General features: G+C 43.1%; 52 protein-coding genes and 1 pseudogene (1 of these 53 running past the window's edge). 32 read left to right on the top strand and 21 right to left on the bottom strand.

Translation table 11 applies throughout. The features are described from left to right. Together ACE1CD_RS02800 and hpsL are read right to left on the bottom strand one after the other, a co-directional pair. Positions 1-101, bottom strand: the 5' end (the start) of a protein-coding gene (locus ACE1CD_RS02800; protein ID WP_374821440.1) for an acyltransferase family protein. 1006 nt of this gene lie to the left of the window's left edge; 101 of the gene's 1107 nt are visible here — the first part of the coding sequence; the start codon lies at positions 99-101; its stop codon lies beyond the left edge, outside the window. 12 nt (positions 102-113) lie between these two features. After that, positions 114-1775, bottom strand: coding sequence for a hormogonium polysaccharide biosynthesis protein HpsL (gene hpsL / locus ACE1CD_RS02805; RefSeq protein WP_374821443.1), 1662 nt, complete (start codon positions 1773-1775; stop codon positions 114-116). Between the two features lie 187 nt (positions 1776-1962). Here hpsL and ffh point away from each other — a divergent pair, with 187 nt between their 5' ends. The 10 genes from ffh to ACE1CD_RS02855 all read left to right on the top strand — a co-directional run bounded on the left by ffh (position 1963) and on the right by ACE1CD_RS02855 (position 8983). Then, complete coding sequence (ffh, locus tag ACE1CD_RS02810; RefSeq protein WP_374789398.1) at positions 1963-3408, top strand: signal recognition particle protein; 1446 nt, start codon at positions 1963-1965, stop codon at positions 3406-3408. Between the two features lie 85 nt (positions 3409-3493). Beyond that, positions 3494-3754 carry a 30S ribosomal protein S16 gene (gene rpsP / locus ACE1CD_RS02815; RefSeq protein ID WP_374789396.1) on the top strand — a complete coding sequence of 87 codons (261 nt, stop codon included), beginning with the start codon at positions 3494-3496 and terminating at the stop codon, positions 3752-3754. After that, the gene (locus ACE1CD_RS02820; RefSeq protein WP_374789395.1) at positions 3717-4133 is read left to right on the top strand and encodes a KH domain-containing protein; all 417 of its coding nucleotides are present in this window, start codon (positions 3717-3719) and stop codon (positions 4131-4133) included. The genes rpsP and ACE1CD_RS02820 overlap by 38 nt, the downstream gene beginning before the upstream one ends. Positions 4134-4399: 266 nt before the next feature. Beyond that, a complete protein-coding gene (gene rpsU / locus ACE1CD_RS02825) occupies positions 4400-4573 on the top strand; it encodes a 30S ribosomal protein S21 (protein WP_374789393.1) in 174 nt (57 codons plus the stop codon). Between the two features lie 181 nt (positions 4574-4754). Further along, entirely contained in the window at positions 4755-5708 is a 954-nt protein-coding gene (locus tag ACE1CD_RS02830) for a PhoH family protein (RefSeq protein ID WP_374821512.1), read from the top strand. Between the two features lie 208 nt (positions 5709-5916). Then, positions 5917-6324, top strand: coding sequence for a ChuX/HutX family heme-like substrate-binding protein (locus ACE1CD_RS02835; RefSeq protein WP_374789391.1), 408 nt, complete (start codon positions 5917-5919; stop codon positions 6322-6324). Between the two features lie 75 nt (positions 6325-6399). Then, a complete protein-coding gene (locus tag ACE1CD_RS02840) occupies positions 6400-7182 on the top strand; it encodes a DUF6816 family protein (RefSeq protein WP_374821446.1) in 783 nt (260 codons plus the stop codon). Between the two features lie 3 nt (positions 7183-7185). Next, on the top strand, positions 7186-7806 hold the full coding sequence (locus ACE1CD_RS02845) for a serine O-acetyltransferase (protein WP_374821448.1): 621 nt from the start codon (positions 7186-7188) through the stop codon (positions 7804-7806). Further along, positions 7807-8463 carry an HAD-IA family hydrolase gene (locus tag ACE1CD_RS02850; RefSeq protein ID WP_374821451.1) on the top strand — a complete coding sequence of 219 codons (657 nt, stop codon included), beginning with the start codon at positions 7807-7809 and terminating at the stop codon, positions 8461-8463. It begins immediately after the preceding gene. 34 nt (positions 8464-8497) lie between these two features. Then, the gene (locus ACE1CD_RS02855; protein WP_374789384.1) at positions 8498-8983 is read left to right on the top strand and encodes a low molecular weight protein-tyrosine-phosphatase; all 486 of its coding nucleotides are present in this window, start codon (positions 8498-8500) and stop codon (positions 8981-8983) included. A 141-nt stretch (positions 8984-9124) separates the two neighbouring features. On the opposite strand, the gene ACE1CD_RS02860 is transcribed toward ACE1CD_RS02855, so the two are convergent. Further along, the gene (locus ACE1CD_RS02860) at positions 9125-9775 is read right to left on the bottom strand and encodes a response regulator (RefSeq protein ID WP_374789382.1); all 651 of its coding nucleotides are present in this window, start codon (positions 9773-9775) and stop codon (positions 9125-9127) included. A 124-nt stretch (positions 9776-9899) separates the two neighbouring features. On the opposite strand from ACE1CD_RS02860, the gene ACE1CD_RS02865 reads away from it, so the two are divergent. Next, on the top strand, positions 9900-10664 hold the full coding sequence (locus ACE1CD_RS02865; RefSeq protein WP_374821454.1) for an HpcH/HpaI aldolase/citrate lyase family protein: 765 nt from the start codon (positions 9900-9902) through the stop codon (positions 10662-10664). Positions 10665-10948: 284 nt separating this feature from the next. Next, positions 10949-11623: a 2OG-Fe dioxygenase family protein gene (locus ACE1CD_RS02870; RefSeq protein WP_374789379.1), complete on the top strand. Its 675-nt coding sequence runs from the start codon at positions 10949-10951 to the stop codon at positions 11621-11623. Positions 11624-11676: 53 nt separating this feature from the next. Here the strand turns inward: ACE1CD_RS02870 and ACE1CD_RS02875 are convergent, their stop codons facing one another. From ACE1CD_RS02875 to ACE1CD_RS02890, 4 genes are all read right to left on the bottom strand, one after another. Next, the gene (locus ACE1CD_RS02875; protein ID WP_374821456.1) at positions 11677-12696 is read right to left on the bottom strand and encodes a 3-oxoacyl-[acyl-carrier-protein] synthase III C-terminal domain-containing protein; all 1020 of its coding nucleotides are present in this window, start codon (positions 12694-12696) and stop codon (positions 11677-11679) included. Between the two features lie 239 nt (positions 12697-12935). Continuing rightward, positions 12936-14522, bottom strand: coding sequence for a glucose-6-phosphate isomerase (locus ACE1CD_RS02880; RefSeq protein ID WP_374821459.1), 1587 nt, complete (start codon positions 14520-14522; stop codon positions 12936-12938). Between the two features lie 132 nt (positions 14523-14654). Further along, positions 14655-14912 carry a cytotoxic translational repressor of toxin-antitoxin stability system gene (locus ACE1CD_RS02885; protein WP_374789376.1) on the bottom strand — a complete coding sequence of 86 codons (258 nt, stop codon included), beginning with the start codon at positions 14910-14912 and terminating at the stop codon, positions 14655-14657. A 162-nt stretch (positions 14913-15074) separates the two neighbouring features. After that, positions 15075-15293: a hypothetical protein gene (locus ACE1CD_RS02890; protein WP_190463559.1), complete on the bottom strand. Its 219-nt coding sequence runs from the start codon at positions 15291-15293 to the stop codon at positions 15075-15077. Between the two features lie 362 nt (positions 15294-15655). Between ACE1CD_RS02890 and ACE1CD_RS02895 the strand changes: the two genes are divergently transcribed. The 4 genes from ACE1CD_RS02895 (at position 15656) to ACE1CD_RS02910 (ending at position 19500) form a co-directional block, all read left to right on the top strand. Further along, entirely contained in the window at positions 15656-16780 is a 1125-nt protein-coding gene (locus tag ACE1CD_RS02895; protein WP_374821462.1) for a branched-chain amino acid ABC transporter permease, read from the top strand. Further along, positions 16770-17591, top strand: coding sequence for an ABC transporter ATP-binding protein (locus ACE1CD_RS02900; RefSeq protein ID WP_374821465.1), 822 nt, complete (start codon positions 16770-16772; stop codon positions 17589-17591). The genes ACE1CD_RS02895 and ACE1CD_RS02900 overlap by 11 nt, the downstream gene beginning before the upstream one ends. A gap of 125 nt (positions 17592-17716) precedes the next feature. After that, positions 17717-18127 (top strand): YciI family protein, encoded by a 411-nt coding sequence (locus ACE1CD_RS02905; RefSeq protein ID WP_374821468.1) that lies wholly within the window; start codon positions 17717-17719, stop codon positions 18125-18127. 464 nt (positions 18128-18591) lie between these two features. Then, positions 18592-19500, top strand: coding sequence for an iron uptake porin (locus tag ACE1CD_RS02910; protein ID WP_374821471.1), 909 nt, complete (start codon positions 18592-18594; stop codon positions 19498-19500). Positions 19501-19585: 85 nt separating this feature from the next. On the opposite strand, the gene ACE1CD_RS02915 is transcribed toward ACE1CD_RS02910, so the two are convergent. Both ACE1CD_RS02915 and ACE1CD_RS02920 read right to left on the bottom strand, forming a co-directional pair. Next, positions 19586-20977: a hypothetical protein gene (locus ACE1CD_RS02915; protein ID WP_374821473.1), complete on the bottom strand. Its 1392-nt coding sequence runs from the start codon at positions 20975-20977 to the stop codon at positions 19586-19588. Positions 20978-21063: 86 nt separating this feature from the next. Next, the gene (locus ACE1CD_RS02920; RefSeq protein WP_374821476.1) at positions 21064-21930 is read right to left on the bottom strand and encodes a hypothetical protein; all 867 of its coding nucleotides are present in this window, start codon (positions 21928-21930) and stop codon (positions 21064-21066) included. A gap of 253 nt (positions 21931-22183) precedes the next feature. Between ACE1CD_RS02920 and ACE1CD_RS02925 the strand changes: the two genes are divergently transcribed. Next, complete coding sequence (locus ACE1CD_RS02925) at positions 22184-22612, top strand: DUF2358 domain-containing protein (protein WP_374821479.1); 429 nt, start codon at positions 22184-22186, stop codon at positions 22610-22612. 120 nt (positions 22613-22732) lie between these two features. On the opposite strand, the gene ACE1CD_RS02930 is transcribed toward ACE1CD_RS02925, so the two are convergent. The 3 genes from ACE1CD_RS02930 to ACE1CD_RS02940 form a co-directional block, all read right to left on the bottom strand. Beyond that, positions 22733-23605, bottom strand: a complete 873-nt coding sequence (locus tag ACE1CD_RS02930; protein WP_374821482.1) for an alpha/beta fold hydrolase — start codon at positions 23603-23605, stop codon at positions 22733-22735. A gap of 113 nt (positions 23606-23718) precedes the next feature. Beyond that, positions 23719-24141: a peptide chain release factor 1 gene (locus tag ACE1CD_RS02935; RefSeq protein WP_374789367.1), complete on the bottom strand. Its 423-nt coding sequence runs from the start codon at positions 24139-24141 to the stop codon at positions 23719-23721. Between the two features lie 116 nt (positions 24142-24257). Then, complete coding sequence (locus ACE1CD_RS02940) at positions 24258-26159, bottom strand: sensor histidine kinase (protein ID WP_374821485.1); 1902 nt, start codon at positions 26157-26159, stop codon at positions 24258-24260. Positions 26160-26846: 687 nt separating this feature from the next. On the opposite strand from ACE1CD_RS02940, the gene ACE1CD_RS02945 reads away from it, so the two are divergent. The 3 genes from ACE1CD_RS02945 to ACE1CD_RS02955 all read left to right on the top strand — a co-directional run bounded on the left by ACE1CD_RS02945 (position 26847) and on the right by ACE1CD_RS02955 (position 30976). Next, entirely contained in the window at positions 26847-27869 is a 1023-nt protein-coding gene (locus tag ACE1CD_RS02945; RefSeq protein ID WP_374789365.1) for a DUF2235 domain-containing protein, read from the top strand. Positions 27870-27938: 69 nt separating this feature from the next. Further along, positions 27939-29585, top strand: coding sequence for a peroxidase family protein (locus ACE1CD_RS02950; protein ID WP_374789364.1), 1647 nt, complete (start codon positions 27939-27941; stop codon positions 29583-29585). A 191-nt stretch (positions 29586-29776) separates the two neighbouring features. Beyond that, positions 29777-30976 carry a catalase gene (locus ACE1CD_RS02955; protein WP_374789363.1) on the top strand — a complete coding sequence of 400 codons (1200 nt, stop codon included), beginning with the start codon at positions 29777-29779 and terminating at the stop codon, positions 30974-30976. 118 nt (positions 30977-31094) lie between these two features. Here the strand turns inward: ACE1CD_RS02955 and ACE1CD_RS02960 are convergent, their stop codons facing one another. Then, positions 31095-32372: a hypothetical protein gene (locus tag ACE1CD_RS02960; RefSeq protein ID WP_374789356.1), complete on the bottom strand. Its 1278-nt coding sequence runs from the start codon at positions 32370-32372 to the stop codon at positions 31095-31097. 351 nt (positions 32373-32723) lie between these two features. Between ACE1CD_RS02960 and ACE1CD_RS02965 the strand changes: the two genes are divergently transcribed. Continuing rightward, positions 32724-34241 carry a DUF3370 domain-containing protein gene (locus ACE1CD_RS02965; RefSeq protein WP_374821488.1) on the top strand — a complete coding sequence of 506 codons (1518 nt, stop codon included), beginning with the start codon at positions 32724-32726 and terminating at the stop codon, positions 34239-34241. Positions 34242-34384: 143 nt separating this feature from the next. Here the strand turns inward: ACE1CD_RS02965 and ACE1CD_RS02970 are convergent, their stop codons facing one another. From ACE1CD_RS02970 to ACE1CD_RS02985, 4 genes are all read right to left on the bottom strand, one after another. Next, positions 34385-36046 carry an alpha-amylase family glycosyl hydrolase gene (locus ACE1CD_RS02970; protein WP_374789354.1) on the bottom strand — a complete coding sequence of 554 codons (1662 nt, stop codon included), beginning with the start codon at positions 36044-36046 and terminating at the stop codon, positions 34385-34387. Between the two features lie 161 nt (positions 36047-36207). After that, positions 36208-37044 (bottom strand): CHAT domain-containing protein, encoded by an 837-nt coding sequence (locus ACE1CD_RS02975; RefSeq protein ID WP_374789353.1) that lies wholly within the window; start codon positions 37042-37044, stop codon positions 36208-36210. Positions 37045-37338: 294 nt separating this feature from the next. Further along, a complete protein-coding gene (locus ACE1CD_RS02980; protein ID WP_374789352.1) occupies positions 37339-37470 on the bottom strand; it encodes a hypothetical protein in 132 nt (43 codons plus the stop codon). Positions 37471-37492: 22 nt separating this feature from the next. Continuing rightward, complete coding sequence (locus ACE1CD_RS02985) at positions 37493-37843, bottom strand: erythromycin esterase family protein (protein WP_374789351.1); 351 nt, start codon at positions 37841-37843, stop codon at positions 37493-37495. Positions 37844-37942: 99 nt separating this feature from the next. Here ACE1CD_RS02985 and ACE1CD_RS02990 point away from each other — a divergent pair, with 99 nt between their 5' ends. The 3 genes from ACE1CD_RS02990 (at position 37943) to ACE1CD_RS03000 (ending at position 39911) form a co-directional block, all read left to right on the top strand. Then, positions 37943-38215, top strand: a complete 273-nt coding sequence (locus ACE1CD_RS02990) for a hypothetical protein (RefSeq protein ID WP_374821491.1) — start codon at positions 37943-37945, stop codon at positions 38213-38215. A gap of 339 nt (positions 38216-38554) precedes the next feature. Beyond that, positions 38555-39289: a DUF1003 domain-containing protein gene (locus tag ACE1CD_RS02995; protein ID WP_374789349.1), complete on the top strand. Its 735-nt coding sequence runs from the start codon at positions 38555-38557 to the stop codon at positions 39287-39289. Positions 39290-39488: 199 nt separating this feature from the next. After that, the gene (locus tag ACE1CD_RS03000) at positions 39489-39911 is read left to right on the top strand and encodes a YidH family protein (RefSeq protein ID WP_374789348.1); all 423 of its coding nucleotides are present in this window, start codon (positions 39489-39491) and stop codon (positions 39909-39911) included. 11 nt (positions 39912-39922) lie between these two features. Here the strand turns inward: ACE1CD_RS03000 and ACE1CD_RS03005 are convergent, their stop codons facing one another. Further along, entirely contained in the window at positions 39923-40180 is a 258-nt protein-coding gene (locus ACE1CD_RS03005; protein WP_374789347.1) for a hypothetical protein, read from the bottom strand. A gap of 328 nt (positions 40181-40508) precedes the next feature. Between ACE1CD_RS03005 and ACE1CD_RS03010 the strand changes: the two are divergent. The 7 genes and pseudogenes from ACE1CD_RS03010 to ACE1CD_RS03040 form a co-directional block, all read left to right on the top strand. Then, a pseudogene (locus ACE1CD_RS03010) lies at positions 40509-40949 on the top strand (hypothetical protein); the annotation flags it as partial. Positions 40950-41032: 83 nt separating this feature from the next. Beyond that, on the top strand, positions 41033-41857 hold the full coding sequence (locus ACE1CD_RS03015; RefSeq protein WP_374821494.1) for a hypothetical protein: 825 nt from the start codon (positions 41033-41035) through the stop codon (positions 41855-41857). 225 nt (positions 41858-42082) lie between these two features. Further along, complete coding sequence (locus tag ACE1CD_RS03020; RefSeq protein WP_374821497.1) at positions 42083-43705, top strand: cyclic peptide export ABC transporter; 1623 nt, start codon at positions 42083-42085, stop codon at positions 43703-43705. Between the two features lie 87 nt (positions 43706-43792). Continuing rightward, positions 43793-44740, top strand: a complete 948-nt coding sequence (gene pip / locus ACE1CD_RS03025) for a prolyl aminopeptidase (RefSeq protein WP_374789344.1) — start codon at positions 43793-43795, stop codon at positions 44738-44740. A gap of 86 nt (positions 44741-44826) precedes the next feature. Beyond that, positions 44827-50976, top strand: coding sequence for an AAA family ATPase (locus tag ACE1CD_RS03030; RefSeq protein WP_374821500.1), 6150 nt, complete (start codon positions 44827-44829; stop codon positions 50974-50976). A gap of 2 nt (positions 50977-50978) precedes the next feature. Beyond that, entirely contained in the window at positions 50979-51365 is a 387-nt protein-coding gene (locus ACE1CD_RS03035; protein ID WP_374789342.1) for a response regulator, read from the top strand. 3 nt (positions 51366-51368) lie between these two features. Beyond that, the gene (locus ACE1CD_RS03040) at positions 51369-53111 is read left to right on the top strand and encodes a response regulator (protein WP_374821503.1); all 1743 of its coding nucleotides are present in this window, start codon (positions 51369-51371) and stop codon (positions 53109-53111) included. Between the two features lie 187 nt (positions 53112-53298). Here the strand turns inward: ACE1CD_RS03040 and ACE1CD_RS03045 are convergent, their stop codons facing one another. The 3 genes from ACE1CD_RS03045 to ACE1CD_RS03055 form a co-directional block, all read right to left on the bottom strand. After that, the gene (locus ACE1CD_RS03045) at positions 53299-53472 is read right to left on the bottom strand and encodes a hypothetical protein (RefSeq protein WP_374789340.1); all 174 of its coding nucleotides are present in this window, start codon (positions 53470-53472) and stop codon (positions 53299-53301) included. Positions 53473-53774: 302 nt separating this feature from the next. Continuing rightward, positions 53775-54062: a hypothetical protein gene (locus ACE1CD_RS03050; protein WP_374789339.1), complete on the bottom strand. Its 288-nt coding sequence runs from the start codon at positions 54060-54062 to the stop codon at positions 53775-53777. A 43-nt stretch (positions 54063-54105) separates the two neighbouring features. Then, positions 54106-54252 (bottom strand): hypothetical protein, encoded by a 147-nt coding sequence (locus tag ACE1CD_RS03055; protein WP_374789338.1) that lies wholly within the window; start codon positions 54250-54252, stop codon positions 54106-54108. 16 nt (positions 54253-54268) lie between these two features. Between ACE1CD_RS03055 and ACE1CD_RS03060 the strand changes: the two genes are divergently transcribed. Then, the gene (locus ACE1CD_RS03060) at positions 54269-56110 is read left to right on the top strand and encodes an AAA-like domain-containing protein (protein ID WP_374821506.1); all 1842 of its coding nucleotides are present in this window, start codon (positions 54269-54271) and stop codon (positions 56108-56110) included. Positions 56111-56383: the final 273 nt, after the last annotated feature.

Here is a 56383-nt window from a genome sequence, read left to right on the forward strand (position 1 = left end):
TTCTGAAAGAAATGGAAAAAAAGAATTGCCAAAATTGCTAGACCTTTAGTGCGATCGATCCACTGCAATCTCTCGCGTGAGTTGGTAGTTTTGTTAAACATTTCTGCCTCGATCTAAACCCATGATAATTTGGCTTTTTTACCGCGTTTAGTATTTTTTTGTTCAACTTTCTCTTCTGACTCATCTTCCTGACGGGCTATTTCTGGCAATTTTAAAATAACTCCAGCGAAAAACCAGTAATAAACAGCGACAGGATCGACATCCAAAGGATAGTAATAAGTTTGGTAACTAATAAACAAAACAAAGACCCAAAAACAAGCTGCAAAGCTTCGTAAACTAGGGTCTCGAATAGATCGGTAAGCCTTGAAAGTATAAAAAGTGAGACAACTAACAAAAATTAAAAACGCTGCTAATCCGATCGGCCCAACTTCGTGCATTACTTTGGGGAACCAGGTTTCTACCAGCGCAGTATTACCGAAGACGCGAGCTGAGTTTGTGGCCCGTCCCAATCCCAGACCGATCAAAGAACCTTTGAGGTTATTCCATGTAAATCCAAATTGATAAAGGATAAACTCATCGGCTGGTGATTCTTCCCAACGACCGACAAAGCTATCGATCCGTTCTTGAACGATCTCAGGATATAGCACCGCTGCAATTCCCAATAAAACAGCCAGTCCGGTTGCAATGGGTAAAAAGCGTTTGAGGTTAGCAATTTGACCTGTCAATATTAGGAGAATCACAAATGAAGCTGGCACAAGAGCTAGCGCAATTCTTTGACCGGAAATAACTGCGATCGCAAAATCCGCAGCCATTGCCACCAAGCCAAAAGTTCGCCACAAACCTGATGGGTCGCTGAAAGCCGTGGCAAAAGTGAAATAAGCATTAGAAATGATAAACCAACCCCACTGCCAAGGTGCGACAAAAGTTCCCGGCAAGCGGATCACTCCTTGTTCTGGACTGTACAGCAAAGAGCCACCGACCAAACAGCGAGCCTCGATGGAAGCTTTAAATAAATCGCCTCCTTCAGCAAACTGGGTACCAGCGCACCGACCAGTTTTGAGGAACATATACTGGACGAAACAAAGGCCAAAGCAGATGAGCGCCAGAATTACGTGCAGGCGCGTCATGAAGAAAAATTCTTTCTTAGTCCGAATCAGGTAATAGGCGCAAGTGATTAAAGGAATATAGCCCATAAACACTTTTAAGCCTAAAATTCCCAGCGCCAAGGGTTTTTCTGGCGGCTGTCTGGTAAGGATAGCAACTTGCTCGGCATTCATTTGTTGCGATCCGTTCACAAACAATAGAGTGATCAGACAACAAACAAACAGGAGAATTAGGGACGGTTTTAGACCTTTGGGGATTACTATGGGTAGTCGTTTCTGGCGACACTCTTGGATAATACTAATCAGTCCGGGAATGTAGAAACCATCTTTTGCCAACTGTAGTACCGGACTGTTGCCGAGGGTGTAGATGATAGTGCCGCTAAAAGGCATATAAATTAGGAATGCCCACAGAGCTTGTCGGGGATATTTGAAAGAAAAGGCAAGGCAGATTATACCGGCGATCGCGCCAATGGCTGCCTTTGGCCCACCTAGAGGAAAGGCCATCATGCCAAGAAATGCGGCACCGAATACAGCTCCTGTGGAGAAGCTAATCAATTCCTTCCGCGCTTTGGCAGCTTTTCTTTTTTGCGCCAACTGCTCCTTGAGATTTAAGGTCGATTTTCCTGCACCAGCCTGCTTCTTGGATTTCGACTTCGTTTTGTTTTTGGGCATGATTCCACTTTAACAACTGCCCCAAGATAGAAAATCCCAGCGCACACTGTTATAGCATTCAGAACGCTACTCGGCCACTGAAGAAACTCGCAGCGAGAAAAGTCATCCACTCACCCAGATTCCAGTATCCAGTCCCCAGTCCCCATCTTCAACTGGTAATGTATAAATTACTGATACATATCGATCTATGTTTGACGCACTATCCGAACGCTTAGAAGCTGCCTGGAAAAAACTGCGGGGGCAGGATCGCATTTCCCATGCCAATATTCAAGAAGCTTTGAAGGAAGTGCGCCGCGCCCTGCTGGAAGCAGACGTTAACCTCCAGGTCATAAAAGATTTTATTGCCGAAGTCGAAACCAAAGCGCAGGGTGCTGAGGTGATCGCGGGCGTGCGACCCGACCAACAGTTTATCAAAATTGTTTACGATGAACTGGCGGCGGTGATGGGGGAAACCAACGCTCCGCTGGCGCATAGCGCCACCGCTCCGACGATCGTCCTGATGGCAGGGTTGCAGGGTACGGGTAAAACCACTGCTGCTGCTAAGTTAGCATTGCATCTGCGGAAAGAAAATCGCTCTGCCATGCTGGTGGCGACGGACGTTTATCGACCGGCGGCAATTGACCAGTTGGTAACGCTGGGTAAGCAAATCGAAGTACCCGTATTTGAACTGGGAAGCGATGCCGATCCGGTGGAAATTGCCCGTCAGGGTGTGGAAAGAGCCAAGGCAGAAGGGATCGATACGGTAATTATCGACACCGCAGGTCGCCTGCAAATCGATCGCGATATGATGGCGGAGTTAGCCCGCATCAAGCAAACGGTGCAACCCCACGAAGTCCTGCTGGTAGTGGATGCCATGACCGGTCAGGAAGCGGCAAATCTGACGCGCACCTTCCACGAGCAAATCGGCATCACCGGCGCGATTCTCACGAAAATGGACGGCGATACTCGCGGTGGTGCGGCACTTTCGGTGCGGCAGATTTCCGGTCAGCCAATTAAATTTATCGGTACTGGGGAAAAAGTTGACGCTCTGCAACCTTTCTATCCAGATAGGTTGGCGCAGCGCATTTTGGGGATGGGCGATGTCCTGACGCTGGTAGAAAAAGCGCAGGAGCAAATCGACTTCACAGACGCCCAGAAGATGCAGGAGAAAATTCTCTCTGCTAAGTTTGACTTTACCGATTTTCTCAAACAAATGCGGCTGATGAAGAATATGGGCTCGTTTGGGGGGTTGCTGAAGATGCTCCCCGGAATGCCCAAAATTTCTGACAAGCAGTTGCAAGAAGCAGAGGTAAAGCTGAAGCAAACTGAGGCGATGATCAATTCTATGACGGCAGAAGAACGTCACAACCCAGAACTGTTGGCATCTTCTCCCAGTCGCCGCAAACGCATCGGTCGCGGTTCTGGCTATCCGGAATCGGAGGTTGCCAAGCTAGTAGCCGATTTCCAAAAAATGCGAAATCTGATGCAGCAAATGGGGCAAGGTGGTCTTCCCGGTATGCCGGGAATGGCAGGTGGGCCGATGCCCGGTATGGGCGGTCGAGGGTCTATGCCCGGTTGGCGAGGCTACAACGCAGCTGGTGGCAATAAGAAACCGAAAAAGGAAAAAAAGAAGAAAGGCTTCGGCCAACTGTAGTTTTTGCGCGCTCGAAAGAGTCAGATACGCAAATAAAAAGGTACAATGTTTGTTTAGTCAAAATTGCGAGCATTACTGTTTCGGCATGATCAAACTGCGATTAAAGCGATATGGCAAAAAGCGGGAGGCCAGCTACCGGATTGTAGCTATGCTAAGTACCTCTCGCCGAGATGGTCGTCCTTTGGAAGAACTGGGATTTTATAACCCCAGAACGGATCAAACAGAGCTGAATATTCCAGCGATCGTCAAACGGCTCAAAAACGGAGCTCAACCTACCGACACTGTTCGCCACATCCTGGAAAAAGCCAATGTCTTCGAGCAGGTTCGTGCCTCAGTTACCCAGTAACGGTAAAATCCAGCCCCTGTCCACTATTCCCGACTATGCTGGACTGGTAAAATATCTGCTGCAACCTTTCTTGGAATCTAAGGAATCTTTGAAGGTAGACTGCGAAATATCTTCCAGCAGGCCACGGGTTTGGATTCGTTTAGCTTTTGAAGGAGAGGATAAAGGGCGAGTATTCGGTCGGGGGGGACGTAACATTCAGGCGATCAGAACGACGATCGAAGCAGCTGCAAGTGCGGCTGGGCAATCTGTGTATCTTGATATATACGGCGGAACAACGCTGGAACACGACAGCGGGCCACCAAGTAGATCCGGAACGAGAACGCCTCTGCCTCGCTCCTCAAGCGCCCCCAGGTCTTCTCCCAGACTGCGTTCCCGCTAGGTCGGGAAATCGATCGCGCTCGACCCCTCCCAACTTTGGTTCGCTTAACAGTTTTTCAATTGTGCAGGATAAACTCAGAACCGCGCAATGGTAGAACTGTTAATAGTGGAGGGGATTGTCTAAATAGAAACCGTTTGCACTACGCACTTGCGCTGCTTTCAAAGCAGTCCAAGGTATAAAACAGGCATTTCTGGAAAGACTTGCCAAAAAAGCGTAGCAATCGCCCAGGAAAATCAGTGGGAGAATAAGGAGGTGAACTTAAGCAAGTGTCAGAAGTGCGTTTGGGTGAAAATGAGTCGATCGACTCGGCATTAAGACGTTTCAAAAAAAAGATTCAAAAAGCTGGGATTTTGTCGGAAGTCAAGCGTCGCGAACGCTACGAAAAGCCTAGCCTCCGTCGCAAACGCAAAGCGGAAGCATCCCGCAAGCGTCGTTACTAAACGGGTACGCCACGAGTAACAGCGTGTTGGCCGACTTTGAGGCCGGAAATAAATGATGACGAGATCGGACGCCTGCGATCGCTGCCAAATGGTGCGTCTAATTTCTTTGGCAACATGGCACTGCATCGGGCGTCTTTTTGCAGATTTAGAGACAGGTGAAGTTATCGATGACCGATTGGGAATGGTAGACGGCACAACAATTCAACTGCCGAGTAGAGAAAGTGCGATCGCCCTTAGCGGCGATCGGGAAGAAAATTTGAAAGTCCTAGCGCGGCAAACAGGAGCAACGCTGGTGTTGCGGGGGCAAGAATTACTGATTTCCGGAACGGCGAATCAGGTAGATCTTTGCGGACGTTTGGTGCGATCGCTCGAAGATTTTTGGAAACACGGCAAAAGCATCACCAGTGTGGATATCCTCACAGCTCGTCACGCTCTCGATACCCAGCGTACCGATGAATTGCAAGACTTACAGCGAGACGTTCTCGCTCGCACTCGCCGTGGCGAAGAAATCCGCGCTAAAACTTTCCGACAACGGCAATATATCCAAGCCGTGCGTACCCACGACCTCACCTTTTGCATTGGGCCCGCAGGTACCGGAAAAACCTTCCTAGCCGCAGTGTTAGCCGTTCAATCACTGCTGGCAAATCAGTACGAACGACTCATCCTCACCCGACCGGCAGTAGAAGCAGGCGAAAAACTCGGCTTTCTCCCAGGCGATTTGCAGCAGAAAGTTAACCCTTTTCTTCGCCCTCTCTACGACGCTTTGCACGAAATGATCGAACCCGAAAAAATTGCCAATCTGATGGAACGAGGCGTCATTGAAGTGGCTCCTTTAGCATATATGCGGGGTCGTACCCTCAACAACGCCTTTGTAATTGTGGATGAAGCCCAAAATACCACACCAGCTCAGATGAAAATGGTGCTGACTCGCCTCGGCTTTCGATCGCGTATGGTCGTAACTGGAGACATCACTCAAACTGATTTGCCTCCCAATCAAGTATCGGGTTTGGCGGTAGCACAAAAAATCCTCCAACACGTCGAAGGTATTGCCTTTTGCCATCTATCTCAAGCTGATGTTGTTCGTCATGCCCTTGTTCAAAAAATTGTGGCAGCTTACGAGCAATATGAGCAATAATTAAAAGTCAAAAGTCAAAAGTCAAAAGTCAAAATAAAAAATTCACTGTGAAGACAATGACCGATGACCAAGACAAAGATGTTGCAAGCCTCGCCTTTCAAGGAGAATCATCAAAAAAATTTTCTGAATTTCAAGCTTTTTTCAAGTCATCACCGAACCAATCCAAAATCCTCTCATCCAAAATCCCAAATGGGATGGCAATAATCTTATGGCTTTTAATTTGAAAGAATTTTTGTCAGATTGCGAAACTTTGGGAACACTGCGTTTAATCGTCACCAGCAGCGCAGGTGTGCTGGAAGTACGCAGTGCTATGCAAAAGCTATTCTATGCCGAGTTGCCCAAAGGCAAATATGCCAATATGCACGCCGACTTATTCGAGTTTCACCTGAATATGGATGCCATTAAACGGGTAAAATTTGAAACCGGAGAATCAAAACGCGGCAACTTCACTACCTATGCAATTCGCTTTTTGGATGAAAAAGAGGAACCAGCTTTAAGTGCGTTTCTGCAATGGGGTAAGCCAGGGGAATACGAAGAGGGAAAAGTGGAAATTTGGCATCAGCTACGGGACAAATATGGAGAAGTTTGGGAACCAGTACCTGTGGAGGCTGTTTAATTGATTCTTTTAACCGCGAAGACCCGTAGAAGACAAAGAAGAGTTGTCAGAGGGATTTGCACTTTTGTGCTGATTGTGTTGTCCCTTTTTTGGGCCGATCGAGCAGAGGCTGGTGTACTGGCTGAGAGATTGGCTAAATTTCCTCAGTGGCAGACAAAACCGCCAGTTCAGGCGGTAATTGGAATGGAGGATTTAATTTATCCAGACTGGATAGCAGGGACTTGGAATGTTACCAGTACGCTGGTGGATTTGGTGGCACCATTAGCACCAGAGATTGTGACACCTGGGTTTGAAAATAACCGCCGCTATCTCAATCAACCGATCGCATTTACGGTGCGATTTCCAGTGGTCAGTCATAATGATTTTGGATTTGCAATTTTCAATCCAAAATCTAAAATCCAAAATCTAAAATCCGAGGGTACGGTGGTTGCCGATCGATCTTTTAATGGCTTGAATATAGCGAAGGCAACTTTGGGCGATCGCGCTGTCTTGTCTGTCAAAACTGACCCGCACAACCCCAACCGTCAGACTACCCTACTTTCAGGCTCGCTGCAACTTGTGTCGATCGTCACCAGTAGAGCGAGCGAAATCACCAATGCCAACGAGTTTATTTCGACAGAAGTCAGTCAGCAATTATTTCGCGCTCCAACCATAGGAATGCGTCCCTATTTCAATGAAGTAGAAACGACAACCGCTTACCGAAAGCTTGAAACATCGGACGCATCAATTGAAGCCGATCAAGTGACAGCTATTTATCTGTCTCCCCAAGACCCCAATTATTTTGTCGCAGCCGACAAGCCAGTCGCTCTATATCGCTACCGCTTAGAATTTTTTCCTGCCTCAGTTCCAGGAGGTTAAAATATGAAAAGTTTTTTTAATAAACTTTTTTCATTTTTCGGCTTAATTTTAGCATCTCCGCAGTTGTTATTATTCTACTTATCCAGCGAAAAGGAAGTTATTCTTGCAGACGTAAGAAGATGGGTAGAAATATTTGAGTGGGATAAGCGTGCCGATATTCAAAATTTACTATTTTTAACGATAAAAAATCAAGAGTTTAGAAACTTATATTATTTTAGAATAGCTAAAGGTAACTTACCTGCTAGGCTGCTGCTGAAAGTTATTAAATTATTTTATAAAGAATGCGGATATCTATTGTTAGATTTGTCTAGCAACATTGGCCCAGGCTTGTTTATTCAGCACGGCTTAAGCACAATTATCATGGCAGATATGGGACAAAATTGTTGGGTAAACCAACAAGTATCAATTGGCTATAAAGATAAAACGGGAAGACCTAAAATTGGTGATAACGTCAGAATAACCGCAGGAGCAAAAGTATTGGGCAATATAACCCTTGGCAACAACGTTACTGTGGGAGCAAATGCAGTTGTACTTAAAAATGTACCTGACAATTGCGTCGTAGTTGGAGTGCCTGCTTATATTGTAAAAAAGAATGGTTTGAAAGTGAAAGAAGAATTAGTTTAAATGCAGCAACCAAAGGTAATTTTTTTAGATGCAGTCGGTACTCTATTTGGAGTTAGAGGTAGTGTAGGTGAAGTCTACAGCGACATAGCGCGTCAATTTGGCGTTGAAGTTGCCGCGAAAACGTTGGATAAAGCTTTTTATAATAGCTTTAAATTAAGCGATCGTATGGCATTTCCAGGAGTTGACCCGGAGGAAATACTCAAGCAGGAATATGAGTGGTGGCTAGCAGTGGCAATTCGTGCTTTCAAAGAAGTTGGATATTATCACAAATTTGCCGACTTTTCCAGCTTTTTTGCCGAACTTTATGCCCACTTTGCTACCGCCGAACCTTGGTTTATTTATACCGATGTTCTTCCAGCTTTAGAATACTGGCAGAAACACGGTATTCAACTAGGCATAATATCCAATTTCGATTCTCGGATTTACTCGGTATTGTCAGCTCTCAATTTAGCAAATTTCTTTACTTCAATTACAATTTCTACAGAAGTCGGTGCAGCTAAACCAGAACGAGAAATTTTTATAGCGGGATTGCAGAAACATGAATGTTTAGCTGAGGCAGCATGGCATATTGGAGATAGCTACAAAGAAGACTACCAGGGTGCAAAAGCAGCGGGATTAAGAGCTATTTGGCTGAAGCGACCTGAAACCTTGCTGTAAGATCTACAAAGAAAACTAATTTACCGACTCACCAATGCCCTACAAGCTATTATTCGTCTGCCTGGGAAATATTTGCCGATCGCCTTCCGCAGAAAATATCATGAATCACCTGATTGAGCAAGCGGGACTGAGCGAAAGCATTATTTGCGATTCCGCCGGTACCTCTAGCTACCATATCGGCAGTCCTCCAGACCGACGCATGACCCTCGCAGCGCAAAGTCGAGGTATTAAACTTAGAGGTCAAGCTCGGCAATTTCAAAAGTTAGACTTTGAAGAATTTGACTTAATTTTGGCTATGGATAGAGAAAACTACCAGGATATTCTCTATCTAGACCCAGCAGGCAAGTATCGAGATAAAGTGCGACTGATGTGCGACTTTTGTACCCGCCATACGCTCAAAGAAGTGCCCGATCCCTACTATGGTGGCCCAGAGGGATTCGATCGAGTTATAGATTTATTATTAGACGCCTGTGAGGGTTTATTGCAATATATTACTAACAATCAATTAATCAGGGGCTAGGGGGAGAGTGGGAGAGTGGGAGACTGAGGGAAGCTCTATATAGATTTTCTTCTGTGTTTCTGTTCTCGCGTTTTCCTGCTCCCCCGCTCTCCCACTCCCTCTTCTTTTTGACTTTTGACTTTTGACTTTTATATTCCCCTGTTATTCGACCAAATGTTGTTCCATTGCCACACGAACTAATTCGGCACGGTTGCTAGTAGTAGTTTTTCTCAAGAGACTGCTGACATATTTTTCAATTGTTCTGGCACTAAGATGTAGACGATCGCCTATTTCAGCATTTGACAAACCATGAGAAATCAGAGCGAGTACTTCCTGTTCTCGCTTACTCAACTTACATTCTTTTAAAACCGTCTTAGTTTGATCGAGCAGAGTTGTCGATTTCGTTGATTCTTGCTTTCGGATGATTGACTCAGATTGATCTATCTTACGATAGAGTAAGTTACGAACTATTGCCCCCAATTCATTTATTTCAAATGGTTTGGGCAGATAGAGATCGCACCCCAATTCGTAGCCGCGAATTCGTTCTTCTGTACTTCTTCGCTCCGTTAATAAAATCACGGGCAATAGGCGGAACTCCGGTCGCTGACGAACTTGCCGCACCAGCTCATAGCCGTCCATCCGAGGCATCATGATGTCGGTAATCAACAAATGAGGATGATACGCTTCTACAAATTCCAGCGCTTCCTGACCGTCCTCAGCCGCGATCGCGGAGTAGCCATACATCTCTAAGTATTCGCTGACAAAAAGACGTATTGCCAAGTCGTCATCTGCAACCACGATTATCAAGGGCATGGGAGTAAAGATGGCTAGCCTACTTAACCCCTAGAATAGGTCAAGTCCAGGGTGAAAGTTAGCAACCACAAAGGTTTTTTATCAAGATTTCTTTGCCTGGATGGCAACAGCTTAACACTAACCAATGCGTGAAAACCAACTCAAACGAAAACTAAAGCAGGGCGAAGTCGTACTGGGCCCGTTTGTTAACTGCGCCTATCCCGCATTTGTGGAAATTTGCGGGCACGCCGGATTTGACTTTGCCATTATAGACATGGAACACAGCCCTTTGCACACACTGGTTGCTGAAGACCTCTGTCGTGCGGCAGATTGCGTGGGCATAGCACCAGTGATCCGCGTTCGCAAAAACGATCCACCTCAAATTCAACGTGCCCTGGACATTGGCAGCGCGGGTGTACAAGTTCCTCAAATTGAAACTAAGGAAGATGCCGAAGCTGTTGTTCGCAGCGCTAAATACAGCCCCCTCGGTTCGCGGGGTCTTTCTTTCAACACACGCGCTGGTTTGTACACCGCCGCCGGGACGCAGATCTCAGATAAGCTGAACGAGGAATCTCTTGTTGTCATTCACGTTGAAGGCAAACGAGGCGTGGAGAACATTGAAGAAATAGTCAGCGTGCCTCACATTGACGTTATCTTTCTTGGCCCTTACGATTTATCCCAGTCGCTAGGCATTCCCGGACAAGTGCGAGATGCTCGTGTAGTTGAACTGATGGAGAAATGCGTTACCGCTATCCGCAACGCTGGGAAAGTCGCCGGTACATTTGCCGACAATCCTGAAGCTGCGAAGCTGTGGATTAAAGCTGGGGTGCAGTATGTTGGGCTTGGTGTAGATGTTGCCATTTTCTTGCGGGCGTGCCAAGCCTTAGTGAAAGCAGTGCGTGAAAGCTAGGGGCTAGGGGTTAGGGGCTAGGGATTAGGGGAAAGAGGGAGAGGGAAGAGGAATTTTGACTTTTGACTTTTAGCTCCCCCACTCCCCCACTCCCCTGCTGTGGTGTACTAGAAACGCAGTTTCTAGTCCCGCAGCCTTATTGAGTTTTTTGGAAACCTTTATCATAACTTTGCATTTTTTGTAGTTTATTTAACTACAGTTTACAAAAATTTGTTTTATACTTGGGCTATAGACCTCTTAAGAAGAATTTTTTAAGGGGATCAAAGCATAAGGAGTAAAAAAAAATGCAAACTTTATTGGGGTCTACAGAATCCCCATATGCTATTAGCTTTGCTTTAGAGAAAATCGACTCTATCAAACTAGAGGGATTTAAACTATTCTTTAGAGACCTTCCAGTCGATCCTTTTATAAAAGGTAAGTATCGCTTCCGGAGACTATCTCGATTCAAAGTAGTTGGGAATGAATTAATCAAACAACCTCACGGTTACTTGTTCCAAAGCAAGCAATACAATCCTTTGGTAGGCGATGTCAAGCGAGAGTTTGCGGAATTAGATGATGCACTTGCAGAACTGGATGAGTTTAAAAAACTTGTTTTGGAATTCAGAGATTACTGCAAGCTTAGTTCTGGTGTTGAAATAGGTATTCATCAAATCCGAACAACTTGTTCGCCAAATAACTTCGGCAACCCGGCACCCGAAGGTATACACAGAGACGGTTGCGATTTTATCGGTATTTTCTCCGTAGATAGAGAAAATATAGAAGGCGGCGAAACGCATTTATATGTGGCGAAAAAGGAAAAGCCTGTTTTTAAGAAAGTTCTTCATCCAGGAGAACTGTTGCTGCTGAACGATCGCGACTTTTTCCATTTTACCACTCCCATTAAACCGACAACGGTGGGAGAGGGAACAAGAGACGTTTTTGTCCTTACTTACCCCAGTTTACTTCACGACTTCATTTAAAAGTAGGGTGGGCAATGCCCACCTTACCAAGTTTTCGTAAAAATACACTAGAGTTAATATTTTAAAACGATCGCTGCCCAAGAAAAGCCTGTGGCGCTATTTGCCAATACTACAATATTTCCGCTTTTTACTAAATTTTGTTCTAAAGTTTTTGCCAAACCGAATAAAGTATCGGCAGCACCCATATGTCCGTATTCTGATAAAGAAACAAAAGTATTTTTCTCTGTCAAACCAAGAGACTGGAGAATACTGTTAGAAACTTTTTTCTTGACTTGGTTTGTAAATATAAAATTTATATCTTTTGAAGAATAACCGCTTTTATGTAAAGCAGTTTTTATGACTTCTAAATAGTTATTTAAATAAATTTCAGAGAAAATCTTTTCTAGTGTCTTGGGATGCTTTACAGTTAAATAGTTCAAATTGCGATCGTACTCATCTTTACAGTCGAAAAACTTGGTTCCGCCTCCTTCAACCTTGACATAATCGGCTAATTTGCCGTTAGTAATGCCATGATAGGCTAATATTTGATTGGTAGTTTCGCCTTTTTTTAAAACTGCTGCTGCTGCACCGTCAGCCATAATAAATGTTGATAGGCAATCTTTATCGGCATAATTAAGAAGTACAGATAATTTATCGCTACAGACTACCAGCGCGTAATGAGCATCGGGATTGGCAAGCAACATATTACTGCAAATATGAAGCCCCAGATTTCCACCATTACAAAAGTTCCTCACTTCAAAGGCAAAAGCATTTGTAGCACCAATTTTATCTTGAACCTTAGCCGCAGGAGACCAAAAACTGTAATCGTAGTGACCTGCACCGCAAAAAGCGATAAAGTTAATTTCTTGAGGAAGAATTTTTGCTTGTTCGATCGCATTTAAGGCCGCCTTAACCCCCATATCGCTGGGATGCTCGTCCACTTCTGCGATATGTTTTTGGTGCATTCCGATTTTTTCTATAAAAACGGATACTGGAAAATTTGACAGCTGAGCTATTTCCTCGCTGGTTAAAACCCGCGAGGGAATATAGTATCCTATGGCTGCAATTCCAACTGTGTCTGTTTGGTTATTCACCTGCTTAATTCCGAGAGTGGAAGCTCCTCCCCTTTCCTAATGGGGATTGTCTCACTTCATTTAGTTTAGCTGGTGTTTTATCTTGTATCTGCGCTTTGCTTTTACTCTAGTGCGATAAATTTAAAATTTTGTTACATAATTTGCAAAATATAGCTAATATGTGATATGTAAAGCCGATAATTTTAGTCGGGTTTTAATTAAACAAAAGCGAGTAGGGTGGGCAGTGCCCACCCTACAAATCAATTGGCAGAAACGGTTAAGCTGCCCGGTTGACGGGGATTGCCCTGTAGGACTAAACCGCGCCGATTAGCGGCTATATGACGCAATATCTTGTAAATTGCTTCTATTTCGTCGGTTGCACCTGCTTTTTCAGCTAACTGGGTCAGAGAGATGGGTGCTGATTCCTGCTTGAGTACCTGCATCACTCGTTGCTGTAAGTCTAGAATGGCAGCAGCAGCTTTTTTACCGGCTTCTACCCCTGGTTGGTGGTAAGCGTTGATGTTGACTAAGAAACCGTACAAACCGACGGCGCGATCGTACAGTGCAATTAAAGCACCTACCGTGCGAGCATTCACTTCGGCGATGGTGAGAGTAATAGAATCTCGCTGATTTTCGTAAAGAGCTTTGCGGGTTCCCTGTAAAAAACCGGAGAGGTAATCTCCGGATGTGATTCCAGGTTCTATTTCTAGGGATGACCCTTGACGATCTTCGAGTACTTCAATAAAAGTAGCGAAGAAATTGGGGACACCTTCCCGCAGTTGCTGAACGTAGGCGTGTTGGTCGGTCGAACCTTTGTTGCCGTAGACGGCGATACCTTGATGGACGACATTACCGTTGAGGTCTTTTTCCTTACCCAAGGATTCCATCACTAACTGCTGGAGGTAGCGGCTAAATAGCAGCAGACTGTCTTTGTAAGGCAGCACTACCATATCTTTTTCGCCTTTGCCGTTGCCTGCGAAATACCAGGATAAGGCTAGCAAGGCAGCTGGGTTATTTTTAATTTCGGGTATGCGGGTGGCGTCGTCCATTTCTTTGGCACCGGCAAGCATGGCGCGAATGTCGATTCCCTGTAAGGCGGCGGGAAGTAAGCCTACAGCTGACATTTCCGAGGTGCGTCCTCCTACCCAATCTTCCATCGGGAAGGTTGCCAACCACCCTTCCGATCGCGCTTGTTTGTCTAGATTACTGCCCACACCGGTGATGGCGACGGCGTACTGGGAAAAGTCGAGATTCTTGGCAGCGTAGGCTGTTTTGACTTCGATCGTGCCGTTGCGGGGTTCTGGGGTTCCTCCCGATTTGGAGATCGACAGTACCATAGTGCTGCCGAGTCGGTCTTTCAACTTGGTGAGGATGCGATCGATTCCCGCCGGATCGCTGTTATCGATAAAGTGAATTCGCAGGGGTGGAAAATCTGGGGCCAAGGCTTCGGCGACGAATTGAGGGCCAAGTGCCGAACCGCCGATGCCGATCGAAATAATATCGGTAAATAGAGGAACGGATGGGGGATGAATGTCGCCGTTGTGAACTTTGCGGGCAAAACTTTCGATTTTGTCGATCGTTTCGACAATATCTTGTTTGATTTGCGGTGTTGGGGCAAGACCCGGGTTTCGCAGCCAGTAGTGTCCCACCATACGGTTTTCGTCGGGGTTGGCGATCGCACCTCCCTCCAAAGCCGCTATATCCTGAAAAGCCTTCTCAAACTTGGGCTGCATTGCCTCGACGAAGGCGTCGTCAAACCGCATCCGACTGACATCGAGGTAAAATTCGAGTCCCTTATGATAATATAGCCAGTCTTGGTAGCGTTGCCAGAGTGCAGCTGCGTCCATAGCAAATACCATCGTAAATTCTTTTTTTCCATCAACAGTTTAAGGGGATTGGGGATTGGCGATGCCGAAGGAAATAGGAAAGATAAAAATTTCTACAGATCTGCCCACTCCTGAGTCCCCCTCCCCTATACCTTATATGTCCGGTTTGGGGAGAACGCGCAGGAATTTAACGATATGGCCGGTCAATTCCACGGCTATTATGTAGTTGTCTACCGTAAATCGATAGAAAATGCCCTCTGAATCGAGGCGTTTTAGCTCTGGCAAGTCTTTAATGTGATTAATATGTTTAAATTTTTCAAAGACCATATCGTAGACCTGCTCGCGAGCTGCGAATTCTAAGTTTTTGAGATCGATTATAAAGGATCTGGCGTAACGTACATCTAGGGACACGGGTCATTTACTCTAACTGCAAACTGTGGATGATTTGCCAATACCTCAGTACTTACGTAAAGATGCCCCTGGCCAATTAAAATAAGGGTTGTTGCAACGAGCATACCCTTGAAATTTTGTAAATAGCACGTAAGTCCAACTCTATCCAAAGCTGAAGAAAATTTATGGCAAGCGCAACACTCGCACAGCTTCTTCGTAATTCATGGTATCACCAGGCTGAACCTGACGCTTGGCTTCGTTAATTGCTTTAATCGTATAAAGATCGCAATAAACTTGCTGTAGCACACGCCAAGCAGTTTCTAGGTCTTCATCAGCTAATTGCTCGATTAATCCAGATAGTTGGTAAGTTAAGCGGTGCAGTCTACTTTTGAGAACATTCATATATACAAACCTGGTAATATTGTTTGAGAAATTGGGCATAAGAATATAATTTCACATGATTAGAATTTATTTAGATAATTTGGAAAATAGAGAAGGTAAAGGCGAGCAAGTATTAAGGCACCTTATCTGTGCCGCTGCTACCTGGTAGGCAAAAGAATTATAATTCTATAGTTTATAGAAAGTAGGATTCTGTGTTGATGGAAAATCCACACACAAAGAAAATTCCTTGTCGATACTGACTTCTACCGGTCTAGGGTAAAATGCGTTAGCGTAGTCTGCTTACGAAGGCGGATTCTCCCAAGAGATTTTTTTGGGTTGATGAGGCATTATCCTGTTTTGCCATTGTATCTCTGAAAGTCTGCATGGATATCTCACCTGGTTATCTAGTTTCCCTGACGATTTTTGCGGCGATATATGCCCTGTTCGGCTTGGGGCTGAATTTACAGTGGGGCTTCACGGGTTTGATTAATTTTGGCCACGTCGCTTTTATGACGCTGGGAGCCTATACCACGGTATTGTTAAGCTTGCAGGGAGTGCCTTTGTTGGTTGCGCCGATCGCAGGTGCGGCTTTGGCGGCATTGTTGGGGCTATTGATGGGTATATCAACGCTGAGATTGCGAGAAGATTACCTGGCGATTGTGACGATCGGCGTCTCGGAAGTGATTCGGCTGATTGTGAATAATGAGGATTTGCCGATCGGCAAGGAATGGCGATCGGGAGTATTTGGGATACAAGGTTTTCCGTTACCCCTGGATACGTGGAATCCGAATTTGTTGATGAAGTTGCTGGCGATTGCTTTACTGACGGCGATCGCAGCTTTGGCACTTTGGCAGCTGTGGCGGTGGATCGACAAAGAGTGGCGACAAGGAAAGTCACGAGGCGTAACCCCTATCGGTTCTCTATCGCTGGGAATTGCAGGTGCGATTTTAGGCTTGGTAGCTTACGTTGCTGAGGCGATCGCACTGTATAACTACACTTACAAGGCTGGTTTAATGCTGCTCGTCCTGGTAGTGCTGACCCTGATATTCTGGGGATTGGGACGATTGGTAAACTCGCCTTGGGGTAGAGTTCTCAAAGCTATCCGCGAAGATGAAGAAGTTGCCAAGGCGCTGGGAAAAAATGTTTTTTGGTACAAGCTACAATCTTTGATGCTGGGAGGCGCGATCTCCGGTATTGCGGGTGCTTTCTACGCTTGGCAGCTAGCGACAGTTTACCCGGATAGTTTCCAGCCGCAGATTACTTTTGATGCGTGGACGATCGTCATTCTGGGCGGGGCGGGTAACAATGTGGGCACTTTGCTGGGAGCGATTATTTTTTGGACTTACTATGAAGTAACTCGTTTTGTGCTACCCGGAATTCTGCCTCTGGATGATGCGCGTTTAGGTGCTTTTCGCATTATGGTCATCGGTTTGTTGCTGATCGTGCTGATGATGATGCGACCGCAAGGTATCTTAGGCAAAAAGGAGGAACTAACTCTTGGCAGATAATGAGGAAATCTTGACACAGGTGGAAGACCAAAAACGACAGCCCCACCCTGCCAAAGCGCCTATACTTGCTGCTAGCGGACTTGTGAAGAGTTTTGGCGGTCTCACAGCTGTGGACAATGCGACGATCGAAGTCGGGCAAGGTAGCATCACAGGGTTAATTGGGCCGAATGGTGCGGGTAAAACTACTCTGTTTAACTTGCTTTCTAATTTTATTCGTCCCGATCGCGGGCGGGTAATTTTTGATGGCGAACCAATTCAACAGTTGCAGCCGCATCAAATTGCCCAAATGGGTATGGTTCGCACTTTTCAGGTGGCGCGGGTGTTATCCCGACTGTCAGTGATGGAAAATATGCTCTTGGGGGCGCAAAAGCAAACTGGTGAAAATTTCTGGAATGTTTGGTTGCAAGCTAAGCAGGTAATTGACGAGGAAAAACAGCTGCGGGAACGGGCGATGAGGATTCTGGAGTCGGTGGGATTGGTTCACATGGCTGGCGCTTATGCGGGTGCGCTGTCTGGGGGACAGCGCAAGCTGCTGGAAATGGGGCGGGCGTTGATGACCGATCCCAAGTTGATTTTGTTGGACGAACCGGCAGCTGGGGTAAACCCGACGCTGATCGATCAAATTTGCGATCGCATCTTAATGTGGAATCGCGAGGGCATGAGTTTTTTGATTATCGAACACAATATGGATGTGATTATGTCCCTGTGCGATCGCGTCTGGGTATTAGCTGAAGGTCGTAACCTTGCTGATGGAACTCCTGCTGAAATTCAGAAAAACGCGCAAGTTTTAGAAGCTTATTTGGGGCAGTGATGGCGATCGATTTGAGGATATATTTACATCGTCGATCCGCTCTCAATATATAGCGAAACCAGCTTCACCCCAACTTATAGAATATCAAAAGCTTTCCACAACATGAAAATCTGCAAGCAAAAATTATGAGTACGAATGCCGAAAACGTTCAACGCGAAAGAATTGAAGCTGCCAAAATTATCGAAGCCTCCAGTAACTCTTTGCGAATGCAGCTTTATGTTGTCACTTCAATTGCTCAAAATATGGAGCTAGTTAAACAAAATATACCAGATCATCTCACTTATCTCAAAGATCTAGAAAATCAAAATGTCCTTTTTGGCGCTGGGCCAATGTGGACAGATGACGGTCAGTTTTTTGAGGGAGATGGTTTGATGATCTTGCGAGCAAATTCTCCCGAACACGCACGGGAAATCGCCGCAGCCGATCCGATGCACACTAGCGATGCCCGTACTTTTACTGTCCGCCCGTGGTTACTCAATGACGGCAGTATCACGATTCGGATCACGCTCTCGGAACCGCAAAGGGCTGTGCTGTAAGTTCTACAAACAATATCATATAAAATCCAGTTTTATACCCACTTTTTAATTGTTGGGATAAACCTTGTAGATTGGGCATTTGGGGCTGCAATGCTTTAAAAGCACCCCCAGATACCCAGCCTGTAGAGACGTTTCATGAAACGTCTCTACGTGATTTATATTTGTGCTTTTGTCAAGTCGTAATATTACTATATTTGAAATAGTTCGACAAAAATTATATATAGCAACCGCCAAGGCGGTTAGGACATTCTTAGTTCCTGAAACCCTTGATTTGACGAGCTTCTTCCCCGACGCACTAGCCCCGACGCCCTAGTCCCTAGCTATATTTAGCAGCAGTACAAACACGTAAGTAATTGCCGTAAGTTAAAATCGCAAGAGACTCTAACGTGAAGAAAAAGTCCTGCTAGGCTTTATACATCAGGATTTCACTAACCCAGAGATGTCCCCAGGTGCGAGGATAAACAATGCCGAAATTTTTTTGGGAAAATTTACCATTTGGTTCTGCTGCATTCATCAATGTTCTACTAATTGCCAGCTTTATGCAGGTAACAGAATCTCTAGCAGATGCGAGTAAAGGTTTTAGTCCTTATTCATCCTCTTTCTCTGGGGGGGATGAAGAGGATGAAGCGACTGATTTTTTAGAATCTGTCACGGATTGGGGAAAAAGCGATCGTACCGCTTTCTCAAGGGAAGCGAATTTTGACGTGCGATCGGCTAACGAAAAAGAGGGTATAGCAAACGAGAGTTTTGCTTGGCTTTCAGAGGTACAACCAACTGATTGGGCATTTCAGGCGCTGGTATCTCTGGTAGAACGATACCATCTTTTTCACATTTATCGGCAGCACAGCTATGGGGGCGATCGAGTTTTAAATAGATATGAATTTGCAGTTCGCTTAAATACCTGTTTGGAAAACATTCAAGAACTAATTGCCTTAAACGCTTGCGAAGTACCTAGAGAAGATTTGAAGATAGTGCAGCGATTGCGGCAAGAATTTGCAGCGGAACTTGCTATTTTGTACGGCGGAATAGACACCTTAGAAGCACGCACTACCAAGTTAGAAGCCCAGCATTTTTCTAGAACCGCAAAGTTCAATTGTGAGGCTACATCAAATCTAGATGATAGTTGCGATATCGAGGTTTCTCTTCTTAACAAGATGTTTTTTGATTATCGGTATATCCAAGTCCCGCAAAGCCTGAAAATTTATGGGGAAGCCCGCCCAATCGATAAGATTTACATTCGCGATCGCATTAAATTTTTCTTAGATTTTGCCCCTGAAGCTATTTCTAAGTTTCTAGCTTACAGCAATTCCAGCCAAATGTACGCGAATTCCTATTCGCCTTGGAGTGGTATCGATACTTTTTATGAAAGCTGAAAACTCGGAAAAGTTACGATCTATGCTTCTCCCGGATTAACCAGTCCCTAAAACTAAGGTTTTCACTAATACGGGAGAGGTTTTATTATCCATTGAAATTCATAGATTTTCTCATGGCGATCGCACTTTTTATTTGTTCTAAAACATTCCCAGAATTGGTGAGCAATTCCTGTTCTGTAAAGTGTAAAGTGAGAAAACCTCTGATATTTTGTTGCATCAATTTACATTTAAATTTTAGTTCATCAGAACTATCCCATCTTTCTCCTCGTATATAATTTTCATCTCTACAATAGACTATTATTTTATAAGCTTCAAATTGTAAGACTGTGCAACTTGCCAGGTTATTTTTCGGTGTATATCTTCCCACTTGAGGAACGGGGAAATTTTGCCGTTCCATAGCATTTAAAAGACCTATAATTATCGGAGAAATTTCTGATGGTAAGGTTAAATTTGGCCATACGTCCTGAAATTCAAAATTTGTTATTGATATTGCGTTAGGTTGTAATAATACAGGTAAATCTGTATTGGCATTATCTACTTTTGGAGTTTTTGGTATATCCGGCTCTATGATTGTTCTGGAGGAAATTGTGTTGATATCCCGTTCTATTGCTTCCTTGCTTTCTAACTTGGCAATAATGAAATTACTAATTGATTCTTCTATAGCAGTAAACTTTTCAAAAAAAACTTCACTTTTAGGAGTTAATTCTTGAAACATTTCCTTAATTTGCTTAAAATTGTCTTTAAGTTTTCCTAAAGAACCCAGATGATTTTGATAAACAGAAATTTTATCTTTTAATTCCTGGATATCGCGCCCATATATAAGCTGGCTTTCTTCCAGTAATTGCCGTAATTTAGTAGCTTCTTCTCTCGCGATCTCAGCTTCGGTACTGAGTCTTACTTTTTCGTCATCTCCGTAGGGTACCGGATCGATCCCATAAACGCTTACTATTTGTAAATTTCGCCATGCAGAGCTAGCCCTATTTCCAACAGCACTCATTCCTTTGGTTAAATAAAGAATAAATGTTGAAAACGAAGCTCCGATCATAAAAGATGTGACTAAATTCAACAGGATGTTAAAATCTCTAGACTGGTTACTTTCTAAAAAAGCGAGAGCTGTCAGAAAAAGATCTGCTAGAAATACTACCCATATAGTCGAAAAATTTTTACCTATGACAGGTAAGATAAGTTTTAACTTTTCGTTTAAGATATTTGACTCATCTATCAAAACAGTTATAGGTAGAGTTGCCGTAGCAATAAAACCGAGTAAGTTGTTAGTAGGAATTCCGAATACTTTAGCTCTGTCTGGAATGTTAAATGTTGTTTTAAAAAAGTTATCGAGAATAGCAAACTGGGCAAAGCTAAAGAAAACTAGCACTAACAATACTAAACAAAGTAGAATTATCCACAATCTGGTTTCATCCCGGTATTTCTTTTCAAGCCTTGGTATCCTAGAAACAGGTTGGCTCTCTTTACTCATAAAATATCGATGGGTACAGCTTTAGGGTAAGGTAGGAGTGGGTTTAATCTGACAATTTCTGGTGGGCTTGGTTGCTAAACTCACCCTTATTTGTCAGAATTAGTATTACACTTATTTGGTTCTGTCGGATCGACTAGATCTTGGGGAACGGCACAGTAACCAGATTGCGGGCTGGCTTGATATCCTTGAGCGTCTAGCTGAACCATGTTCTGTTCAAGCTCTCTATTGTAGTGTACTCCTCCCATCTTGTCTATATCGTTAAGCTCGCTAGCAAGGCTGGGAGAAACTTCTTTACCTGGGTAAAAGATATCGCTACTTTCTGGATTATCCTCTTCTACCGATCGCAAAACTTCAGTTAATTCTGGATTCCCCCGTAGAGCTTGTTTATAAAATCCTCCTACCCGATTCCATGTGTAGGGTTTAACCCATATTTCGGGATTTTTTTCAATTAATTCAAATGGAATCGAAACTATAAAAATTATTTTTTCAAGTTCGTCAGAATAAATATCTAAATTTTTTTCAAAGCTTAAGTGAAGAACTTGTTCTTCGTTTTCAATGCTCCACTTCCAAGCCAAGCAAGTATCGTACTTTGTATAAACCCACTGCCCTGCTATTTGGTCGATACGTCCAACAAAAAATCGGTTGCTTTTATTAGAAACACTAATTATTGTAGTAATCTTTGGAGCGGACTGATTTCCTTTAAAGGTGATGGGTTTTCCAGTTTCGCTTTTGAGGTTATCTGGAACTGATAAAAATATTTTTTTAGGTGGACAAGTTCGGTCATTAAAAATTTTATTGTAAATACGCTTTTTTGATTGTACGCTGATGGCTTCTCCACTCGTCACTTGGAACTCGCAAGGATGGCTGCGTAATTTTACGCCTAAAAAAATTACGCTAAAAAATGCTATAATTGCTAGGATTTTGGATATAGTTTTCATAATAATATCTAGCAATGCGATCGCGTTCTGAATTGCCTCTATGGTAGCGCGATCGCTGTCCGCTATTGCGCGGAGAGGGAAGCTTTTTTTCAAAAAAGCTTTTACCAATTTGGCCGCCAGCGCTAAAGCAACCTCTGCCTTTCCTTTTCACCTTTGCGCTCTTCTATACTATGCCGTGGTAAAATACTACAGCTTTGGCTCGGTTCTGGGTAACTACCCAACCTCGCCCTATACCATTTTTAATTTTTCCAGATGGTGGTCTGAGCCCGTGGAATATCGATCGCAAGTGGAACAAATAGTAAATACACTCAAAAAAGACCTACCGACGCTTTTTGAGAAAGACATCTCCTACGATATTTATAGCCAAGATATCTACTTTCAAGACCCCGTTAACAAATTTAAAGGAAAATTTAATTATCGCATTATTTTTTGGACGCTCCGATTTCACGCGAAACTATTTTTTACGGAAATATACTTCGATCTCCATGACGTGAATCAGACAGAGCCGGACATCATTTTGGCCAATTGGACTGTGCGCGGCATTTTGCGTCTTCCCTGGAAAGCTCGCATATTTTTCAATGGCTACTCTACTTACAAACTCAACAAAGATGTTTTGATATACGAGCATATTGACACCTGGGATCGCCCTCCTAGCGAAATTTTGAAACAGTTCATTCGCAAGGGAGGAGAAAGCTAGCGCCGCTATGCAGAAGTAAAAAATCAAAATTTAACATTCAAAATTTAAAATTCAAAAATATTTTGAATGTCAGGCATTCAGCTACTTTCGGCTTGCTGGATTAGAGCCAGTGCAAATAAATTAAGAACTATAATCGGCAAGGAATTCTCGCATATACTGATTTACAATTTCGGGTCTGTCTTGCTGTACCCAGTGGCTACAGTTGGGGATGTACTTAATTTGAAAATCTCTGACATAAGCTTCTGTACCATAGGTGAGTTCTTTGCCAAGGGCTGTATCGTTTTCTCCCCAAATCATCAGTGTAGGAACTTCCAGTATTTGCCAGACTTTTTTGAGCGATACCTGCCGAAAAATATTGCGATAGTAGCTCAACATCGCTGCGATCGCACCGGGTTTGGCAGCGGCAGTTCTGTATGCTTTGATATCGGTTGGCGCGAAGTTGTTTTTGTTAAAAGCCGTTTTAATAAAAACTGATTTAATTGCTTTATAATCGGATAAATGCAAAACAAATTCCGGTAGGAAAGGTAACTGAAAAAAGAAGATATACCAGCTACGCAACAACTGTTGGGGATTTATAAAAGCCCGGTCAAATTTGGCAGGATGAGGTACATTCATAATAATCAATCGCTCTACCATTTCCGGATAAGTGTAGGCAAAATTCCAAGCGATCGCAGCACCCCAGTCATGCCCTACAAGCACGCATTTTTGGTAACCTAATGTCTCGATCGCACCCTTAACATCTTTGATAAATTCATCCATCACATAAGCAGATTTATTTGTCGGCTTATCGCTGTCATTGTATCCGCGTAAATCAAGGGCGACAACCTTAAAATCCTCAGAAAATTCTGGAATTTGATATCGCCAAGAATACCAAAATTCAGGAAATCCATGTAGCATCAGCATCAGGGAACCTTCTCCCTGAGTTACGCAGTGCAGTTTTATGCCATTAGTAGTAATATAATTGTGCTGCCAGGAATTTTCTATAACAGACATCGATATTTCCTAAATAAATGGTAGGATGGGCAATGCCAACCGTCGAGAATGAAAAAAGGTAACAGGCATTTTGGTGGGCATTGCCCACCCTACGTTAAATTACAACCAGCGATTTATCGCCACCAGTATCGCTGACCTTGCCAAAAAATGCCAATGGGAAGACCCATCAACTGATTTGGATTTTGTTTGAAATTCATGAGAATGGCTGGTAGAGGGAAGAGTAACTTGAAAGCAATAACTAAGGCTACACAGGGAATTAACGCCCACAAAACACCGGCATTGATTCTGACTTGCGGATAAAATCGTTCAAGTAAGTAAACTGCGAGTACACCCACGCAAGCAGCGACGAGAAAATTCATGAATACACCAGTAGAACCTGAATATATAAAATTTAGCGTTGTTTCGACTATAGAAGAGTATTTCAGCCCTAAACCTACTAGCAACTCTACAATGACAACAATAAGTGTGGTGAGGACAGAAACTTGTAATAAAGATGACCAAGGCAGGAGTTTTAAGCTACTCAGAGGATCTCGCATATTGTTTCCAGCTATGAGATTGATTTAATTTTATCTTGACTGGCGCGTTTCCAGTAGCGCCAGTCTATGATTGCGGTACTTTTTGGAATACTCTTCTTGTCTGAGGTCTGGCTAGTTTAGCTTTGTCTGATGGGAATTTCAATCGCAAACTCCGCCCCTTTACCGGGTGTTGAAATGCAGTTTAGCTGGCCACCATGTTTTTCCACTACAATTTGATAGCTAATAGACAACCCCAAACCTGTGCCTTTACCTACTGGTTTAGTTGTAAAGAAAGGATCGAATAGTTTTTGACGCACTTCTTCTGTCATGCCGGGGCCATTGTCAGCAATGCTAATTGCGATCTGAGTGGAGTTGATTTTTTCAGTGCGAATCCGAATCTGGGGATTTTGGATTCGAGGTTTATCTGCTGCTGCTTTGCTTTTGGAATCGTCTGTTTGTTCGATGGCATCGATCGCATTAGTTAAGAGATTCATAAATACTTGGTTCAGCAACCCAGCGTAACACTCCACCAGGGGCAGTTCGCCATATTCTTTAATAACTTGAATGGGTGGACGATCTGGCTTAGCTTTTAATCTACTCTGCAAAATCAGTAGGGTGCTATCAATTCCTTCGTGAATGTTTACAAGTTTCTTTTCGGCTTCGTGCAGGCGAGAAAAGTTTCTTAAAGTAAGAACTATTTCCCGGATGCGTTCGGCACCTAACTTCATTGAAGTAAGCAGTTTGGCTAAATCTTCTATGAGAAAATCTAGTTCGATCGCTTGTAATTTTTGCTGAATTTCCGGCACGGGATGGGCATAGTGCTGTTGGTAAAGATGTACGAGAGCGAGTAAATCTTGGCAGTATTGATGAGCGTAATTGATATTGCCGTAAATAAAATTGATGGGATTGTTTATTTCATGAGCGACCCCCGCGATTAGCTGCCCTAAACTGGACATTTTTTCAGTTTGAATCAGTTGAGTTTGGGTTTGTTGCAGTTTTTGTAAAGCGAGTTCGAGTTGCTGGGATTTCTGTTTTTCCCTCTCTTCACTCTGCCGCAAAGCTTCTTCAGCTAGTTTGCGATCGGCAATTTCATTTTGCAATTCTTCATTAGTTTGGCTTAGCTGAGCCGTGCGCTCATTCACTCTATTTTCTAATTCTTCATTAGCTTCCTTTAGTGCTTTTTCTGCTCGATAACGCTGCCCGTCTATACTCCCAAGTTCTTTGGCATTCCACCAAATTAAAACCGCAAAAACGACAACATTCAATACCCCCAACAGGGATATTGCCATTTCAGCAGTGTAGACATTTGAGCGGTAGCCGGATAATATTAACCACCCCACAATTGGCGGAATAGCGATCGCAGTAGGGTACAAACGTCTAGCCATAATCCCGCCAGCATTATTGCTAGAGACAACAGCTATCAATCCTCTGCCCGGACGGGCAAACAAAATGCCGAAACATAGCAAAATGAATGCTATGGCTGTATGCAATGCCATAGCTGTATAAGCAGAACCTGCTTTGTAAAAGTAGGAATTGCCATAGATATAGCCTAATAAACCCAGGCTGGCAATTAAGAATGCTACTAAAGTAAATGAGTGTGCTAAAATATATTGCGGTATATTTAACAGTAGTAGAGCAGAGCCAAGCAAGAAAAAATTCAGAGCGGTATTGGGTGCCATCCGTCCTGGATATGCAGTGCCAACAGCGCTTGTATTGTCTTTGAAGAAAAGTTCGTCAATGCCAAAATTTAAGTTAAAACTATACTGAATTAATGTCAGCAGACCGATCGAAATAACTAAGCTGGCGCACGCAACAGCGGCGATACGTAAGTGGGGTAGCCTGGGGATATTTTTCAGCGCTCTATGCCACAACTGTAGGGACGTGCCACTTAAAATGAAGCAAATAGCTGTGTTGGTTTTCATGCTTACCAGTCCCGGTAATATGCTTTTGAGGATGGCAATATCAAAAATCCAACCAGCAATAACTACACAACCAATTAATAGTACAGTAGTAGCGGCTTTTCTGGAATAAGATTGCATTGCAGGTATTAAAGTAAATTTTTTATACAATTTTAGTGTTGGCTGGGACAGTTCCATATTCTAGCTCTCAAAAGGTTGCCCTTCTCTATTTAACAATAAAATCTGAAAAGTCTATGTTTCAAATTTTACAACATTCCAGTCAAAACAAAAGTGGTACGAGCAAATAGGCTGCCATACTATTTCCTCAAGATCTGCTGTCTCATCCATCAGAAAAGTTACTGTTCCTATTTTAAGTAAGAATTTATACTTTTTTTATTCCCGGATTTTAGCAATTGGAGTGAAAAGGATAACCAAAAAGCTAAAAAGTCAGTGCTGGGCTTGACCTGGACTGCTATACGAGAAAATCAGCTGAAGTGACTGTTATTACTTGTCCTTTTTTCGTTATTTTCCTACCTTTCCTACTTTTCCTACTTTTTTATATTGCCATCGGATTTGATTAATAAAAATTATTATTTCCAAGTTAAGATTGACATTGGAAAGACGGTAAAGTATAAATATTGTTTAGTAGAAAATTTTTGCTGATAAAAATAAATAAAAATCGTTGGGATATTATGACAAGTTTGGAGCATAAATTAGGAACAGTAACCTGACGCGATAGAAGCGCAATAATTGGCGATCGCGACGCAATTAAGCAATGACCGATTGTCGGTCGCTATTCAATTTCAAATTCTAGGAGAGAATGAAAAAATGAAACGTTTGATCGTTTGCTGTGATGGAACTTGGCAACAACTAAATAGTAGTTATCCAAGTAATATAGTTAAGCTTGCCCAGGCAGTGAAATCGAGAGGCAGTGACGGGGTTCCGCAGATCGTGTTTTATGACGAGGGAATTGGAGTAGAGAGTAACAAGATTTTGGGCGGAGCCACTGGACTGGGAATCGATCGAAATATACAAGATGCCTATCGTTTTCTTTCTTTCAACTATGAGCGCGGTGATGAAATCTATCTATTTGGGTTCAGTCGCGGTGCTTACACAGTCAGGAGTCTAGCGGGGATGATCTATTGCTCCGGTCTGCTAGATCGCCCTTATGTTACCAGAGCATCGGAAGCTTACGAGCTGTACCGTAACCGAGGTATTAAACCAAAGGATCGGGTAGCAAGGGATTACCGCGAAGAATACGGCGATCGCGTCCCCATCACTTTGCTTGGTTGTTTCGACACCGTGGGAGCGCTCGGTATTCCCGGTCTATCAGCCTTCAGGAAGTTTCACGATCAGTTTAATAAGAGGTACAGATTCCATGACACCACTTTAAATAAGTTGATTCAGAATGCGTTGCACGCTGTGGCGATCGACGAAGTTCGCGAAATCTTTGATGTTACGCCGATGAAGAAAAATCCTGATGCTGAGAGTCAGCAGGTTATTCAAGTTTGGTTTCCAGGTGAGCATGGCTGCGTCGGCGGTGGAACGGAAGAATACAGGGGGTTATCAGATGCCGCCTTACAATGGATGATCGATTCAACCCGTAACCTTGGATTGGGGCTGGAATTCGATATAAGTGCCATTCCCACAGGTATCAATCCGAATTATGAAATTGATTTTAAAAACGATCCTGGGTTCTTCAAATTGGCAGGGGTCAAGCTCCGCGAGGTTGGCGATACTATTGAAGAACTTCATGAAAGCACGATCGAGCGATTGAAAAAACGCCAAGACTATCGGCCTAAGAATCTGCAAAAAGTTCTCTCCAAAGTAATTGAAAATGTAGAAAAATGAAAAAATTATTTCTCAGACACGAACAGAAGAAGACGATCTAATCTACAACAATCAACAGGAAAAGCAATCATGGCAAGAGATACATCTAGAGATGGATTCAGCAACAAAGCATTAGCATATACCTTGACTCATTTCAAGCCAATTTGGGATTTAGTTCAAAGTTACGAGCCTCTGAAACGTAAACTCAACAAATTTTTTCTCAATAGTATCATTTATAAACTGCCGACTCGCCCGCTTCCCTATAGCTTAATGGGCTTAGATCCCAAAATTCCAGGGACAGATCTTCCCAAGAAAACTGATACCTATACCTCTTGGGATTCACTTACAGACAAGACTTATAGTGGGCGACATTTAGAGCCCCAACCAGAATTTAACGAAGAAGGGAATTTACCACCGCTGGACAAAGTAAAGACCTTATTCCAAAAAAGAGACGGAAAAACCATTTATTCGCAAAAATCGACTCTGCTCTTTCCCTATTGGGTGCAGTGGTTTACAGATAGTTTTCTGCGGATCGATCAGCAAAACCGCTTCAAAAATACCTCCAACCATCAGATTGATATGTGTAATGTTTACGGGTTGACCCGCAAACAAACAAATCTGATCAGATCTTTCAAAGACGGTAAATTTAAAACCCAAAAACTCAAGCGCCAAGATGGAGTAGAAGAAGAGTATCCACTCTTTTATTATGCCGATCCCGATCGGGGTATTGTCGATCCTCAATTTGAAGGTCTTTATCAACCAATTAATGATGAGAAAAGACAACCCCCCGACAAGAAAGCCAAGATATTTGCAATGGGAGTTGAACGGGCAAACGTCCAAATTGGCTATGTCATGCTCAACACTTTATGTATCAGGGAGCATAATCGAATTTGTGATGTTTTGTCCAAAAACTATCCAGATTGGGACGATGAGAGGCTCTTCCAAACCGCGAGAAATATTCTCATGGTGATTGTTCTCAATATCATCATGGAAGAGTACATTTTCCACATTACGCCTTATAATTTTAGGTTCTTTGCCGATCCTGAAGCTTTTACCAAGGAAAGTTGGTATCGAGAAAATTGGATGGCGATTGAGTTTAGTTTTGTCTATCGCTGGCATAGTGCGCTTCCTGAAAATTTTATCTATGACGGCAAAGAAACACCCATGTACGATTCCCTCTGGAATAATCAGATGTTAATCGATAAAGGGTTGGGTGCATTGATGGAAGAAACTTGTTCCCAACCAGGCACTAGGATTGGTTTGTTTAACACACCTGATTTTCCGATCGCAGGAACACCCTATACATTTATTGATGCTACCGAACTAGCATCTGTTAAACTCGGACGGCAGGCGCAGTTAGCCAGTTATAACGATTACCGCGAAATATGTGGTTATCCCAGGGTGACTGATTTCAATCAAATTACGGGTGACGAATACGCTCAACAGAAATTAAAAGAGCTGTACGGTCATGTTGATAAGATTGAATTCTTTGTCGGATTGTACGCCGAAGATGTGCGGGAAAATTCAGCAATTCCGCCTTTAGTAGCACGGATAATTGGCATTGATGCTTTCTCCCAAGCTTTAACTAATCCTTTGTTATCGCCTAAAGTCTTCAATAAGGAAACTTTTTCGGAGGTTGGTTGGGAAATTATCCAAAATACCAAAACCGTCTCTGATTTAGTGAATCGGAATGTTCCCCCAAGCGATCCCAAATACAAAGTCTCGTTCAATCTTTAAGTTGTAACTGACAACTAAGACGCAAAGTAGTTAGGGCGCAAACACACTTGCGCCCTCAAAAATGAGCAAGAAAAAGACAAATACTATCTTGCCAATCAGAAAATTCTACAGAACTTGGCTTGAAAAAGTAATCGCCTTCTTTATAACGCTTTGTGTAGAGCCTTTTTTAGCGATTAACCGAAGGTTTTGTGATGAACAAGAAGTTATTTACGGAATATCCCGAACAAGACGAACGCAAATACTACGATCTTCTGATTGAACAAGTCAGGATTCGGATGGATAATCTGTACAAGGATAAAGAGCGGGCGCTGCGAGATACCCATACCAAAAGCCATGCTGCTGTTAAAGGAATTCTCGAAATCTTTGACTTTGATGAGGAAGCGATTAAACGCGAATTGAGCGATCGCACCGCCCTAACTCCTTCCCAGGTTAAAGAGATTTCCATAAAGCAAGGCTTGCTCTCTTCACCCAAACAATATCCTGTTTGGCTGCGATTTGCTAACGGGGCTTTCCAAATAAAAAATGATTACGAGGCGGACACCCGCTCAATGGCAGTGAAAGTGATGGGGGTTGAAGGCGAAAGGCTTGAGCAAAGCTATGAGTCAAAAACCCAGGACATTATTGTTCACAATTCGGTGTTTTTCTTTGTTAAAACCATCCGAGACTACTATGGCTTTTTTTCTGCTGTCGTTGAGTCAAAAGAGGCAACAAAGAAGTGGCTTTTTCAACATCCCAGGCAATTCTTAGCACTCCTCAAGGGTACGAGCGAGGTTCCGAAAAGTTTACTGACACAGCGGTATTGGAGCAGTTCAGCCTCTGCTTTGGGTCTGCCGCCCGATTTCGACCCCGACCAGACGAGTGTCGTTCCGGTGGAATATCCGGCTGTGATTAAGTATGCGTTTACTCCTGTTTCACCCCAGCCACCCCACGATACGATTGCATTTCAGTCTCGACCGGGAATTCCTAAACTTCCTTTTGGCGATCGCGCTAAAGCTCTCGGCTTAGATCCGAATCAGCCGGACAATTACTACCGGGATGATATCATTCAATCCCTTGCGAAACCTGATGCTGAATACTGTTGGGAATTTGGGATTCAGTTCCAAGCCAGCCCAAATATGTCGATCGACGATACCACAATTCCCTGGAAGGAAAGAGAATCACCCTTCTTCACAGTAGGTCGTCTCATCGTCAAGCATCAAATCATTGATTTTGAGAAACAATACGATTTCTGTGAAAACCTGCGATTTTCTCCCTGGAACGGTCTAGCAGTCCATCGTCCGGTTGGTTGCATAAATCGGCTACGCGGTGTTGTTTACCCTGTTGTCGCCAATTATCGTCAAGAAAAACGAGGTATTGCCTACCAAGAACCAACAGGAGCAGAAACATTTTAAGGGAATAATTGTCAGCGACATCATTATAATCCCAAAAGGGAAAGACCAAAAAGAAAAAACTTTCCCTTTTAACTTTTTCAAGCGCAATAAGCAAAGAGTTTAATTGCTGATTTCGCTCTTACATTCCCCATTTAATTTGAGAAAAAATGCGATAGCTATCTCCATCAACAACAGGCCGATCGCCTGTTTTAACATTTTCCATATTAACCAAGTTGTAGCGGACATTTTCCATATAAATAGTTAAGATAATTTTAGAAATTTCTAAAAAATTTATTACCCACTGACATTCTTCTTGGCAATAAGATTCATAGTGCTGGATCGACTTAGCCATACAAACTTCTAAATGAGTGCGGGTTGACGGGCAAATTAGCAGAATTTTGAGTATCAGAATTGCCAACGTAAGAGGATTACCTTGTGAAGCTAACGAAACAAACATCGCCCCAGGCTCTCCATCTCTTTCTGTAGTTAAATATTCAATGACACGATTGCAAGTTTTGAGCAATAAAGAGTTATTCAGCACTTCTTTGTTAGAGCTTGGATAAAGAACTTCAAATTTTTTCCCTAGCTCTGTTTTTAGGGTTTCTACCAATCCTTGGTTGTCTAGATCGAATCCTAAATATTTTAGCAGGCTTTGCTTAAAATCTTTGTAGCAAAGTTCTTGAGTTTGTTGGACAAAAATATTGGCTAAGTTTGCGTAGCTAAACGGGCCGCGTTTTGCTACAACTTTCTTGATTAAACGCAAAGCTTCATCACCGAGCGCGGTTGGGTTTTGGATTCGCTTATAGTTGAACGCCGCAGATTCAGAATGCGCTGTGTACATTGCCAAATCGAACTTGAACTGCTCTTGCAGTTGCTTTGCAAGTCCTTGTGCAGCTTGGCGCTGTTCTGGCAAATTTTTGGAGTTGGCATACTGAGGAGCTAATAAATAAGAAGTGTAGCGATTCTTCCAGTGGTCTTTTTCCCGGTTGTCATATTTAGAGACAAATAATTTCAGTTCTTGGTAATCTTCGCTATTAAGAAAATTGCTGAGCCAAGCTTTGACAGTTTTTCCTATAGGAAATATTATTTTATGGCTGCTTGAAGAATTAGAAAGCAGTTCAATAAGTTCGTGGGCTGGCTTGTATTTCCTTCCGAAAATCCAGTTATTAAGAAGAATATAAATACTGCGTTTCAATGTATTTTTATATTCTAGTTCTTGTTTAGATAAGATAATTTCTTTAAGTGCTTGTTGAATTTCCGAACCAGTTAAATTGGTCGGATTAATAAATAAACGTTCAAATTCAGATAAAACTAACTCAGGTGACCATTTTTTAACAATTTCTAAAAAAAACTGGCAAATTATTTCCTGGGGTGAAGGACGGTTTGGTTCTGAAGGCTGCGTTTGACGAGTGTCCAAGGGGACACGGCTGTATGTTGAAGTCCTGGGAACTGTTGAGTGGTTAGTTGTGACTGGAGGTATAAAGCTTTGGGACGGCATAACCCTGGCGAAAGTTCTTAGTTTTAAATGTAATCTTTTTATATAGACTACCTCGTGATTGGCGACTTTAATAGAGTATGACAGTCGCCCCACGACTTGGTGAGGTAAACTGGGCGATCGCTGTGACCCCAATCACAAGGGGGAGCGACCCCACCCCCGACCGCTACCTGTCTACCGGGAGGCGGATGAAGTTCAATGTCTGTTAAGTGCCGTATATTCAAAGTAAACTATTAGACATCTCCTCCAAAAGAATCTCAAAGGGCAGGCAGGATGCCTACCCCACAAGAATTTTTGGAGATGTCTATTGACAACTGCCACAATGAGGCGATCGCTACCAGTAGTATGGCTAAGAAAACTATACGTCTTCCTATAATTTCCATCCTATTTGTTCTGATTGCAGGTACGGGCGGCTACTGGTTATTTTGGAAAAAATCTGCACCTTCGCCCGAAAGTTTAAGCTTAGCCCAAGAGATACCAACACCAAAGCCAACGCCTCAAATTATCGTTCAACCTCAGCAAGTGAAGGCTTTGCCTGGAGGCTTGGATACGGTGCCAATGTTTAACAGCAATAGTCCGGAATGGTTGAAGACTGAGGGAATTTTACTTTCTACTTTTCCACCCACAGGAAAAGCTACTGCTCTGGCGCACCTCAACTTTCCATTTCAGGGAAGATTTGATATTTTTGTACATCACCAAACTATCAATCCCAAGGATTTGCAGACATATTATTTAGGCGTAATTCTGCATAATCCCGGTTCTCAACCGATTACCGTAGATGTGTTACAAGCGGCAACTTATTTAACTCAAGATTCTCCGTATATTAAACTGCCGTATTATGTGGAAAATACCGATAATAGTGTGTATGCCGGTCCGGGCGATCGCGCTGTACATGATGTACTTCAAGGTAAACGACAAGCAGATTTCCCCGCCAAATTAATTATTCCAGCCCGTCAAAGCGCGATGTTGATGAATCTTCCTATGCCGGTGCGAAATTTTGAAAAGCCGCAAAACGGTCGGTCAGCGTTAATTCGATTGCGTAGTAGCAGTAAGGTTTATGCAGCTAGTTTGGCGATGTTTGCTAAACAAAATCCCGATGGTACGGAACGCGCTCCCACTTTAGCAGAATGGCAAGCACTTTTAGATACAGGTAATTTAGCAGGCCCGCGAGATAAAACTCCCACTCCTCCAAACCAAGTTGGCGGTCAATTGATTTACGGTCGCGTTGCTGGCGTGGCGCAAGGTTCTGTATGGAAAGCGTTGATAGTCGATCGTCCTGACGCAAAAGATTTTACTATTCCCCAGCGCGGTCAAGCTATTTCTTATGCTATCAATACTCTGCGCGGTGGAAAGTTAGGCACGGAGCAAATTCAAACGGCGAAAATGCTGGTGCGCTATCCAGATACAGCTTATGAAGCGCACGGTAATTACGCGATTGAATACAATATTAATTTGCCTCTTTATAACGCTACGAAGGAAACCCAGACTGTTAGTTTAACTTTGGAAACTCCTTTGAAGGAAGACAGGTTGAGTCAAGGGGGATTAATTTTCCAAAATCCCTCTTATGGTTTTCCTTGGTTTAGAGGTAGCGTGCGGTTGCGGTATAAAGATGACTCAGGTCAACAAGTGACTCGCTACGTGCATTTGTGGCAACCAATGGGTGAGGTTTTGCAACCTTTGCTATCCCTCGTAATGCCAGCAGGCGATCGCAGAACTGTGCAATTAGATTTTATTTATCCACCAGATTCGACGCCGCCGCAAGTGCTGACGATTAAAACTGCACAGAATTAACCCCACCCCCAACCCCTCCCCGTTCACGGGGAGGGGGGCCAGAATGCACCGAGGCTCCATCTTTCCATCTCCGCTGGCGGGGAGGGGCGCATTTCTCCCCCATCTCCGCAGGCGGAGAGGGGGGCCGGGGGGGGTGAGGTGGATTAACCCAAAACGAAAACTTTTGCTTCGTATTCAGCTAGAGTGATAACTAAGCGATCGTCTTTCGATTCAACATCATAATTATTCGTCCATTCGTGCCAAGTTCCGTTCGCGGGAAAGTTGGGAATTTCGTAGTTTTCTAGATGTTTATCTGAGAAATTTGCTACAACAACAACCCTCGACCCTTCATCATTCCAACGCACGTAAGCAAATACTTTTGCTTCTGGATTTTCGTGAAAAAATTCGATGTTGGCTGTTTGGAGGGCAGGATTTTGTTTTCGCAGGGTAATTAAACCTTTGAAATACTCAAATAAATTGCGATTGCGGTCATTTTTTAACAAAGACCATTTGAGAGGGTTGCTATGCTCTAAAGTTATGGGAGTGTATTCGCCAAATTCTTCACCCATGCGGATCGTGGGCACTCCAACAGCCGTCATTAAGATCGCAACTCCCAACTTGACACGCCCAAATGCAGCCGCATCGAAAATGTTGCGCTCGCCTAAATTTTCCAACAGGCGCTTTTGGTCGTGATTGCTGATATAATTAATCACCTTTGTAACGCCTTCTGGGTACTCCTGCCGCTTGGGATCTAAAACTTTCTTCAGTTCCTCTTCTAGCTCGAACTTATCGCCAAAAAGATGCGGTATTATAAAATGGAAGAAACTGTCGTGCCAGCAGCCATCCATCGGGCCTTTTGGAGCTACCATATCAACATTTTCTGGAACGTGTTCGCCAATGTTGTAAAAAGGTTTAGATCCCGCTGTCTTTTTCGCTTCTTGAGTTAGCCAATGCAGGAATTCCGGGTTATCCAATTGCTTTAATGCGTCGTAGCGAATGCCGTCAATATGGTATTCTTGAATCCAGAAACGCACCACATCGCCCATAAACTCTTTGGCAGGACAAATATTGCGCTTTTCGTCCCAGTATTCATAGTTAAATTCTGGCCCCCAATAATACTCGTCTTCGGGATGGTGGCGGTCGTGATAGTACCAGTAATCGCGGTCAATTTTTTGTAACGGACATTCTTCTGATGAGTGGTTATAAAGTTGGTCTAAAATAACGCGAATCCCTCTACCGTGGCATTCATCAATTAACCGCTTCAAATCTTCGGTTGAACCGTAGTTAGGTTGTGGGGCAAAGTAGTATTCTGGACTATAACCCCAACTGTAATCCGTGGGATTTTTGTTGACGGGCATTAGTTCGATCGCATTTATCCCTAACTCGCACAAATAATCCAATTTTTCGATAACATCTTTGTATTGTCCGTGTTTGTTTGGGTCATCCTCACCCCCCGAAAAATCCGCAATAAATAGCTCGTAAATAACTAAGTTACTATCCCCAGGCAGCGGTTTATCGTCGTGCTGCCAAACATAAGTATCAACAATCTTTTCACCTTCTTTAATTCGCACTATTCCATTTCCTGTAGCTGGATCGATCGCAGTTACATAGGGGTCATTTACTTCTACCCATTGTTCCTGTTCACCACCAGGAAGCTGGACTCGAAATTTATATTGATAAATGCCATCATCTAATGCAATTTTTGCCCGAAAATAACCGTTATCGTCTTTTTCCATCGAAATTTCTTCCCAATTGGAAAAAGAACCCTTCAGTTTAGCCTCTTTGTGATTGGGAGCTAATAATTTAAATTCAATTAAAGCGGGCATAATACTCCTGTATTAGCAGAAAGTTACACTAAATTATGCTAAGTTTTTAAAACCGCTAATTGCATCTTTCGCTAAGGTGGTTTTTACTTAATCTTTGCCTCTATCTAAAGCAAGATATTTTTTTGGAAAAATTGTGTATTTTAGAATACAAACAGCCTATTCTACTTCCACTCGCCTTGCACAACAAAAGCTGCCCAATAATAAGGTGCTTTCCATTGTTCAGATTGCCACATCTCCAATTGCGCCGCTCGCATTGCCGCTACCGAATTTAACCCTTTTTCTAACATTTGTTGATAAAATCTTTTCATCACTTCCGATGTTGACAAATCGTTGACTTTCCACAAACTCACCGCCACATCTTTTGCACCCGCATACATAAAGCCTCTTGTCAAGCCAATCAGTCCTTCTCCTTTAATATCTTTACCGAGTCCTGTTTCGCAAGCACTGAGGACGACAAGTTCAACGGGTAAGTTGAGGTTGAAAATATCGCCCAAACGCAGAAAACCATCTTCATCTTCGCCTTTTTCATTGACGAGGGATAACACGACACCGGATAATTCTGGTCGGGCGCTGTTGACTAAGCCGTGGGTGGCGAAATGAACGATGCGATACTGGGAAAGGTTGGCATTGGTGGCAGTGGGACGAGAAGCGAGGAAGTCAAAAGCTGAGGTGCGTTGATTTTCGGGGACGAGGGCGAGAATTGCTTCGGCTTCTTTGCGAGTGTATTGGAGGCGATCGAGTATAATACCGATATCAGAAATCGACCTAGTTAATGCAGTAGAATCAGGTGCGTTAGTTTGAGATTCAGAAGCATTTGAGAAACGAGCATCTTTCCGACTAAAAACTGGGTCGGCAATAACGGCGAGAGTTTTTGGTGCGGGAGTACGATTTGCTACGTCTTTTCGCAAGATGGCGATGGTGGAAGCGGAAGGCAGAGTTACTATTTCATTTTGAACTAATAAAGGCGTGTAATAATTCGATGGGTTTGTATCTGCCACTTGTTTTGTATTAAATGATAAGGTTAGGAAATTTGTAGGGGTGAAGCATTCGGGCAACAATTTTTTGGGTAATCCGAGATTAAAATATCCGAATGCTTCACCCTCCGTGTTGTAAACGACGGGCGAATCTGTACAGGCGAAATATTCGGATTGAAAAATTTTGGTCGAGTGACAAGAATTATGAATAAACCCAACTTACAAAGAAATCGCGCAAAAAAACCTTGAATAAGACAAACCCGGTTTCTTCAATAAACCGGGTTTTTATCCTAAACTTCATGCAACTAAAAAACCGCTTTACGCTTCGGGAAAATCGTCGGGGTTCAATTCTTGATTCGACACATCGCTGGGGCTGGATGGCATTACATCAAGTGTTTGTTCTTCTCCTTCGGGAAAATCATCGGGATTCAATTCTGCACTATCCTGCATAGTGTGTTTGATAATTGTGCAGTCAGCGCGATCGCGTTCCTGTTCTCGATCTGTATCTGCTGGCTGTCTTTGGCCGATATTCGCTGGTGCTATCCTCACCGATACCCCACACGTAGCGATTAACACGATAAGCATCCGGCCAATCAGCTTCGATCGCCACAGATGAAAAGCCTTTTTCTTGAATTAACCGCTTGGTGATTTCGGCTCGTTCTCGATAAAATTCGTCAGTGCCGTGGGATGCCTCACCGATGACGACAAAGCGAGCATCACCGATGATATCCATTAATAAATCCCAGTCAGAGGCGTCACCTGTAAGCGGGTGGGCAACCTGACGCACTGCATCGACGAGTTTAGTCTGAGTCGCTTGGGGCATGGCGAAAGCCCTCCTGACAAAATTTGCTGCTCGATCCGATCGCCGCCTTCAACGTAGCTATGAGTTTTTCTGAAAACGTCTATCGAAGGAAAGGGAGTTATGACTTATTGGCCTTTAACTAATTTTTTCTTGATATCCGGCTTAGTTTTCTTGATAATTGCTGTTATTGGGCAAGCTAAGCTGGGTTTTGCCGAAATTAATCCCGGAGGATGCGGGCGCTTGCTCGCTTTCATTATCGGTGTTTCTAGCTTGATAGTGGCTCTTTTCTTAAGTATCTTTCCTGTGGAAACGCTTGAGGCGATCGTCACCTCTTTGGCCCAGCAAATTCAACAAAACCTACCCAATTTGACCCAATTCAAACTTCCGTCCTAAGCTGTCACGCATCTAAATTAGTTATTGAGATTGCAGGGGGGCAGGGGGGCTTTCGGAGCAGGGGAGAGGATTAGAGCTACTTCTTCTGTTTCCCAATCATCAAATTTAAATGCCCAACAGCTTAACTGTGAAAGGCTTTCTGAAAGCCCCTCTCCTGGCAGGGGAGGGGTCTAACGCGGCATTCATTAATAAATCACTTTTATTTATCAAATTCACAAAAAAGAATATTTGCTTTTATCCATGCAGCAAAGTAGATTTAAGTTGTAAGGCAAGGAATGAATTGTAGAAACGTCCTCAATCATCGATTGCCAGGAAACTTTAGTTTTGTTGAGGTGTGCTATGAAACCTGCAAACCACTCTTCCAGCGCTGCGAATACAGAAAAACTTTCCCAACCCCAAACCCTACGGCAACTAAAACAACTGCCACCAAAACCCGATGAAGGAAAATTGACTCGCGGGCAGCGAATTGCCGATGCGATGGCAACTAAAGTGGGTTCTTGGACATTTCTGATCGGGCAAAGTGTGGTTCTGGCAGGGTGGGTGGGTACAAACCTTATGCCCGGAGTTCCCCACTGGGATGAGCAACCATTTATTTTGCTCAACTTAGTATTTTCCTTTGCATCTGCTTATACCGCACCCATCGTCTTGATGAGTCAAAATCGTCAGTCTGATACAGATCGGAAAAATGCAGAGCATGACCGCGAAGTAAATATGAAAACTATGCACGACCTGGAATTGCTGCACGAAAAACTCGATGAGTTGCGTGCAACCCAGCTACAAGAACTGGTACAAATCCTCAAGCAGCAACAGCAATCTCGCGAAGAAATCAAACTTACTGTAGCGCCAGAAAAGGCACCTCAACCTGTTAGCAGTGAAAAATCCGTAAATAGTCCAGCGCCCAGTGTTCTTCTTCCTACAGTCTTTGGTGCTATGGTAGAACCCAATGTCCTTCCTCAAAGCGAATTTGGCGATCTATTTTCCAACAATCAACTCTTCAACCAAAACCAAGCGACGTGGGATAACACAAAACTCTTAATCCGTCCTTATGTTAATGAGAGCAAGCCAAATGCTTAGTCAGATCGCGCCCTGAGAGTCTTAAAGTTAGCCTACTCGCTACATAACTAGGTACAACTCCAAACTCTCATTGCATCTGCATCCATCTCTCCTTTCTCCTTTTTTATGGTGAAAAATTACAGCCTGTTGACTGATTTATGGTTATTCATTATCTTAATAAGAGACACTGGGCGATCCAATATAAATAATATTGAGAGCGATGCAGTTATTTTCTAAGTTCAACAAACAGAATACAGAGAAGCCAAAGCGAAGAAATGAGTCGCGGGTAAGGGAACACTTGGCAAACGAACGCACGTACCTGGCTTGGATGCGGACTGCGATCGCGCTCATGGGATTCGGGGTCGTCATCGTGCGCCTTCGCCCTTTCCACCCACCCATGTTACCTCAGCCCGGTAATGGCTGGAAAATCGGTTTAGTTTTCTCTCTTGTCGGTTTGGTCACAGTTTTGCTTTCCACTCAACACTATTTTGTGGTTCGCCGGGACATTGATGAAGACACCTACGAACCAGCAGACCGTTGGGTAATTCTTTTGAGTATGGCGGTAACGCTCTTGGGGGCTGGAGTAATTTATTTTGTTTTCTCAAGTACTTTAAACCTTAACAGTTTGCTCGTACCTGAATAGTTATTAAAAATTCAACTGCTACTTTCATCTTCACTTTGAGATGGAATGTCAATTCCTAGTGCCTTCTTGCTTTGCTCCAGTTGTTCCCAGAGGTATTTGATTTGTTCGTAAGCATCATCTGGTGGAAGCTTACCTGAAGTTTCTAAGTTGCAGATGTAGCTAATTTTATGAGCAAACTCCTGTAGATTAGCGTTAAATACTAAATGCTGCGGCGTGAACCGACCGCGATAGCGTTTGCGAGGGTAAATAAAGTCTGAACGATCGGGCATTGTCATCTCCTTCTCAGACCTACTACTAGACTATAATCGCTTTTTACCCATCAAAGCAAGTGTTGTTTTTATTTAAATCAATAACTAAAAGTTATTTTACTCTGCTCCAGACTGCACTTGAGCCTGCGGGCAAGCCGAATATTCCCGAGCGAAAATCATTTTCAAAAACATCTGTCCCAGGTAAGGTACATCAGGTCGTATTTATGGTTACTGCACCAAAGTGGGGCAACCAGCGTGGCTTGAGTGCAAGCCACAAAGGCAGAAATTAAATCTTTCTTTAGAAAAAGGGGCTTTCAGAATATTCATAATAAGTATTAAAATACGGTAAATCTATAGAAATACCGGTATTACAGACAAAATCAACGCGGTTCGTGGAGGGATGCAAATACAGAATGAGGTGAGCATTGATGGTGGAGCTGTAGGTTATCCTCTCCATCAAGCAGTAGCAGAAGAATTTGAAAAAGTTAAAGGTAATGCTCAAGTTAGCGTTGCTTCTGCCGCTATCTACTTAGCTGAATATGCTTCGCCCAAGTTGGCAGCTATTTTACGCCCAGCCGTATAATTGCTAGCGGGAGTGCCTACAGTTGTCTACGGTTACTTCGCTCTCTTATTTGTAACTCCAGTTCTACGGGCTTTTCTTCCCTTAGAAATATTTAACGCTTTGAGCGCAGGGCTGATGATGGGAATAATGATAACTCCTACAGTAGGTTCTATTAGCTTAGACGCCATCCAAGCTGTGCCTCGCTCTTTGCGAGAAGGAGCTTACGCAAATTCTAGTTTCCAGTAAGTTATGATTCTTTGAACATAGCAAAGTAAGGTTTTCAAGTAGTTGTATAACTTCAAGGAAAAAAGATGAAACTCTTCCAGTCTGTTTTGATTTTCTTAATACTGTTGGTGAATCTACTGTTCGTTTCACCATCATTCGCCGGACAAAAACAAAAAGCGAATTTGGCCGATAATCCTGATTATATAGAGGTGAATCAAGCTATTGAGAAGCTCTCGGTTTTGAAGAATACGCCTACTCAAGAAGAGGGCTATAACCCAGAAAAAATTGAAAACCAACTCGCTCAGTTAGAGTTCCAAAAATATACTTTGGAGTCGGGAATAACCAGGAGTCAATGTCTAAATCAGACAGGAAAAACTCTAGCTGTATATGGCTCCAACAAAAAAAAGTCCGGCAGTTCTTATGACAGCGAGCTTTACTTTTTAGCTGATGGCCAACAAACGAAAAAGAAGTGGGATTGTGATGGATTTTATATTCCCAACGATCTAACTGCAACAGATTTAAGCGTTAAAGGACAAAACCAACAAACAGCGAGTGGTGTTGCTATCAAAATACCTGATGGCACTCTGGCAGTTATAAGCACAAATCCAGCTACGGGCGCAATTGAATTTAACGTTCCTTTAGCTAAAGTTGTCAAAGCAGGTGAAGTTAACTGGTTTATACCAAATGTGTCGCAGGCATTCCTAGACACACGAGTTCCAAATGCACCCGCTACCAAAATAGCTGAGAAAAATCGGTTAATTCCGGAACAAAATCCGCAGAAAGACGCTGTTGAATCTAAGCAGACGCCAAAAACAGAGCCACAAGCTCAGCCACAAGCTCAGCCGCAAACTCAGCCGCAAACTCAGCCACAAGCAACAGCGCCGAGACCGGGCTTTTACAGCAAATTCTGATAAGTTAAGCCAGACAAGGCTTTAGAGCTTTAAAAACACGAACAGCCAGAGAAGCAAATAAGCGGTTCTCTGGCTGGTTTTATTTTTATCTGCGAACTGGACACCTACTGACGAAATTGTGAGCATTTTTACTTAGAATACGATCAGCCTCGACCGTCTCACTGATTTGTGAAGCTAGGCGATCGTCAGCACCTTGGGAACTGGAAAAAGACTAAGCAGGTTGAAATGAACGTTATCTATCTTCTTATCCGCTCTTCTTGGAGACTTGTAGCGATCGCAGTCTTCACCGGTTTGCTCAGCGGCGCTTGCAGCGCTCGTCTGATCGCCACAATCAATAGTAGCGTCAGTGGCGATCGAACGCAAATCTGGAGTTTTGCCGCACTAGCGCTGGTAGTACTCGTCGCTGGTATGGCTTCCCAACTTTTGTTGATCCGCCTTTCCCAAGGAGTAATATTCGACCTGCAAATACGCTTGAGTCGCAGAATTTTATCTGCATCTTTACGTCACTTGGAACAACTGGGTGCGCCTCGTCTTTTGGCAACACTGACAGAAGATGTGCAAGCGCTTTCCAACACAGTCTTTGTGATTCCCTTTCTCTGCATCGATTTTGCCATAGTAGTTGGCTGTGCGATCTATCTCGGCTGGCTTTCCTGGGTAGCTTTACTGCTGATGCTAGTCTTTATATTTGCAGCTATAGTATCGGTGAAATTCCTGTTAAAAAAAGCCACTTATTTCTTCACTCTTGCTCGCGAAGAACAAGATTTACTTTTTAAACAATTTCGCGCTATCACTGAAGGTATCAAAGAATTAAAGCTGAACCAACAACGCCGCCAAGCATTCTTAACAAACGAACTCCAGCCAGCCGCCAAAGCTGCGCGAGATTACAAAGTTGTCAGCCTAACGATTCTCTCTGTTGCTTCTAATGGAGGTCAAATTCTCTTTTTCATAGCGATCGGGTTGTTGCTTTTTGTGATTCCCAGATTGACAGCAGTTAGTAATCCAGTTCTATCCGGCTATATTCTCACTCTCACTTATTTAATGGGCCCGGTGAAGAATATTATGGATATGCTGCCCAATTTGAGCAGAGCTAGCGTTGCTTTAAGAAAAATTGAGACTTTAGGTTTATCGTTAGCTGCTGAATCCGAATCAATTTCAGAGTCAATTGTTCAGAGCGATTTAAACCAAAGTTGGCAGCACTTAGAATTGCTGGGAGTTACGCACGCTTACCGAGGCGGAGAAAAGGAAGAACACAATTTTATTATCGGGCCGATCGATCTGGCTTTCCAACCAGGAGAACTGGTGTTTTTAGTGGGCGGAAATGGCAGCGGTAAATCGACGTTGGCTAAACTAATTACCGGACTTTACATTCCTGAAGAAGGCGAAATTCGCATCGACGGTAAGCCGATTACCAATCAGAATCGAGAATGGTATCGCCAGTTATTTTCAGTCATATTTTATGATTTTTATCTGTTTGAAACTTTGCTGGGTTTGGACAATGCTGATGTTGAGAGTAAAGTAAAAGATTACTTGATAAAACTGCAAATAGACCATAAAGTTCAGGTAAAAGATGGTGTACTTTCCACCACTGCTTTATCGCAAGGACAACGCAAGCGTCTGGCTTTGCTGACTGCATATTTGGAAGACCGTCCTATCTATTTATTTGATGAATGGGCATCAGACCAAGACCCGGTTTTCAAAGAAATTTTCTACACTCAGCTATTGCCAGAACTGAAAAGTAGAGGTAAAACCGTGTTGGTTATTAGCCACGACGATCGATATTTTTATCAAGGCGATCGCATCATCAAACTCGATTACGGCAAAATCCAATACGACAAACACTTGCACTAATTTTAGGGTGGGCATTGCCCACCACATTTAGATTACAATACTATTGAACAAATCGACCAATTCTTAAAAATTGTAGAGACTCTGTAAATGCGAGAACTGTATCCTCCTATCCAACCTTACAAACAAGGAAAATTACAAGTTTCTGACATCCATACAATCCATTTTGAAGAATCGGGCAACCCGGAAGGAAAGCCGATCGTATTGCTGCACGGTGGGCCAGGTGGTGGATGTCCGCCCTTTTATAGACAATATTTCAATCCAGAAAAATGGCGCTTGGTGATGTTCGATCAACGCGGTTGCGGTAAAAGTACACCTCATGCCGAATTGCGCGAAAATACCACTTGGGATTTAGTCAGCGACATTGAAAAACTGCGCGAACATTTAGGTATTGAAAAATGGGTTGTTTTCGGTGGCAGTTGGGGAAGTACTCTCACATTGGCATACAGCGAAACTCATCCAGAAAAATGTAAAGGATTGATCCTGCGTGGCATATTTATGCTGAGAGAAAAAGAACTGCGTTGGTTCTATCAAGAAGGAGCTAGCTATCTATTTCCCGATGCTTGGGAGGAGTATCTCAAACCAATTCCTCCCGAAGAAAGAAACGATATGATATCAGCTTACTACAAACGTTTGACCAGTGCAGACGCGCAGATTAGAATGGCAGCTGCTCGTGCTTGGTCAATTTGGGAAGGTAGCACAAGTACACTTCTGCAAGACCCAAATATAATGCAGAGATTTGGTGAGAGTACATTTGCGGAAGCGTTTGCCAGAATTGAGTGCCATTACTTTATAAATAAGGGATTTTTTGAAACGGAAGGGCAGTTACTTTTGAATGTCGATCGCATTCGCCACCTTCCGGCAGTAATCGTTCAAGGACGCTACGATATCCCCTGTCCGATGGTAACAGCTTGGGAACTGCATAAAGCTTGGTCGGAAGCCGAATTTATTGTTGTTCCCGATGCGGGACATTCGATGAGCGAAGCGGGAATTCGCAGCGCTTTGATAGTAGCAACAGACAAGTTTGCCAGTTTATAATTAATAAAAAATCAGCTAATTTTATAGGGTGCATTACACTGCGTTAGTTCACCCTATAAAAGCTTATCCGGCAGATCTTAAAAAAAATGTTAAATATTTCAGGAATTCTCGTCACCGAACAAGTGTATGAAAGCGGCAATTCCCTGGTTTATCGAGGCTACCAGCAGGAGTGCGATCGCCCCGTGATTCTCAAAATGCTAAAAGATGCCTATCCGTCACCGGAACGCATCGCTTGGATTAAGCGAGAATATGAAGTGACCCGCAATTTGAAGAAGCCGGGAGTCGTGGAAGCTTACGCCCTTGTTAGCGATCGCGATCGGCTGGTGATGGTTTTAGAAGACTTTGGCGGCGACTCTTTAGCCATTTTAAAACTTGCAGGCAAATTAAACTTAGAAGATTTTCTGAAATTAGCGATTTCCATCACCGAAACTTTAGCTGAAATTCACGCCGAAAATATTATTCACAAAGATATCAATCCTAGCAATATCGTCTTGAATCCCTCCACCGATATAGTCAAAATTATCGATTTTAGCCTCTGTACCGTACTTTCGCGAGAAACTACCTCATTCCGCAATCCCAATTTGTTGGAAGGTACGATAGCTTATATTTCTCCAGAACAAACAGGACGAATGAATCGGGCGATCGACTATCGCAGCGATTTTTATTCGTTAGGCGTCACATTTTATGAATTGCTCACAGGAGAGTTGCCGTTTCAAAGCGATGATTTCTTAGAATTAGTTCACTGTCACATTGCCAAACAACCGCAACCTCCTCACGAACTGCGAAAAGATTTGCCACCAATTGTCTCGGAAATTGTATTAAAGTTAATGGCAAAAAACGCCGAACAACGCTATCAATCTGCCTACGGAATTAAAGCTGATTTAGAAACTTGTTTGTCCGCTCTGCAAACCAAAGGGCAAATAGACTCATTCCCTCTCGCCAGTCAAGATGTTTCGGACAAATTTAAAATCCCCGAGAAATTGTATGGTAGGGAAAAAGAAGTAGAAATTTTACTGACAGCTTTTGAAAGAATTGTAGGGGTACGAGATTATGAAGCACAGCAGGCGGGAGAAGAGGAGAATATAATCTCTGAATCAAAAACCCAAAATCCCAAATCCCAAATAGAATTGATATTAGTCGCTGGCTATTCAGGCGTGGGTAAATCTGCCTTAGTGCGAGAAGTTCACAAACCGATTACTGCCAAACGAGGTAATTTTATTGCGGGCAAATTTGACCAGTACCAGCGCAATATTCCCTACTATGCGATCGCACAAGCATTCAATGACTTCTGCAATCAACTCCTCACCGAAAAATCAGCAATTTTAAATGTATGGCAGCAAAAAATCCTCGCCGCAGTCGGCAAAAACGGACAAGTTTTAATTGATGTTATACCGAACTTGGAAAAAGTTATCGGTAAACAGCCGCCCGTTGCTTCTGTGGGTACACAAGAAGCTCAAAATCGTTTCAATTTAGTCTGTCAAAAATTCGTCAAAGCAATTTGTCAACCAGAACATCCCCTAGTTTTATTCATCGACGACTTGCAATGGGCGGATAGTGCCTCCCTTAACCTAATCAAAACAATTATCAGCGATAAGGATATTCAAAATTTACTCATCATCGGGGCTTATAGAGACAACGAAGTAGATGCAACTCATCCGTTGATGATGAATGTAGAAGAAATCAAAAAACAGCAAATTATTGTCTCATTGATTCATATAAATAATCTCACATTATCAGATGTAAATGCTTTAATTGCTGATGCCTTATCCTGCCAACATAGTGTCAGTCAACCCTTGAGCGATTTGGTTTACTCCAAAACGCAGGGTAACGCCTTTTTTACAACTGAGTTTTTAATATCGCTAGCGGCTGAAGGTTTATTAACTTATTCCCAAAACGAGCGAAGGTGGCGCTGGGATGTGACAGAGATTCAAGCCAAAAACATCACCGAGAATGTGGTAGAATTCATGGCTGCCAAGATAGTAAAATTAGCACAAATTACCCAAAAAATATTGCAATTAGCTGCGTGTATCGGTAATTGTTTTGATTTATTCACTTTAGCAATTATCTCTCAAAGCCAACCGAGTAGCGTGTTGTCAGAGTTGTTTCCGGCGCTGCAAGAAGGTTTGGCGATCCCTGTGAATGAAAAATATCAATTGTTGGCGAGTGTAGATGATAGTTTAGCCAGCGAAGTAAAGTTTAAATTCCTGCACGATCGCGTTCAACAAGCCGCCTATTTTTTGATAAGAGAAACTCAAAAACAACAAACGCACTTGCAAATAGGACGTTTGTTGTTAGAGAATTGCGATCGCACAAGCTTAGACGAAAACATTTTTGATATTGTTAATCACTTCAATAAAGCAATAAACCTGATTTACGATCGATCTGAAAAAGTCAGATTAGCTGAATTAAACTTGCTCGCGGGTAAAAAAGCGAAAGCTGCGGCGGCTTACATTTCATCAGTTGAATATTTGAATGCGGGACTGAACCTCTTGGCAGGCGATCGCTGGCAAACTGAGTATGACATTAATTCTGTTCGCTTAACCTCTCCCCCAACCCCTATCCTACAAAAAGAGGGGAGTTTACTTCCCTCCTTCCCTTGCAGGGAAGGGGGGTTAGGTCTCCTCATCTTAGCGCTGCACGAAGAAGCAGCCGAAGCTGCATACTTTTCCGGCAACTTTGACCAGATGAACCAATTGGCAAATGTCGTCCAAAATCGCGCCAAAACAGTTCTGGAAAAAGTGAAAGTTTACGACCTCAAAATCCAAGCTGCCGTCGCGCAGGGTAAATACAAAGAAGCCATTAAAATTGGCCTGCAAGTACTGAAGATGTTGGGCTTAAAGCTGCCAAATTCGCCGCCAACACTGAATATTTTGATGGCACTACTAAGAACAAAATTAACTTTGTTAGGTAAAAGAATTGAAGACTTGGCAGAATTACCTGAAATGACATCTCCTCAATATTTAGCAGCCATGACTCTGCTATCTAGGATAACTTCTGCCGCCTATATAAATGCACAAGAACTTTTTTTGTTGATTACGCTATCGCAGGTTAATTTATCTGTCAAATATGGCAACACAATATTGTCTGCCGTTGGTTATGCTGCTTACGGAATAATTCTCTGCGGAGTGCTGCAAGATATCGAGTCTGGTTATAAATTTGGCAAATTAGCTTTAAGTTTGGTGCAACGGTTAAATGCTGAAAAAATTAAAGCCAAGGTATTCGATGGATTTGCCGCTCACATCATGCACTGGAAAGAGCATCTCAGGGAGACAATACCAATTTTAATTGAAAGTTATCAAAGCGGAGTAGAAACTGGAGAGTTTGAATTTGCTAGTTATGCTGCGTTTGCAGCGTGCGAACATTGTTATTTTAGCGGCTGCGAATTGATGGAAGTAGAACAGCAGACGGCGATATACAGTCAAGCCATAAGTCAAATCAAGCAAGAAAATCCTGCTAATTGGACTGCGATATATCGGCAGGTAGTTCTTAACTTGCTTGGTCAGGGTGAAAATCCCAAACTTTTAATTGGCGATGCTTACAACGAGGAGCAATGGCTACCGCAAGCTATTGCAGCAAATGACCGAACTGGGCTTCACTTTTTTTATCTAAATAAACTGATATTATGTTATCTGTTTGGGGATTATCGCCAAGCCGCACAAAATGCTGTTTTGGCGGAACAGTATTTAGATGGGGCGACCGGAACTGTAGCTGTCCCAATTTTTCATTTTTATGACTCTCTAGCTCATTTGAAGATATGGACTGATGCTTCTATTTCTCAAAAAAAGGCTTTCCTGAATCGTATAAATAAAAACCAAAAAAAGATGCGGAAATGGTCGCATCATGCCCCAATGAATCACCAGCACAAATTTTATCTGGTCGAGGCATTAAAAAGTGAAATTTTAGGGAAATTCGCCACAGCCATAGATTTTTATCAAAAAGCGATTAAATGTGCCAAAAATAACGGATTTATTCAGGAAGAAGCATTATCATATGAGCTAGCGGCAGAGTTTTATTTGGCGCGGGGCATGGATGAAATTGCACAGACCTACATGACTAAAGCCCATTATAGCTATGTGCGCTGGCAAGCGCAGGCAAAAGCCGCAGATTTGGAGCAAAAATACCCAGAATTTTTTGCCCAAAAGCCTCAAACTATAGCTAAGATTAGCACAACTACTTTAGACACCAGCACGCAAACATCTAATGCTTTAGATTTGACTAGCGTCTTCAAAGCTTCCCAAGCAATTTTGGGTGAAATTGTGCTAGAAACTCTGTTAGCAAAAGTCATGAAAATTGTGATTGAAAATGCAGGAGCAGAAAAGGGTTATCTGATTTTAAATCGCCCTGAATCGCCAGAAAAAGAGGATGGAGAATGGGTAATTGAAGCAGTGGGAAATCTGGCATCGGATGAAGTTTCAGTTTTACAGTCCCTACCTATTCAAAAGGTGGTCAGCAGCGGCGATAAGCCATTGATTTGTAATGCGATCGTCAATTATGTTATTCGTACCAAAGAAAGCGTTGTTTTGAACGATGCTGTCAATGAAGGAAATTTCATTAGCACAGCGTACATCGTCAAACAGCAGCCGAAGTCTGTGTTATGTGCGCCGCTACTCAATCAAGGCAAACTTATAGGTATCTTATATCTAGAAAATAATCTAACTACAGGAGTATTTACACCAGATAGATTGGCAGTGTTGAATATATTAGCATCGCAAGCAGCTATTTCCATTGAAAATGCCAAACTTTACGCTCAAGTGCGCCACAGCGAAGCAAAATTAACTCAACTATTAGAAGCCTTACCCGTCGGCGTTTCTGTTCATAACCCGACTGGCAAACTTTCCTATATCAATGAAAAGGGAAAGCGTTTACTAGGTGAAAATGTTAGATCGGAGGAGACAGGAGAAATATTAAATTCGGCCAATCGAGTTTATATTGCGGGAACCGATCGCCTCTACCCGAGCGAGCAACTGCCAGCCTTGCGAGCTTTAAAGGGGGAAACTGTGACAGTTGATGATATGGAAATTCACCAAAAAGACCGGATAATTCCTTTGGAAGTACGTTCAATCCCGGTTATTGACGAACGCGGAAACATTCTCTACTCTATCAATGCTTTTCACGATATCACAGAGCGCAAACAGGCAGAAAAAGTATTGGCAGATTACAATCGTACTTTAGAAATGCAAGTCCGGGAACGTACCCAAGAACTATCGCAAGCACTTGAAGATCTGAAAGCTACCCAAGAAGAATTAATTCACTCAGAAAAAATGGCAGCTTTGGGGCAATTAGTGGCTGGTATCGCTCACGAAATTAACACTCCTTTAGGTGCAATTCGAGCTTCTAGCGGTAACTCTGCCAAAGCGCTTGAGGAGTCGCTAACTCAAATTCCCCAACTATTCCAACGCCTGGATAGCCAACAACAAGCCGATTTCTTCGCCTTGCTCGATCGCTCGGTGCGTAGCAATACTCAAATCACCACGAAAGAACAACGCCAATTAAAAAAAGCTTTAATTCAGCAGTTAGAAGAAAAGGAAATTGCCAATGCCAGAAACATTGCCGACAACTTGGTTGATATGGAAATTTACGATCGCATCGATCCATTTTTACCTTTGCTGAAACATACCGAAGCCAACTGGATTTTGCAACTCGCGTACAACTTGTCTCGCCTGCAAAGTAACAGCAAAAATATTCTCATCGCCGTCGAACGCGCCTCCAAAATTGTGTTTGCGCTCAAAAGCTATACCCGCTACGACTCTAGCGGCTCCAAACAGGTAGCGCAAATTAGCGATGGTCTGGAAACGGTGTTAGAACTATATCACAATCAACTTAAGCAGGGGATCGAAGTCGTCCGGAATTACCAGCCATTACCTGCGATCGCCTGCTATCCCGACGAACTGATGCAGGTGTGGACAAATCTAATTCACAATGCCATCCAAGCGATGCAGAGTAAAGGCAGACTGGAAATAGGCGTTCTTCAGCAGGAGGATTATGCGATCGTGCAAGTGATAGACTCTGGTTGTGGGATTTCCCCAGAGATACTACCGCGAATATTTGAACCTTTCTTTACCACCAAACCTCCTGGTGAAGGAAGCGGCTTAGGGTTAAATATTGTTAAAAAAATTATCGATAAGCACGAAGGTCGAGTAGAGGTAGAAAGTAAGCCGGGACAGACTGTATTTAAGGTATGGTTGCCCATTGGCCAAAACAGCGATCGCGATAATCCGAAAATCCGGGCAAATTAACTATGTCTAACAAAGCCATTTTATGCGTTGATGACGAACTCTTAATTTTAGAAAGCCTGAAAGAGCAGTTACGCAGGATATTTGGCAACAAATATCTGTATGAAGTAGCCGAAAGCGGTAACGAAGCCTGGGAAATTCTTCATGAATTGCAAGCAGATGATGTCGAAGTTTTAGTTATTATTACCGATTGGCTCATGCCAGGAATGAAGGGTGATGAATTCTTGATTAAAGTTCATCAAAAATTCCCCAAAATCATCAAAATAATGCTAACCGGTCAAGCCGACGCAACAGCTATAGAGCGAGCCAAAAAAGAAGCCAACCTTTTCTGTTGTTTACGCAAACCCTGGACTGAACAAGAATTAGCCCAAACCATTCTTTCTGGACTATAACAGATGAGTACCAGTGCAATTATCTGTGTTGACGATGAGCCATTCGTTTTACAATGTCTCAAGGAGCAATTAAAGCGTTTCCTGGGAGATACTTATCTTATTGAAATCGCTGAAACCGGAGAAGAAGCTTTAGAGATAGTCGAACAATTGCAGGCAGAGGGAATAGAAATTCCTTTGGTAATTGCCGATCAAATTATGCCAGGAATGAAAGGCGATGAACTGCTGATTAAGCTGCACAAAAAATATCCTAAAACTTTGAAAATTTTATTAACCGGACAGGCAAGCGCCGATGCTGTGGGTAATGCCGTCAATTATGCTAACCTTTATCGTTATATTGCCAAACCTTGGGACAAGACAGACCTCTGTTTGACCGTTAAAGAAGCGATTCGCAGTTACTTTCAAGATAAACAACTGGAAGAACAAAATCAAACTCTCCAAAAAATTAATTACGAACTGGCACAATTAAACAGTTGTTTAGAACAAAAAATTGCCGTCCGAACTCAGGAACTTCAACAAGCAAAAGAAGCCGCCGATCGCGCCAATCGTGCCAAAAGCGAATTTCTTTCCAAGATGAGTCACGAACTGCGAACACCACTAAACGTCATCTTGGGGTTTACCCAAGTGCTGAACCGCGATTTACGATTATCCGTTGAGCAGAAAGAACATTTGGATATCATCAGTAGCAGCGGCGAACATTTACTGTCATTAATTAACGATATTCTGGAATTATCGAAAATCGAGGCAGGTAGGGTAACGCTGACTGAAAATAGCTTTGACCTGCGCTGCCTGCTAGGAACTCTTGAAGATATGTTCCAACACAAAGCTCAATCCAAAGGTTTAGAGCTAATTTTTGAAATCTACCCAGATATTCCCCAATACGTAAAAGCAGACGAATCCAAATTGCGTCAAATCTTGATTAACCTGTTGGGAAATGCCATCAAATTTACAGAAAAAGGTAGTGTAAAGTTGCAAGTAAAAGCTCATGGTTCATCGCTATTAAGAATAAACAATCAAGCATCAACCATTAACAATTATCGTCTGTTGTTTGAAGTGGAAGATACTGGCCCCGGCATTGACCCTGAAGAAATAAACCTCCTATTCGCACCTTTCGGACAAACCGAAACAGGTCGAAAATCTGAGCAAGGAAGCGGATTGGGTTTACTAATTAGCAAGCAATTCCTACAACTGATGGGAGGAAATATCAGCGTTAGCAGTAGCGTGGGTATAGGCACAACTTTTAAATTCGATCTACCCCTGCACGTCACATCAACTGATGAAATTCGGACTGCCCAGGAAATCCCTAAAGTAATTCAACTAGCACCAATGCAACCAACTTATCGCATCTTGGTAGTTGATGATATTAAAGTCAGCCGCCTGCTGGTAGTCAAACTGCTAACATCTATTGGATTTGAAGTACAAGAAGCTGCGAACGGTCAAGAAGCAATTACTTTGTGGGAAAGTTGGCAACCTCATTTAATTTTTATGGATATACAAATGCCAGTCATGGATGGGTACCAAGCTACTAAACACATCAAAGGACATCATCTCGGTAAGGATACTGCGATCGTAGCCATAACTGCCAATGCCTTTGAAGAAGATCGGATTGCTATTTTAAAGGCAGGTTGCGATGCTTTTATCAGCAAGCCTTTTTCTGTAGAAGTAGTTTTAGAAAAGATCGCTAGATATTTAGGAGTGCGCTATCTTTATGAAGAAGAAACCACCTATTCGCAATTGACTTCGGCTTGATAAACTTGGTGTTCGATATTTACAAACCTCCGAGCGCGATCGAAAAAAAAGCCAGAGCATATCTGCTCTGGGCTTTATGTGTTTGCGTGAGGAGTAAGATGTATCTATTACAGCACTTAGGCAAAGAAACCCGGTTTCTATGAAAAATCCTGGGTTTGGCAACGATAAATCTCCGAAAAAACCGGGTTTATGGCCTGTCTTGCATAAGTTCTGTATCACCACCATATTGCTCGATCGATATGACGATGTTGTGACATAGATATTTCCATTCTGTGTCAGTACGTGCAGGTAAATAAACTTTAAAGATAGGGCGACGGGGCAAGGCTTCCCGCCCGCTATTTTTGATCTTATTTACACTCACCTACTTACTTTTCCAAAAGTATAAGTCTAAGAAAATAGCGGTAAGCAGAGAAAAAGAATCCATCCTGCTAACAGGAAAAAAGCCGATAAACCGAGCATAATCTCTAAAGACCATTGGATATTCAAGCTACCTAGAAGCGGAGTAGCAGAAATAAGCAACAGGACAATGAAAAGCAAAAATAGTAGAAGCATACTTTTTCTCGAAACGCTACTGGAAAGCCTCTACACATTAGCATAGCTTAGAAAACAGGACTTGCACTTCATCTTAAGGGTGAGCCGTAGCAGTAATCGAGGTATAGTTGCCTAGCGACTTCCGCCCGATCGCGTCGGTACAGGTGGAGGCGGTTCTTTTTGCTTTTTTGCAAAAACATCGATCGTCAAAAAACCCGACAAAATCTTAATGTTAGTTTTAAGTTCTGTGCTAATTCGTAAAGAACTATCACTTGGTAACTCTGTGGCGATCGCATCTGGAAAACTTGTTTGTGCATTCAAAGTATTGGCATTTACCGCTGGCATCAATACGATCGCCACGACTGCGCTACTATTGGCTAAGCTAGATAAAAAATTGTTATTAAAAAAACTTAACCTCATTTTTAAACACCCAAAAAAGACAACCTGATATGTTTTAAATATTTCAGGCTGCTTTTGGTGATAGTTTAGATGTGTAGTAAGACTCACGGCGATCGGCACTACCTTTGGTGCAATACACACCTGTGAAAGTGCCTACACGTTTGCTGCGCTTTGCCAGCGGATGAACTACAACTAGAAAATATGCCGACAATTTTCCCGTTCTGTGTATGAAGTTAGCGATCGCAAATCCAGCCGAATTCGCCAAAGCCTTCGCCAGTCTAACCGACAGACAGTATGAAGTATTGCAAAAAGTCTTGGCAGGCGAAAAAGATGCTTCCATCGCCGCCGAACTGCACATCACCAAAGATACAGTCAGAAAACATATTGAAAATATATGCAAGGCGTTTGGTTTGAACGACCCGGAAGAACCCGGTTCCTCACACCGCGCCGAACTGATTTCTATAATTGCTAAATACAGACCGGATTTATTTAAAGAAAAGCATCAAAATATCAAAAATTCCACATCTGTCTTGCTCAGTTCCTATCGGGCCACCGACTCAGATATGATGCTGATGACTAAGTTAGATGCTGCCTTAAAAAAGAACGGCTACCAAGTTTTTTCCGCCACTGGCAATTTGCGAATGGCTAGAAATGGGCTACAGCAAATCTATACAGCACTTAATAGTTGCGATTGCTTGCTGCTGCTATTGTCGCCGCTTTCTGCTTCCAGCGAAATGGTGACGGAAGAAGTGAGATTGGCGAAGACAAGGTACACTTCGACGGACGATCGCAAACCGATTATCGTCCCCATTTATATTAACTGTCCTTTCAGTTTGCTCAACCACGACTTGCGCGGTTATCTGCAAGGAATACCCCACTACGAATGGCGATCGCCCGACGATACAAACATCATTATTCAAACCGTTTTAAAGTTATTGGCATTAGGTGAAGAATCCGATCAGAGGCAGTTTACCAATTATCGATCGCCAATTTTCAACTATCAATTTCCCACCCAGCACGCAGTCACCCCCAATTATCCACCCCAACCAGTTGCAGAACCGGAATTACCCAGAGGACAAGTAGAACTTGCTTCTGCATTTTATGTGGAAAGAACGGGTATTGACGATCGATGTTACGAAGCGATCGTCAAACCAGGCGCGTTAATTCGCATCAAAGCAGCGCGGCAAATGGGGAAAACCTCCCTAATGGCGAGAATTCTGCATCGAGCATCCCAACAAGGCTATCGTACCGTACCTTTAAGCTTTCAATTAGCCGATAGTAAAATATTCACAGATTTAGACCTTTTCTTGCGTTGGTTTTGTGCCAACGTTGCTCTACAACTAGATTTACCAGATCGTTTGACCGAGAATTGGAACAGCATTTTTGGCAGCAAAGTCGCGTGTAAATCTTACTTTGAACGTTATTTACTCACCCACGATACCAGCCCTTTAGCCTTGGGTTTAGATGAAGTAGATGTCATATTTAGATATCCCGAATTAGCGGCTGATTTTTTTGCCTTATTGCGAGCATGGCATGAAGAAGCTAAAAATCGAGAAATCTGGAAAAAACTGCGTTTGGTAGTAGTTCATTCCACAGAAGTTTACGTGCCGATGGATATCAATCAATCACCATTTAATGTGGGGTTACCGATAGAATTACCGGAATTTAACGCACAACAGGTACGAGAACTTGCCTTCAGACACGGATTACCTTGGAGTGTTGCTGATGTTGAACAACTAATGGCAATGGTAGGCGGACATCCTTATTTAGTGCGCTTGGCTCTTTATCACATTGCCAGAAAGGAAATTGCGATCGAACAACTTCTCGAAACAGCACCTACCGACGCTGGACTCTACAGCGACCATTTGCGACGCCACTTGTGGCATTTAGAACAATATCCCGATTTAGCAGCCGCTCTCAAAAAAGTAGTGGATGCCGATGTTCCCGTACAATTAGAGTCTCTACAGGGATTTAAGCTGCACAGTATGGGACTTGTCTATCTCCAAGGCAATCAAGTTACACCGCGCTGCAATTTATACCGTTATTATTTCCGAGTTCGCTTATCCTGAACGCCTCGCAAAAATAGATTGAAAAAAAGGGTGTAAAGCCTCATTCTAAGCTTTGTCCGATCGTTGCTCAGCCAATCCAAAATCCAAAATCCTGGCATCGGCAGACCTCTTGCACAATCCCTAAAACACAGGACTTGACACTCTCCCGTTAAGCTGAGGCTATAACGGGAGATTCTTGCTTCAATGAGCGACCTTGCTTGAACATTGTTTCCAAGTTCAGGTAGAGGGTCATCTCTCCACAAGCGTTAATTTCGGTATGCCCTACCGTATTTG

This window comes from Aerosakkonema sp. BLCC-F183 (assembly GCF_041929145.1).
Classification (GTDB): Bacteria; Cyanobacteriota; Cyanobacteriia; order Cyanobacteriales; family Aerosakkonemataceae; genus Aerosakkonema.

Bases quoted from the DNA above. Each gene is read 5' to 3' on its own strand.
- hpsL (WP_374821443.1), bottom strand. From the start codon at position 1,775: ATGCCCAAAAACAAAACGAAGTCGAAATCCAAGAAGCAGGCTGGTGCA.
- ffh (WP_374789398.1), top strand. From the start codon at position 1,963: ATGTTTGACGCACTATCCGAACGCTTAGAAGCTGCCTGGAAAAAACTG.
- rpsP (WP_374789396.1), top strand. From the start codon at position 3,494: ATGATCAAACTGCGATTAAAGCGATATGGCAAAAAGCGGGAGGCCAGC.
- ACE1CD_RS02820 (WP_374789395.1), top strand. From the start codon at position 3,717: ATGTCTTCGAGCAGGTTCGTGCCTCAGTTACCCAGTAACGGTAAAATC.
- ACE1CD_RS02830 (WP_374821512.1), top strand. From the start codon at position 4,755: ATGGTAGACGGCACAACAATTCAACTGCCGAGTAGAGAAAGTGCGATC.
- ACE1CD_RS02835 (WP_374789391.1), top strand. From the start codon at position 5,917: ATGGCTTTTAATTTGAAAGAATTTTTGTCAGATTGCGAAACTTTGGGA.
- ACE1CD_RS02845 (WP_374821448.1), top strand. From the start codon at position 7,186: ATGAAAAGTTTTTTTAATAAACTTTTTTCATTTTTCGGCTTAATTTTA.
- ACE1CD_RS02850 (WP_374821451.1), top strand. From the start codon at position 7,807: ATGCAGCAACCAAAGGTAATTTTTTTAGATGCAGTCGGTACTCTATTT.
- ACE1CD_RS02855 (WP_374789384.1), top strand. From the start codon at position 8,498: ATGCCCTACAAGCTATTATTCGTCTGCCTGGGAAATATTTGCCGATCG.
- ACE1CD_RS02860 (WP_374789382.1), bottom strand. From the start codon at position 9,775: ATGCCCTTGATAATCGTGGTTGCAGATGACGACTTGGCAATACGTCTT.
- ACE1CD_RS02865 (WP_374821454.1), top strand. From the start codon at position 9,900: ATGCGTGAAAACCAACTCAAACGAAAACTAAAGCAGGGCGAAGTCGTA.
- ACE1CD_RS02870 (WP_374789379.1), top strand. From the start codon at position 10,949: ATGCAAACTTTATTGGGGTCTACAGAATCCCCATATGCTATTAGCTTT.
- ACE1CD_RS02880 (WP_374821459.1), bottom strand. From the start codon at position 14,522: ATGGACGCAGCTGCACTCTGGCAACGCTACCAAGACTGGCTATATTAT.
- ACE1CD_RS02890 (WP_190463559.1), bottom strand. From the start codon at position 15,293: ATGAATGTTCTCAAAAGTAGACTGCACCGCTTAACTTACCAACTATCT.
- ACE1CD_RS02895 (WP_374821462.1), top strand. From the start codon at position 15,656: ATGGATATCTCACCTGGTTATCTAGTTTCCCTGACGATTTTTGCGGCG.
- ACE1CD_RS02905 (WP_374821468.1), top strand. From the start codon at position 17,717: ATGAGTACGAATGCCGAAAACGTTCAACGCGAAAGAATTGAAGCTGCC.
- ACE1CD_RS02910 (WP_374821471.1), top strand. From the start codon at position 18,592: ATGCCGAAATTTTTTTGGGAAAATTTACCATTTGGTTCTGCTGCATTC.
- ACE1CD_RS02915 (WP_374821473.1), bottom strand. From the start codon at position 20,977: ATGAGTAAAGAGAGCCAACCTGTTTCTAGGATACCAAGGCTTGAAAAG.
- ACE1CD_RS02930 (WP_374821482.1), bottom strand. From the start codon at position 23,605: ATGTCTGTTATAGAAAATTCCTGGCAGCACAATTATATTACTACTAAT.
- ACE1CD_RS02935 (WP_374789367.1), bottom strand. From the start codon at position 24,141: ATGCGAGATCCTCTGAGTAGCTTAAAACTCCTGCCTTGGTCATCTTTA.
- ACE1CD_RS02940 (WP_374821485.1), bottom strand. From the start codon at position 26,159: ATGCAATCTTATTCCAGAAAAGCCGCTACTACTGTACTATTAATTGGT.
- ACE1CD_RS02945 (WP_374789365.1), top strand. From the start codon at position 26,847: ATGAAACGTTTGATCGTTTGCTGTGATGGAACTTGGCAACAACTAAAT.
- ACE1CD_RS02950 (WP_374789364.1), top strand. From the start codon at position 27,939: ATGGCAAGAGATACATCTAGAGATGGATTCAGCAACAAAGCATTAGCA.
- ACE1CD_RS02955 (WP_374789363.1), top strand. From the start codon at position 29,777: ATGAACAAGAAGTTATTTACGGAATATCCCGAACAAGACGAACGCAAA.
- ACE1CD_RS02965 (WP_374821488.1), top strand. From the start codon at position 32,724: ATGCCTACCCCACAAGAATTTTTGGAGATGTCTATTGACAACTGCCAC.
- ACE1CD_RS02970 (WP_374789354.1), bottom strand. From the start codon at position 36,046: ATGCCCGCTTTAATTGAATTTAAATTATTAGCTCCCAATCACAAAGAG.
- ACE1CD_RS02980 (WP_374789352.1), bottom strand. From the start codon at position 37,470: ATGCAGGATAGTGCAGAATTGAATCCCGATGATTTTCCCGAAGGAGAA.
- ACE1CD_RS02985 (WP_374789351.1), bottom strand. From the start codon at position 37,843: ATGCCCCAAGCGACTCAGACTAAACTCGTCGATGCAGTGCGTCAGGTT.
- ACE1CD_RS02990 (WP_374821491.1), top strand. From the start codon at position 37,943: ATGACTTATTGGCCTTTAACTAATTTTTTCTTGATATCCGGCTTAGTT.
- ACE1CD_RS02995 (WP_374789349.1), top strand. From the start codon at position 38,555: ATGAAACCTGCAAACCACTCTTCCAGCGCTGCGAATACAGAAAAACTT.
- ACE1CD_RS03000 (WP_374789348.1), top strand. From the start codon at position 39,489: ATGCAGTTATTTTCTAAGTTCAACAAACAGAATACAGAGAAGCCAAAG.
- ACE1CD_RS03005 (WP_374789347.1), bottom strand. From the start codon at position 40,180: ATGCCCGATCGTTCAGACTTTATTTACCCTCGCAAACGCTATCGCGGT.
- ACE1CD_RS03015 (WP_374821494.1), top strand. From the start codon at position 41,033: ATGAAACTCTTCCAGTCTGTTTTGATTTTCTTAATACTGTTGGTGAAT.
- ACE1CD_RS03020 (WP_374821497.1), top strand. From the start codon at position 42,083: ATGAACGTTATCTATCTTCTTATCCGCTCTTCTTGGAGACTTGTAGCG.
- pip (WP_374789344.1), top strand. From the start codon at position 43,793: ATGCGAGAACTGTATCCTCCTATCCAACCTTACAAACAAGGAAAATTA.
- ACE1CD_RS03030 (WP_374821500.1), top strand. From the start codon at position 44,827: ATGTTAAATATTTCAGGAATTCTCGTCACCGAACAAGTGTATGAAAGC.
- ACE1CD_RS03035 (WP_374789342.1), top strand. From the start codon at position 50,979: ATGTCTAACAAAGCCATTTTATGCGTTGATGACGAACTCTTAATTTTA.
- ACE1CD_RS03040 (WP_374821503.1), top strand. From the start codon at position 51,369: ATGAGTACCAGTGCAATTATCTGTGTTGACGATGAGCCATTCGTTTTA.
- ACE1CD_RS03050 (WP_374789339.1), bottom strand. From the start codon at position 54,062: ATGAGGTTAAGTTTTTTTAATAACAATTTTTTATCTAGCTTAGCCAAT.
- ACE1CD_RS03060 (WP_374821506.1), top strand. From the start codon at position 54,269: ATGAAGTTAGCGATCGCAAATCCAGCCGAATTCGCCAAAGCCTTCGCC.